53 protein-coding genes and 5 tRNA genes (2 of these 58 only partly in view) are annotated in these 54,949 nt (G+C 66.4%); 45 read left to right on the forward strand and 13 right to left on the reverse strand.

Features of this window, described 5'->3' with window-relative positions; translation table 11 throughout:
• Positions 1-235 carry the 5' portion of a nitroreductase gene (locus J2X52_RS06960; protein ID WP_310150683.1) on the reverse strand. The gene continues 359 nt to the left of window position 1, outside the view, so 235 of the gene's 594 nt are visible here — the first part of the coding sequence; it begins with the start codon at positions 233-235; the stop codon falls past the left edge of the window.
• Positions 236-305: 70 nt separating this feature from the next.
• Between J2X52_RS06960 and J2X52_RS06965 the strand changes: the two genes are divergently transcribed.
• The 3 genes from J2X52_RS06965 to J2X52_RS06975 all read left to right on the forward strand — a co-directional run bounded on the left by J2X52_RS06965 (position 306) and on the right by J2X52_RS06975 (position 6,053).
• Positions 306-2,651, forward strand: coding sequence for a DUF1631 family protein (locus tag J2X52_RS06965; protein WP_310150686.1), 2,346 nt, complete (start codon positions 306-308; stop codon positions 2,649-2,651).
• An 80-nt stretch (positions 2,652-2,731) separates the two neighbouring features.
• Positions 2,732-4,858 carry a DUF1631 family protein gene (locus J2X52_RS06970; RefSeq protein WP_310150688.1) on the forward strand — a complete coding sequence of 709 codons (2,127 nt, stop codon included), beginning with the start codon at positions 2,732-2,734 and terminating at the stop codon, positions 4,856-4,858.
• Positions 4,859-4,940: 82 nt separating this feature from the next.
• Positions 4,941-6,053, forward strand: coding sequence for an NAD(P) transhydrogenase subunit alpha (locus J2X52_RS06975; protein WP_310151212.1), 1,113 nt, complete (start codon positions 4,941-4,943; stop codon positions 6,051-6,053).
• Between the two features lie 124 nt (positions 6,054-6,177).
• Here the strand turns inward: J2X52_RS06975 and J2X52_RS06980 are convergent, their stop codons facing one another.
• From J2X52_RS06980 to J2X52_RS06990, 3 genes are read right to left on the reverse strand one after another with little or no spacing between them, the layout of a single operon-like run.
• On the reverse strand, positions 6,178-6,627 hold the full coding sequence (locus tag J2X52_RS06980) for a DUF3106 domain-containing protein (RefSeq protein ID WP_310150691.1): 450 nt from the start codon (positions 6,625-6,627) through the stop codon (positions 6,178-6,180).
• Positions 6,628-6,629: 2 nt separating this feature from the next.
• Positions 6,630-7,013 (reverse strand): hypothetical protein, encoded by a 384-nt coding sequence (locus J2X52_RS06985; protein WP_310150693.1) that lies wholly within the window; start codon positions 7,011-7,013, stop codon positions 6,630-6,632.
• Positions 7,010-7,561, reverse strand: coding sequence for an RNA polymerase sigma factor (locus tag J2X52_RS06990; RefSeq protein ID WP_310150694.1), 552 nt, complete (start codon positions 7,559-7,561; stop codon positions 7,010-7,012). Before J2X52_RS06990 ends, J2X52_RS06985 begins: the two co-directional genes overlap by 4 nt.
• A 196-nt stretch (positions 7,562-7,757) precedes the next feature.
• Here J2X52_RS06990 and J2X52_RS06995 point away from each other — a divergent pair, with 196 nt between their 5' ends.
• Entirely contained in the window at positions 7,758-8,057 is a 300-nt protein-coding gene (locus tag J2X52_RS06995; protein WP_310150697.1) for an NAD(P) transhydrogenase subunit alpha, read from the forward strand.
• A gap of 43 nt (positions 8,058-8,100) precedes the next feature.
• Complete coding sequence (locus tag J2X52_RS07000) at positions 8,101-9,489, forward strand: NAD(P)(+) transhydrogenase (Re/Si-specific) subunit beta (RefSeq protein WP_310150700.1); 1,389 nt, start codon at positions 8,101-8,103, stop codon at positions 9,487-9,489.
• Between the two features lie 13 nt (positions 9,490-9,502).
• Here the strand turns inward: J2X52_RS07000 and J2X52_RS07005 are convergent, their stop codons facing one another.
• Positions 9,503-9,883: a hypothetical protein gene (locus J2X52_RS07005; RefSeq protein ID WP_310150703.1), complete on the reverse strand. Its 381-nt coding sequence runs from the start codon at positions 9,881-9,883 to the stop codon at positions 9,503-9,505.
• Positions 9,884-10,025: 142 nt separating this feature from the next.
• Here J2X52_RS07005 and sufT point away from each other — a divergent pair, with 142 nt between their 5' ends.
• From sufT to J2X52_RS07025, 4 genes are all read left to right on the forward strand, one after another.
• The gene (gene sufT, locus J2X52_RS07010; protein WP_310150706.1) at positions 10,026-10,577 is read left to right on the forward strand and encodes a putative Fe-S cluster assembly protein SufT; all 552 of its coding nucleotides are present in this window, start codon (positions 10,026-10,028) and stop codon (positions 10,575-10,577) included.
• Positions 10,578-11,035: 458 nt separating this feature from the next.
• Positions 11,036-12,769 (forward strand): S8 family peptidase, encoded by a 1,734-nt coding sequence (locus tag J2X52_RS07015; RefSeq protein ID WP_310150708.1) that lies wholly within the window; start codon positions 11,036-11,038, stop codon positions 12,767-12,769.
• Between the two features lie 134 nt (positions 12,770-12,903).
• On the forward strand, positions 12,904-15,222 hold the full coding sequence (locus J2X52_RS07020) for a pre-peptidase C-terminal domain-containing protein (protein WP_310150711.1): 2,319 nt from the start codon (positions 12,904-12,906) through the stop codon (positions 15,220-15,222).
• 85 nt (positions 15,223-15,307) lie between these two features.
• Positions 15,308-15,757: a hypothetical protein gene (locus J2X52_RS07025; protein ID WP_310150715.1), complete on the forward strand. Its 450-nt coding sequence runs from the start codon at positions 15,308-15,310 to the stop codon at positions 15,755-15,757.
• A 3-nt stretch (positions 15,758-15,760) separates the two neighbouring features.
• Here the strand turns inward: J2X52_RS07025 and J2X52_RS07030 are convergent, their stop codons facing one another.
• From J2X52_RS07030 to wrbA, 3 genes are all read right to left on the reverse strand, one after another.
• Entirely contained in the window at positions 15,761-16,249 is a 489-nt protein-coding gene (locus J2X52_RS07030) for an asparaginase domain-containing protein (RefSeq protein WP_310151215.1), read from the reverse strand.
• Positions 16,250-16,324: 75 nt separating this feature from the next.
• Entirely contained in the window at positions 16,325-16,681 is a 357-nt protein-coding gene (locus J2X52_RS07035; protein WP_310150718.1) for a DUF2069 domain-containing protein, read from the reverse strand.
• The gene (gene wrbA / locus J2X52_RS07040) at positions 16,678-17,271 is read right to left on the reverse strand and encodes an NAD(P)H:quinone oxidoreductase (protein WP_310150721.1); all 594 of its coding nucleotides are present in this window, start codon (positions 17,269-17,271) and stop codon (positions 16,678-16,680) included. Before wrbA ends, J2X52_RS07035 begins: the two co-directional genes overlap by 4 nt.
• Before the next feature lie 237 nt (positions 17,272-17,508).
• Between wrbA and J2X52_RS07045 the strand changes: the two genes are divergently transcribed.
• Positions 17,509-18,783 carry a YihY family inner membrane protein gene (locus J2X52_RS07045; protein WP_310150723.1) on the forward strand — a complete coding sequence of 425 codons (1,275 nt, stop codon included), beginning with the start codon at positions 17,509-17,511 and terminating at the stop codon, positions 18,781-18,783.
• Positions 18,780-19,352 carry a TlpA disulfide reductase family protein gene (locus tag J2X52_RS07050; RefSeq protein WP_310150725.1) on the forward strand — a complete coding sequence of 191 codons (573 nt, stop codon included), beginning with the start codon at positions 18,780-18,782 and terminating at the stop codon, positions 19,350-19,352. The genes J2X52_RS07045 and J2X52_RS07050 overlap by 4 nt, the downstream gene beginning before the upstream one ends.
• A 7-nt stretch (positions 19,353-19,359) precedes the next feature.
• Here the strand turns inward: J2X52_RS07050 and ppk2 are convergent, their stop codons facing one another.
• The 5 genes from ppk2 to hemA form a co-directional block, all read right to left on the reverse strand.
• Complete coding sequence (ppk2, locus tag J2X52_RS07055; RefSeq protein WP_310150726.1) at positions 19,360-20,136, reverse strand: polyphosphate kinase 2; 777 nt, start codon at positions 20,134-20,136, stop codon at positions 19,360-19,362.
• A 23-nt stretch (positions 20,137-20,159) separates the two neighbouring features.
• Complete coding sequence (locus tag J2X52_RS07060; protein ID WP_310150728.1) at positions 20,160-20,504, reverse strand: helix-turn-helix transcriptional regulator; 345 nt, start codon at positions 20,502-20,504, stop codon at positions 20,160-20,162.
• Entirely contained in the window at positions 20,504-21,025 is a 522-nt protein-coding gene (gene moaB / locus J2X52_RS07065) for a molybdenum cofactor biosynthesis protein B (RefSeq protein ID WP_310150730.1), read from the reverse strand. The genes J2X52_RS07060 and moaB overlap by 1 nt, the downstream gene beginning before the upstream one ends.
• A gap of 84 nt (positions 21,026-21,109) precedes the next feature.
• Positions 21,110-22,192 (reverse strand): peptide chain release factor 1, encoded by a 1,083-nt coding sequence (gene prfA / locus J2X52_RS07070; protein ID WP_310150732.1) that lies wholly within the window; start codon positions 22,190-22,192, stop codon positions 21,110-21,112.
• Positions 22,170-23,468, reverse strand: coding sequence for a glutamyl-tRNA reductase (gene hemA / locus J2X52_RS07075; RefSeq protein ID WP_310150734.1), 1,299 nt, complete (start codon positions 23,466-23,468; stop codon positions 22,170-22,172). Before hemA ends, prfA begins: the two co-directional genes overlap by 23 nt.
• A 91-nt stretch (positions 23,469-23,559) precedes the next feature.
• Between hemA and J2X52_RS07080 the strand changes: the two genes are divergently transcribed.
• From J2X52_RS07080 to rplP, 34 genes are all read left to right on the forward strand, one after another.
• Positions 23,560-25,257, forward strand: a complete 1,698-nt coding sequence (locus J2X52_RS07080; RefSeq protein ID WP_310150736.1) for a tetratricopeptide repeat protein — start codon at positions 23,560-23,562, stop codon at positions 25,255-25,257.
• Positions 25,254-25,922, forward strand: coding sequence for a lipoprotein insertase outer membrane protein LolB (lolB, locus tag J2X52_RS07085; RefSeq protein ID WP_310150738.1), 669 nt, complete (start codon positions 25,254-25,256; stop codon positions 25,920-25,922). Before J2X52_RS07080 ends, lolB begins: the two co-directional genes overlap by 4 nt.
• 5 nt (positions 25,923-25,927) lie before the next feature.
• Positions 25,928-26,797, forward strand: coding sequence for a 4-(cytidine 5'-diphospho)-2-C-methyl-D-erythritol kinase (gene ispE, locus J2X52_RS07090; RefSeq protein WP_310150740.1), 870 nt, complete (start codon positions 25,928-25,930; stop codon positions 26,795-26,797).
• Between the two features lie 63 nt (positions 26,798-26,860).
• Positions 26,861-26,933 (forward strand) — tRNA-Gln (locus tag J2X52_RS07095).
• A gap of 75 nt (positions 26,934-27,008) precedes the next feature.
• Complete coding sequence (locus J2X52_RS07100) at positions 27,009-27,968, forward strand: ribose-phosphate diphosphokinase (RefSeq protein ID WP_310150742.1); 960 nt, start codon at positions 27,009-27,011, stop codon at positions 27,966-27,968.
• A gap of 83 nt (positions 27,969-28,051) precedes the next feature.
• Positions 28,052-28,708: a 50S ribosomal protein L25/general stress protein Ctc gene (locus J2X52_RS07105; RefSeq protein ID WP_310150744.1), complete on the forward strand. Its 657-nt coding sequence runs from the start codon at positions 28,052-28,054 to the stop codon at positions 28,706-28,708.
• A 45-nt stretch (positions 28,709-28,753) separates the two neighbouring features.
• Positions 28,754-29,335 (forward strand): aminoacyl-tRNA hydrolase, encoded by a 582-nt coding sequence (pth, locus tag J2X52_RS07110; RefSeq protein ID WP_310150746.1) that lies wholly within the window; start codon positions 28,754-28,756, stop codon positions 29,333-29,335.
• Between the two features lie 73 nt (positions 29,336-29,408).
• Positions 29,409-30,500 (forward strand): redox-regulated ATPase YchF, encoded by a 1,092-nt coding sequence (ychF, locus tag J2X52_RS07115; RefSeq protein ID WP_310150748.1) that lies wholly within the window; start codon positions 29,409-29,411, stop codon positions 30,498-30,500.
• A 251-nt stretch (positions 30,501-30,751) separates the two neighbouring features.
• Positions 30,752-30,837: transfer RNA gene (locus J2X52_RS07120), tRNA-Tyr, on the forward strand.
• 63 nt (positions 30,838-30,900) lie between these two features.
• Positions 30,901-30,974 (forward strand) — tRNA-Gly (locus J2X52_RS07125).
• Between the two features lie 35 nt (positions 30,975-31,009).
• Positions 31,010-31,085, forward strand: a tRNA-Thr gene (locus J2X52_RS07130).
• Between the two features lie 79 nt (positions 31,086-31,164).
• A complete protein-coding gene (tuf, locus tag J2X52_RS07135; RefSeq protein WP_232148027.1) occupies positions 31,165-32,355 on the forward strand; it encodes an elongation factor Tu in 1,191 nt (396 codons plus the stop codon).
• 176 nt (positions 32,356-32,531) lie between these two features.
• Positions 32,532-32,607: transfer RNA gene (locus J2X52_RS07140), tRNA-Trp, on the forward strand.
• Between the two features lie 84 nt (positions 32,608-32,691).
• Positions 32,692-33,072: a preprotein translocase subunit SecE gene (secE, locus tag J2X52_RS07145; RefSeq protein ID WP_310151218.1), complete on the forward strand. Its 381-nt coding sequence runs from the start codon at positions 32,692-32,694 to the stop codon at positions 33,070-33,072.
• Between the two features lie 16 nt (positions 33,073-33,088).
• Positions 33,089-33,661 (forward strand): transcription termination/antitermination protein NusG, encoded by a 573-nt coding sequence (gene nusG / locus J2X52_RS07150; RefSeq protein ID WP_310150752.1) that lies wholly within the window; start codon positions 33,089-33,091, stop codon positions 33,659-33,661.
• A gap of 201 nt (positions 33,662-33,862) precedes the next feature.
• Complete coding sequence (gene rplK / locus J2X52_RS07155; RefSeq protein WP_310150755.1) at positions 33,863-34,291, forward strand: 50S ribosomal protein L11; 429 nt, start codon at positions 33,863-33,865, stop codon at positions 34,289-34,291.
• Between the two features lie 4 nt (positions 34,292-34,295).
• Positions 34,296-34,997, forward strand: coding sequence for a 50S ribosomal protein L1 (rplA, locus tag J2X52_RS07160; protein ID WP_310150760.1), 702 nt, complete (start codon positions 34,296-34,298; stop codon positions 34,995-34,997).
• A gap of 373 nt (positions 34,998-35,370) precedes the next feature.
• Positions 35,371-35,916 (forward strand): 50S ribosomal protein L10, encoded by a 546-nt coding sequence (gene rplJ, locus J2X52_RS07165; protein ID WP_310150763.1) that lies wholly within the window; start codon positions 35,371-35,373, stop codon positions 35,914-35,916.
• 57 nt (positions 35,917-35,973) lie between these two features.
• Positions 35,974-36,345, forward strand: coding sequence for a 50S ribosomal protein L7/L12 (gene rplL / locus J2X52_RS07170; protein ID WP_096297402.1), 372 nt, complete (start codon positions 35,974-35,976; stop codon positions 36,343-36,345).
• A 243-nt stretch (positions 36,346-36,588) separates the two neighbouring features.
• Positions 36,589-40,776, forward strand: a complete 4,188-nt coding sequence (rpoB, locus tag J2X52_RS07175) for a DNA-directed RNA polymerase subunit beta (RefSeq protein WP_310150766.1) — start codon at positions 36,589-36,591, stop codon at positions 40,774-40,776.
• 117 nt (positions 40,777-40,893) lie between these two features.
• A complete protein-coding gene (gene rpoC, locus J2X52_RS07180) occupies positions 40,894-45,168 on the forward strand; it encodes a DNA-directed RNA polymerase subunit beta' (protein ID WP_310150769.1) in 4,275 nt (1,424 codons plus the stop codon).
• Between the two features lie 255 nt (positions 45,169-45,423).
• Complete coding sequence (gene rpsL, locus J2X52_RS07185) at positions 45,424-45,798, forward strand: 30S ribosomal protein S12 (protein WP_101924969.1); 375 nt, start codon at positions 45,424-45,426, stop codon at positions 45,796-45,798.
• A 10-nt stretch (positions 45,799-45,808) separates the two neighbouring features.
• Positions 45,809-46,276 (forward strand): 30S ribosomal protein S7, encoded by a 468-nt coding sequence (rpsG, locus tag J2X52_RS07190; protein WP_232115252.1) that lies wholly within the window; start codon positions 45,809-45,811, stop codon positions 46,274-46,276.
• 182 nt (positions 46,277-46,458) lie between these two features.
• On the forward strand, positions 46,459-48,585 hold the full coding sequence (gene fusA / locus J2X52_RS07195) for an elongation factor G (RefSeq protein ID WP_310150774.1): 2,127 nt from the start codon (positions 46,459-46,461) through the stop codon (positions 48,583-48,585).
• A 94-nt stretch (positions 48,586-48,679) separates the two neighbouring features.
• Positions 48,680-49,870: an elongation factor Tu gene (gene tuf, locus J2X52_RS07200; protein WP_232148027.1), complete on the forward strand. Its 1,191-nt coding sequence runs from the start codon at positions 48,680-48,682 to the stop codon at positions 49,868-49,870.
• A 542-nt stretch (positions 49,871-50,412) separates the two neighbouring features.
• Positions 50,413-50,724 (forward strand): 30S ribosomal protein S10, encoded by a 312-nt coding sequence (gene rpsJ, locus J2X52_RS07205; RefSeq protein ID WP_047137645.1) that lies wholly within the window; start codon positions 50,413-50,415, stop codon positions 50,722-50,724.
• A 10-nt stretch (positions 50,725-50,734) separates the two neighbouring features.
• Positions 50,735-51,388: a 50S ribosomal protein L3 gene (gene rplC, locus J2X52_RS07210; RefSeq protein WP_310150803.1), complete on the forward strand. Its 654-nt coding sequence runs from the start codon at positions 50,735-50,737 to the stop codon at positions 51,386-51,388.
• 9 nt (positions 51,389-51,397) lie between these two features.
• Positions 51,398-52,003, forward strand: coding sequence for a 50S ribosomal protein L4 (gene rplD, locus J2X52_RS07215; protein WP_310150806.1), 606 nt, complete (start codon positions 51,398-51,400; stop codon positions 52,001-52,003).
• Positions 52,000-52,299 (forward strand): 50S ribosomal protein L23, encoded by a 300-nt coding sequence (gene rplW, locus J2X52_RS07220; protein WP_232134460.1) that lies wholly within the window; start codon positions 52,000-52,002, stop codon positions 52,297-52,299. The genes rplD and rplW overlap by 4 nt, the downstream gene beginning before the upstream one ends.
• A 10-nt stretch (positions 52,300-52,309) precedes the next feature.
• Positions 52,310-53,137: a 50S ribosomal protein L2 gene (gene rplB / locus J2X52_RS07225; RefSeq protein ID WP_159679901.1), complete on the forward strand. Its 828-nt coding sequence runs from the start codon at positions 52,310-52,312 to the stop codon at positions 53,135-53,137.
• Between the two features lie 6 nt (positions 53,138-53,143).
• Complete coding sequence (gene rpsS / locus J2X52_RS07230; protein WP_055246837.1) at positions 53,144-53,416, forward strand: 30S ribosomal protein S19; 273 nt, start codon at positions 53,144-53,146, stop codon at positions 53,414-53,416.
• Between the two features lie 10 nt (positions 53,417-53,426).
• Complete coding sequence (rplV, locus tag J2X52_RS07235) at positions 53,427-53,819, forward strand: 50S ribosomal protein L22 (protein ID WP_232134462.1); 393 nt, start codon at positions 53,427-53,429, stop codon at positions 53,817-53,819.
• Position 53,820: 1 nt separating this feature from the next.
• The gene (gene rpsC, locus J2X52_RS07240; protein WP_310150813.1) at positions 53,821-54,561 is read left to right on the forward strand and encodes a 30S ribosomal protein S3; all 741 of its coding nucleotides are present in this window, start codon (positions 53,821-53,823) and stop codon (positions 54,559-54,561) included.
• A 2-nt stretch (positions 54,562-54,563) separates the two neighbouring features.
• On the forward strand, positions 54,564-54,949 hold the 5' portion of the coding sequence (gene rplP / locus J2X52_RS07245; RefSeq protein ID WP_232115896.1) for a 50S ribosomal protein L16. It continues 28 nt past the right edge of the window; the window shows 386 of its 414 coding nt (coding positions 1-386); its start codon is at positions 54,564-54,566; its stop codon lies off the right edge, out of view.

Below are 54,949 nucleotides of genomic sequence, written 5' to 3' on the forward strand. Positions count from 1 at the left end.
CGCGCGCCTGTGAACGCGCCGCGAGCCGCTCCCCGAGCGCGTCGCGGTCGCTGCCTGTGATACGCAGGAACCGGAACGGCACCCGCTTGCCGTGATCAGGCACGCGCACCGCGGAGCGCAGCATCCGCAGCAGCGTGGCCTCGTCCGGGCCGGGGGCATCGAGCTGCTTGGCCGGCACTGAACGGCGGGCATCGAGCAATGAGAGTGCGTCGTGTTCAGGATTTGAGGAATTCATCACAGATCTGTCGCCACCATTGGGGAATCGTATGCACGGGGCACTCTGCCCTCCTCCGATTCTCCCCCAAATGACGCATCACCACGAAATCGGCGCTGCCTCGGGTTCGCGCGCGGGTCCGGCGCGCGATGCTGCCCGCGTGCTCGAGACGCTGCGTCATGACGCGGTGACCGGACTCGGCGGGGTGCTGTCGGGCTTCTGGAGCGCAATCGAGGAACAGGTGCGGCTGGCCGCGCTCGCGCATCACGATTACATGGTCGCGCAGGACGAACGCGTGGCCGTGCTGGACCTGAGCCAGCGCGCGCTCGAGCTTGCCACGCGCTATCGCAAGGCGATCGAAACCGAATTCGACCAGTGGCTGGCGGACCGCCCTGCGCCGCCCGTCGCCGATGGCCTGTCGTTGATGTCGGAAGGCGAGCTGGAAGTGCAGCTGGCTGCGCAGCAGATCATCGAATTGATGGATCACCAGTTTCTGCATCCGCTCACCGCGCTGGGCGAGCGGATGGATGCGCTGGCGGCGCGGCTGGGCATCGAGGGCGTGCACGCGAATCCGCTGCGTCCCGAAGTGGCGGTGGTGGCCTTCGTGCGGCTATTCGAAGCCGATGAGCTGCCCGCCGGTCTTCGGACGATGGTATTCAGCCAGCTCGACAAACGTCTTCCGGGCATTCTGGGGGAGGTCTACGCCAAGGCCAATGCGTCGCTGGACTCGGCAGGGATCGGTCCCGGCGCGGCCGCTGGGCAGTCCACCGGACGCCCAGCAGCTCATGCAGCCCCCGCAGCAGCCCCAGTCCGCTCGACGCGGCAGGATGCGGCCGGCGAACAGTGGGAGCCGGATGGCGGCGTGGTGCCGCATACGGCACAGGACTTCGCAGTGTCCTCCGATGATGAAGATGCGCCGGTCTACGGTCCGCTGTCCGCCGGGCTGATGGACGTGCTTGCAGCGCACGGACACACACCGGCCGGGTCGAGTGCGCCGCGCGGCTACCGCGACCTCGTGCGTGAGCAGTTGCACCACTGGCGCGAGTATCGCGCCCAGAGCCCGGCGGCGGACGCGGGCGCTGATGGCGCGGGTGGGCCGGTGCTGGACATGTCGCAGCTGTTGAGCGTCGCGCGGATGCTGCAGGGCGACGACTCCGCGCCGTTCGCGCGCGCGCTGGTCGGCGACGACCGTCGCCGCCTGGGCGATGTGATCCGCGACGAGTTGCTGCGGGGCCTGCGCGAGTTGGGCGTCGACACCGAGCAGACGCCGCTGAGCCAGGAGGACGAGGATGCGATCGATCTGGTCGGCATCCTGTTCCAGGCCCTGTTCGACGCCAACGATCTGCTCTTGCAGGCGCGGGACATCTACGGCCGGCTGGTGATGCCATACCTGAAGGTCGCCCTGACCGACGATTCGATGTTCAATCAGCGCGCCCATCCGGCACGTCGTCTGCTGGACGCGGTCACCGAGGCCTGTGACGGCAACGTCGGCGATACGCCGCAGGACCGCGATCTGCTCGATCAGGCCGGTCGCGTGGTCGATCGCGTTGTCGATGAATATGAAAGCGACCAGGCCGTGTTCGAGCTGGCCGCCGCCGAGCTGCGCGAGCGGCTGGACCAGCAGCGTCGGCGTGCCGACGTCGCCGAACGCCGCGCGGCCGAGGCCATCCATGGCCGCGAACGCCTGCAGCAGGCGCGTCGCGGTGTCGACGACATGGTCGCCTCGCGGTTGTCGGAACGTCCGTTGACCGCTGCGGTCGCGTTCTTCCTCGATCGCCACTGGCGCCATCACCTCACCCAGACCTGGTTGCGCGATGGGCCGGACTCGCCCCGGCATCTCGCCGCGATCGGCGTTGGCGACGCGATGGTCCAGGTCGACTTCGACGCTGCACATGCGCTCGGCACGGCAGTCGCAGATGAACTGCTCGCGCTGCAGGTGCCGCTGGCCGAGTGCTATTCCAGCTGCGGGCTCGACGCCAATGCAGCGCGCGACGCGGTGGCGCGGATCATTGCCGCGCTGGCGCTCCCCGACACGCCGCGCAGCGTGCATGCGCCGCAGTCTCCCGAGGTCGAGGACGACGTCACTGACCCCGCCCTGCGTCTGGCGGGCGGCCACGATGCGCTGGCGTTCGATCCCACGATCGCCGCGCGCATGCGCCAGTTGCGCGTCGGGCAGTGGTTGCGGCTGGTCGACGAGAACGGTCGCGAGTCCGCGGCGCGTATCGCGTGGATCAGCCCGTTGTCGCACCGCCTGTTGATCGTCAACCGCCGCGGCGTGCGTCGAATGGTCGTCTCCCCTGAGGAACTGGCCGCACTCGTCGGCGCCGGCCGCGCGGTCGTTCGTGCGGTCGATGCGCCGTTCGACGAGGCGATGAAGCAGTTGTGGCAGCAACTCAACGCCGCCAACGATCCTGGCAACGACGCCGCGACCGGCTGACATTCGTCCGCCGGCGTTGCGGCGCAAAAACGGCGCTTGCGTTATTGTCCCGCGATCTTTCGAGGGACGGAGTGGGGGCGATGCCCGTGTCGACGCTAGGACAGGGCGATGCCCAGCGGGCTGAAACGCCTGCGCAGCTGATGGAAGGAATCCGTCGCGAGACTACCGCGCGGCTGCTGCCGTTGCTGGGCGAAACCCTGCGCGCCGAGCGTGCGCGTCTGCAGCAGGCCTGCGATGACGCCACTCAGGGCGCGCCGGCGCACGACGCCGATGTGGAGGACCTGACCAGTCTGACCGTGCTCGCTGCCGAACTGATCCAACACGAGCATCGCTGGCAGAAGGCGTTGGGCGAGGTGTTCGCGGCCTGGCCCGAGCCTCCGCTGACCCACGCCCGCAGTGCGTTCTCGCTGTTGTCGGACGACGAATTGCAGGCCCAGTTGATCGGGCAGCCGGTGGCCGAGGCCCTTGATCGTCGGTTCGAGAGTCAGCGCGACATCATCGATCGCCGGCTGCATACGCTGGCCACTCGCTTGCAGTACCGCGGTCGACCGTGCAACCCCTTGTCCGCGCGTTTTCTGGTCGAGTGCTTCCTGCGCGCATTCGCGGCGGGCGACTGCGGGCGTCGGCTGCGGGCTTTGCTGCTGCGGCGTCACGAGCTCCTGCTGGACGGCGCACTGGGCGCGCTCTACGCTTGGTGCAATACCCGCCTGGCCGAGGCCGGCTGCGCGCTGGCAGGCGACAGCGACCATGCAGCCCTACTCGCGGGCCTCGGGGGTTCGACGGAGGCCTTGCCGTCACACAGGACCCCGATCTGGGAGCAGGGCAATGCGGTGATGCGAGCCGGTGCCGGCGTGGCGCCCGGCCTGCGTGCGGACGCACCGCGCGGCAACGTGCTGCGCCGGTATGCGCGTCGTCAGCGCGATGCGCGCCGCGCGGAGCTCGATGCCGCGCAGCGCAGCTTCCGTCGCGACGAGTTTCTCTCCACGCTGTCGCTGCTGCAGTCCGAACGCAGCCTGCCGGCCGGGGAGACCCACGCGATCCGTCTGCGGGAGGGGCTGTACGCGGTAGCAGCCGGCCTTGGCATCGACCGCCAGGCCGTCGCCTTCGACGGCGAGCAGGACGAGGCGCTGATCCTGGTGGGGGCTCTGTTCGATCTGATCGCCGCACGCCACCAGTTGACGCCCCCCGCGCGTGAACGACTGGCGTTGCTCGCCGTGGTCTGGGTGCACCTCGCCCTCGAGGACGTGCAGTTGTTTGAGCCTTCGTCGCCGCCCGCCATGCAGCTGTTGTCGGCGCTCGTTGAGCTGTGGGACGGCGTCGATCCCGAAGATCCGCAGTCGATCGAGCAGCAGGCACTCGCCGATCGCGCCGCCGATGCCGTGCTCGACAGTCCGCATGGCGATGGCCGAGTATTCCCGGCACAACTCGCGCAGATCGATGCGGCGCTGGCCGCGAACCGCCGCCGCGCCGAAGCCGTCGAGCGCCGCACCTGGCAGGCATTGCGCGGCCGGGAGCGACTCGACGCGGCGCGGCGCCAGGCGCGTTCGGAAGTGTCGCGAAGGCTCGAAGCGGGTGCACTGCTGCCATCGGTCGCAGGCTTTCTGGATGTCGAGTGGCGCCGCGCGCTGGAGCAGGCCTGGCTCCGGGATGGCGAGACGTCCGATCGTTATCGCGAAGTGCTGTCGCTCGGCGATGCGCTGCTCGAGTCGGACGCGCTGGCGGCCAATGACGGAGGCAGCGCGGTGGCCGACCGTCTGCTCGGCATCCTGCCCGCGTTGCGCGACTGCTGCGCGCAATCGGGCAACGATGCCGATGCCACCGAGGCGCGGCTGGCCGGACTGGTCGCCGAGCACGCGAGTCAGACGCCGCGACGAACGCATTTTCCCACGCAGCCGGCCGCTGCCGACGCGCCACTGTTGCCCGACGATGCCGATCCACAGGCGGGGCTTGCCGACACGCGATTCGCCGAGGGACAGCGTTTCGTGCAGCCCGGCGCTGCGGGCGCGGCGCGCAGGTTGCGCCTGGCATGGCGGAGCGCGCTCAGCGGCGCCTGCCTGCTCGTCGATGCTACCGGCGCTCGCCAGTGGTTGCTGATGCCCGCCGACCTGCACGCGATGATCGAAGCCGGGCAGCTGCAGCCCCGGCCGTCGGGCGGCGCGGTTTCGCAGGCGCTGGCGACGCTTGCCGCGCAGGCCGGTGGCGGCTGACCGAGCCGCCGTGTTCCGGGCGCTGCGCCGCGACCGCCGACATGCCCTAGGATGAGCACGACTCCAGGCCGGGACGATGTCGATGGCGGTGACGATCGGCGTAGCGCGTGAGACCGCGGCGGGCGAACGGCGGACTGCGCTGACGCCCGAAACCTGCAAGAAACTGGTGGCGTCGGGTGCCGAGGTACGCGTCGAACGCGGGCTTGGCATCGCCGCGCATTTTGCCGACGCCGCCTACGCCGACGCCGGCGCGGTGCTCGTCGACGATGCGCCGGCCGCATTGTCAGGGGCTGCGATCGTGCTGTGCGTGCGGCCACCGGAGGTCGATCGCCTGCAATTGCTCGATCCTGGCGCGGTGCTGGTCGGGGTATTACAGCCCGAAGCCGATGACGCACGCGGCGAAGCGATCGTCACGCGCGGGCTGGTCGCGTTTCCGCTCGAACGGCTGCCGCGCACGACGCGTGCGCAATCGATGGACGTGCTCAGTTCGCAAGCCGGCATGGCCGGCTACAAGGCGGTGCTGATCGGCGCGCAGCTTGCACCGCGTTTCTTTCCGATGCTCACGACCGCGGCCGGCACGATCCGGCCGTCGAAGTTGCTCGTGGTCGGCGCGGGTGTTGCCGGTCTGCAGGCAATCGCGACGGCGAAACGGCTGGGCGCGCAGGTCGAGGGGTTCGACGTGCGACCGGAGACGCGCGAGCAGATCGAATCGCTGGGCGGGCGCTTCCTGGACTTGGGCGTCAGCGCGGCAGGCGAGGGTGGCTATGCGCGAGCGCTGACCGATGAGGAGCGTGCCGAACAGCAGCGGCGGCTCGGAGAGCATCTCAGGGGCATCGACGTCGCCGTCTGTACCGCGGCAGTGCCGGGGCGGCCCGCGCCGAAGATCGTCACCGCAGCGATGGTCGCGGGCATGCGTCCGGGCAGCGTGATTGTCGATCTGGCTGCGGAAAGCGGTGGCAATTGCGAGGCGACCCGGCCGGGCGAAACCGTCGACGTCGATGGCGTCATCGTCGCCGGGCCCCTCGATCTCGCATCGATGGGCGCGACTCATGCAAGCGAAATGTTCGCGCGCAATGTGTTCAATTTCGTCCAGCTGCTTCTGGTCGAGGGCGCACTGGCGCCCGACTGGCACGACGAGTTGCTGGCCAGAACGGTGTGGCCGGCGCGACCTGCTGCTGAGCGCGTCGCGGATTGAATGTGCCCCCGCCCTCGGTCATCAGAGGGCAGGGGGCACGTTGAAATCGGGCCAGGGGCCGTTCCATTGCGGCCGACGCCCGGACGATGGCGCTGCCGGCCGACGCGCCACGACGCGCGGTCGGTCAGCGGCCCGGGCCGCCGCGATGCGCAGGTGCCGGATTCTCCGCAGCCCAGCGCCGGCGCTGTTCGGGCGTCATCTGCTTCCAGCGTTCGCGCAGCGCTTCGCGCTCGGCGTCCGGCAGTGTGCGCAGTTTGGTGTAGAGCGCGCGCGCTTCCTCGCGTTGCTCGGGCGGCAACTGCTTCCAGCTGTGCATGCCGTGACGGGCCTCGGCGCGCTCGGCCGGCGTCATCGACTGCCAACGCCGCGCATGCTCCAGCATGCGGCTGCGTTCCTCGGCGCTGGCGCCGTTCCAGCGCTCGCGCACCGGCCCGATCAGCTGTTCGCGCTGGGCGGGCGTGAGCTGGTCCCAGACCGGGGGCGGCGCGGACTGGGCGATCGCCGCGCGGCCGCACAGGAGCAGCAGCGGCAGTGCCGCGGTGAGAAGAACGGTACGGGTCAGGGACAGGGACATGGTCATTCCACGGCAAGCAGGGTGGATTCGTTGGCGGCAAGCCAGCGATAGAAATCAGGGGATTCGTCGTAACCGGCCAGGGCCTCATCCACGCCTTCGTCGAGGTGCGCGGCCGAGTCGGCTGCGGCGAGGACCGGCGTTGCGGTCTGCGCCGGCGAATCCACACCGGGGATCAGCATGCGTGCGCCGATGGCGATCGCGCACACCGCGGCGAAACCGGTCGCCAGCGGCATGCCCCAGCCGCGACGTGCGGGTGCAGGCGTCTGCGATGCGGCGTGGCGCGCGCGATGCAGGCGCGTGGTGGTCGCAGGCGAGATCGAGTCCTGCGCCTGGGCGTAGAGCGCGCGCAGCGCGGCGTCGTCCTGCGGGTCGTGCGACCGGTTCATCGGAATTCCTCCAGGTGCTTCTGCAGCGCGTCGCGGGCGCGGAACAGATGGGTTTTCACCGAGCCCTCGCCGCATCCCATGATGCGGGCGGTGGTTTCGACGTCGAACTCTTCGAGCACGCGCAGCGAGAACGCTTCGCGCTGGCGCCGCGGCAACTGGCGCAGTGCCTCGGTCAACCGCCCCCAGGCCTCGCGGCCATCATGGTTGCGTGCTGGATCGGGGCCGGCGTCGGCCCAGTCGATCTCTTCGCCGTCCGGCATGCGCGCATCGCTGAGCCAGCTCAGGCGGAACGTGCGCCGCCGCTGCACATCGATGATCCGGCTGCGCAGCACGGTCCAGAACAGCGGTGTCCATTCCGATGGCGGGCGGTCGCGATAGCCGAGCATCTTGATCATCGCGTCCTGGACCGCGTCCAGCGCGTCGTCACGATGGCGCAGGCCGAGCTCGGCAAAGCGGAAGGCGCGGCGTTCGACGCTGGCGAGAAAACCTTCCAGCGTTGTCGGCTGCACAGGAATGGCGGCGTCGGCCGCGACGGAGGAGTCGGTCACGTCGCCAAGCCTACCGTGCGCGGCACGCGCTCGTGGTTCGGGGAAGTAGCTGCCATCCATCGTCGGGTCGTCGCCAGTGGCGGGGTGTGCACAGGTCAACGCGCGTCCGTCGAGGTGGTTGACGTCGCGGGCACGCAGCGGCTGGCGCGCCGTTCAACGGCGGTTATGATGCGGACGACGGGCCCGGGGAATCGCAATGATCGATGGTGTCGTGGCGCTGTACATCTTCATGCTGGCGGCGATCGCCGGCCACGTGATCATCTCGCGGGTGCCGGTGATCCTGCACACCCCGCTGATGTCGGGTTCGAACTTCATCCATGGCATCGTGCTGATCGGCGCGATGCTGGTGCTCGGCCACGCCGATACCACGCTGGAGAAGGTCATCGGCTTCATCGCCGTGCTGATGGGGGCCGGCAACGCCGCAGGCGGTTACGTGGTGACCGAGCGAATGCTGGAGATGTTCAAGCCGTCGGGCCGTCCGGGGAAGCCGGAGTGAGGGCCGCCTGCCTTGCGGGTCCGACGCGCATGGGAGGCATCGCATGAGCGGTCTGCAGGGGCTCGTCGCCGCCAGCTATTTCATCGCCGCCACGCTGTTCCTGCTCGGCCTGCAGCGCATGGCCTCGCCGCGTACCGCGCGTTCGGGCATTCAGTGGGCCGGTGTGGGCATGGTGCTGGCGACGGTGGCCACGTTCTTTGTGCCGGGGCTGGCGAACATCGGCCTGATGCTGGTCGCGATCGCGCTGGGCACCGGCTTTGCCTGGGTGTCGGGCAAGAAGGTCGCGATCACCGACATGCCGCAGATGGTCGCGCTCTACAACGGCCTGGGCGGCGGCTCGGCGGCGGCGATCGGGGCCGTTGAACTGCTGCGCTGGTCGGCGGCTGGCGCAGCGCCGGCGCGGCTGTCGCTGGTGCTCGCGGTGCTGGGCGCGCTGATCGGCGCGATCGCGTTGTCGGGTTCGGTGATCGCCTGGGCCAAGCTCGACGGGCGCATGGACAAGCGTTATGTGTTTCCGGGCCAGCAACTCTTCAATCTGGCGGTGTTCGTCGGCGCGTTGATCGCCGGCGGCCTGATCGTGCACGCGCTCGGGGTGCCGGCAATCGTCGTGTTCTTCGTGCTGGCGCTCGCGCTGGGCGTGCTGATGACGCTGCCGATCGGCGGCGCCGACATGCCGGTCGTGATCTCGCTCTACAACGCGCTGACGGGGCTTGCCGTGGCGTTCGAGGGCTACGTGCTCGGCAACGAGGCCTTGATCATCGCCGGCACCATGGTCGGCGCGGCAGGCATGCTGCTGACGAGACTGATGGCCAAGGCGATGAATCGCTCGATCGCCAGCGTGCTGTTCTCGAGCTTCAGCGCGGGCGGCCCCGCGGCCGCAATCGAAGGCAGCCAGAAGCCGATCGAGGCCCCTGATGTCGCCGCGCTGATGGCGTACGCGGAACGCGTGGTGATCGTGCCCGGCTACGGCATGGCCGTGGCCCAGGCGCAGCACAAGATCTGGGAACTGAGCCAGCGTTTGATCGAACGCGGGGTGAAGGTGCGGTTTGCGATCCATCCCGTTGCTGGACGCATGCCCGGGCACATGAACGTGCTGCTGGCCGAGGCCGGCGTGCCCTACGACCTGATCGTCGACATGGACGACGTCAATCCGGAATTCCCGAACACCGACGTGGTGCTGGTGATCGGCGCCAACGACGTGGTCAATCCGGTGGCGAAGACCGACCCGCAGAGTCCGATCTACGGCATGCCGATCCTCGACGTGGTGCTGGCGAAGAACGTGGTGGTGATCAAGCGCGGCAAAGGCACGGGCTTTGCCGGCATCGAGAACGCGCTGTTCTACGCCGACAACACCCGCATGCTCTATGGAGACGGCGCCGAAGCGGCCGGCGCGCTGGTCGCGGAACTCAAGGCGCTCGACGGCGGCCACTGAGCCGCCGGGTGACTCAGCGCGAGGCCACCGCCGCGATCACGACCGCGGCCCCAAGCCAAGCCAGGTCCACGGGCGCGTTGGCCAGCGAGGCCAGCGTATAGGCGTGGTGGGGGCCGAGTTTGAGCGCCGATTCCCACGGCAGCACGCCCATCGGACGCGCGAGCTGGGCGGCGGCGATGCCGAAGTTCGCGATCACAATCGCCAGCACGGTGGCGGCAGTGCCGGCGAACGCGCGCACCAAGCCGGGTCGGGCGCGCGCAAGCCGCAGCAGCCACGCCGCGTCAAGCGCGGCGATGACCGCCATCCAGCTGGTCTGGGTACCGCTCGCGTCAGCCAGCAGGATCCAGGCGGCGGCAATGCCGGTGCTGCCGAGCAGCAGCAGTGCGGTCGCCATCGGCCAGCGCCGGGCGCCCGCGGGGTGGTGCCTTGGCGGCATGGAAGGCTGCATCGCGGAAACGGCCGGCCAGCATACCGGCGCGCGGCGATACAATGACAGCACTTGTCGTGGCCGCCCCTGGCCACCATCTGATGGTCCTATGTACTCCCGCAGCAGCGAACCCGTCCGTTTCGAGCGCGATTGCGCCGCCGTCCTCGTGCCGGCCGGCGAACACGTGACCCTGCCCGCGGGCAGCGCCGGCTACATCACCCAGGCGCTGGGCGGCAGCTATACGCTGTTCGTTGAAGGCAACCTGTTCCGGATCTCCGGACGGGACGCCGATGCGATCGGCAAGGAGCCACCGGTGCCGCTGGAACTGCCCGACGGCGCCGATGATGCTGCTGTCGAGCGCATGGTCTGGAGCCAGTTGCGCACCTGCTTCGATCCGGAAATCCCGATTAACGTCGTCGATCTCGGACTCATCTACGAGGCCGATGTGCAGCCTGCCGACGATGGTCAGCGCCGGCTCGAGGTCAAGATGACCCTGACTGCGCCGGGCTGCGGCATGGGCGACATCCTGGTCGACGACGTCCGCAGCAAGCTGGAGCTGATTCCCACGGTGGTCGAGGCCGATGTCGAACTGGTATTCGACCCGCCGTGGAATCGCTCGATGATGTCGGAAGCCGCGCGTCTCGAAACCGGCATGCTCTGACCCGATTTGCGGGCTTTTCGCGGCGTCAGCTGCATGTTCGCGGGTGCCCCGCGCGTCACCTCTGAACGCCGGCGGTCTCTGAAACCCACGTGAAAAAATCACCTTGGCGGACCGCTGCGTTCGTGGGCGTGTCGTCGTGCGCCGGCTTGCTTCCAAGGCAGGGAAGCAAGCCATGCGGGCATGGAGACGGACGCCCTGGCTCCGTCCATTCAGCATGCATTCGGCCTCGAGATATTGACCCGAATCGTCAATATGTGACGCGAAACGCCAATTTTAATGAGAATTTAACGGCTTATTGCGTTGCGAATGGGTGTCGCTGTCGCGTAGCGTCAGTTTGCGGTCAGTTTTGTCACGTCCGCATGCGCTGCGGAGTTGGCGTTGCCTGAAGTCAGACGGCGACGACCACTCCCGATCTGCCGCCCTAGCGCGGCTCACCCACAGGTTTGGGGGTTTATCGGATGTCGAATCACCCGCATCACGCGCCGCGCCGTCGTCTGCTCGTCGCCGCCACGTCCCTCGCGCTTGTGTCCCTCGTGCCGCTCTCGATCCACGCCACGGACCGGATCAACCTTGGAGGCCTGCAGTCGGCGGAGACACACGACCGCTTCATCGTCAAATACCGCGACGGTTCGACAGTTCAGGCCGATCCGGCCGCCATTGCCCCCGCGCTGCGCGCGTCCGCCAGCCGGATTGTCGTCAGCGGTGGCGGCAAGCAGTTGCGTGTCGAGCATGTCCGGCGAATGGCGGTGGGCGCCGATGTCGTGCAGACCAGCCGCAAGCTCGACCGCGCCGACGCCGAATCCCTGATGCGGCAGATCGCCGCCGACCCCAATGTCGAATTCGTCGAGGTCGACAAGCTCAATCAGGTGTTCTGGACGCCCAATGATCCGCGCTTCAGCCAGCAGTACGGCTTTGGCACCGGCGCCGGCGGTATCCGCGCCACGCAGGCCTGGGATGTTACCCGGGGCGCAGGTGCAGTCGTCGCCGTGCTCGATACCGGCATCACCAACCACAGCGATCTCAACGCGAACATCCTGCCCGGCTACGACTTCATCATCGACACCGCGGTGTCGGGCGACGGCAACGGACGCGACGCCGATCCCAGCGATCCGGGCGACTTCTACAACGGCCGCGCATCGAGCTGGCACGGCACCCACGTGGCCGGCACCGTCGCGGCGGTGACCAACAACGGCGTCGGCGTGGCCGGCACAGCGCCAGAGTCCAAGGTCGTCCCGGTGCGCGTGCTCGGCCGCGGCGGCGGCTACGACTCCGACATCGCCGATGCGGTGATCTGGGCGTCGGGTGGCACGGTCAGTGGGGTGCCCGCGAATGCCAACCCCGCCGAGGTCATCAATCTGAGCCTGGGCGGCGCCGGCACCTGCGGTAGCGCGATGCAGAGCGCGATCAATGGCGCCGTCAACCGGGGCACGACGCTGGTCATCGCGGCCGGCAACAGCAATGCCAACGTGTCCGGCTTTTCACCCGCCAACTGCAGCAACGTGATCTCGGTCGCGTCGAACACCAGCAGCGGCGCGCGCTCGAGCTTCTCCAACTACGGCGCCGGGATCACCATCTCCGCGCCCGGCTCGGGCATCGTCTCCACGCTCAACAGCGGGCAGACCACGCCCGGTAGCGAAAGCTATGCGTCTTATGACGGCACGTCGATGGCGGCGCCGCATGTCGCCGGCGTCGTCGCATTGATCCAGTCGGTCTCCAATCCGGCCAAGACACCGGCGCAGATCAAGACTCTGCTGACCAGCACCGCCCGTGCGTTCCCGTCCACACCGTCCCAGCCGATCGGCGCCGGCATCGTCGATGCCGCGGCGGCTGTCGCAGCCGCGAGCGGCGGCACCGTGCCGGATCCAGATCCTGATCCGGGCACCGGCGGACTGCAGAACGGCGTGCCGGTGACGGGTGTATCGGGTGCGGCCAACAGCGCGCAGACGTGGACGTTCACCGTGCCCGCGGGCGCCCGCAATCTGGTCATCGCGATTTCGGGCGGCAGCGGTGACGCCGATCTGTACGTGCGCCGCGGCAGTGCGCCCACCACGTCGACCTACGACTGCCGGCCGTACCGCACGGGCAACACCGAAAGCTGCACGTTCGCAACGCCGCAGGCCGGCACGTATCACATCCTGATCCGCGGCTACACGTCGTTCTCAGGCGTCACGCTGCGCGCCAGCCACAGCTGACGGCAGGTCCGGGGAGTTCGGGGGAGGAAGGGCAGGCAGCAGACATCGTGATCGTGATGTCTGCCGCCGGCGGGGCATGCCGTTCGCGGCGTGCTCCGTTTTTTTCTGGTCACCAACGAGGGGTAGAGAACAGGATGAAGACACTCATCGCATGCATCGCCGCCGGCACGCTGTCGGTCGGTGCTGCCGCGGCGGCCACGCGCGACGCGCGCCCGGCCGCGTTCGACAACCGGCTGCCGGCAGAGCAGACGGTCGAACTCAAGCGCATGCCGGCGGTCGACGCCGCGCGTCTGCGCGCCGAGGATGCGCGACAGGATCGGGCCATGGGGCAGCGCCCGATTCGCTTCGCGACGCCGCACACGGTGAATCTCACGCCGAACAACGCCGGCGACTGGGACGAGATCGCCGGCGGCAATCTGGTGTGGCGGTTGCGGGTGGAATCGAAGGACGCGCTGTCGCTGAACTTCGGGTTCTCCGAATTCCATCTGCCCGAAGGCGCGCGCCTGCTGATCTATCCGGAGGGCCTGGACAGAAACGCCAATCCCGAGGCGATCCGCGCGTTCACCGCCGCCGACAACGCCGCGACCGGCAGCCTGTGGACGCCACTGGTGCCGGGCGACAACGCGGTCATCGAAGTCGTCGTGCCGAAGGCGCGTGTCGGCGAACTCAAGCTGCGCCTGAGCAGCGTCAATCACGACTACCTCGGTTTCGGCCGGCTTGCCCGTGAAGGTGCGCTCGCCGAGACCAAGGGCGTATCGGGCAGCTGCAACGTCGATGTGGTGTGCCCGGACGGCGACGACTTCCGCGACGAAATTCCGTCCGTCGGCGCCTACACCCGCTTCGGCGTCGAGTACTGCAGCGGTTCGCTGGTCAACAACACCGCCGGCGACCAGAAGATGTACTTCCTGACCGCCAATCACTGCCAGATGGGCACGCCCGATGCGGCGGCCAGCATCGTCGTCTACTGGAACTACCAGAACTCGACCTGCCGCACGCCCGGCAGCGCAGAGAGTGGCGCCAATGGTGACGGCAGTCTGGCGCAGAACCAGAGCGGCGCCGTGGTCCGCGCGACATACGCGGCGTCCGATTTCACCCTGCTCGAACTCGACGATCCGGCGGACCCGGCCTACAACCTGAGCTGGTCGGGCTGGGACCGCCGCGACCTCGCACCCGCCGGCGCCACCGGCATCCACCATCCCCGCGTCGCCGAGAAGCGCATCACGCACTCGGACAACCCCCTGCGGGTCGAGGGCTATCTGGGCAACAGCGGCAACAGCCATCTGTGGGTGCAGTGGAACCAGCGCGGCACCACCGAAGGCGGTTCCTCGGGCTCGCCGATCTACAGCCCGGAAGGTCGCGTGATCGGTCAGCTCCACGGCGGTTACGCCTCGTGTACGACGACCGGCGCCAATCATGTCGATTGGTACGGCCGACTGTTCACCTCGTGGACCGGCGGCGGCACTGCGGCCACGCGGCTGAGCGACTGGCTCGACGCCGCGGGCACGGGCGCGGAGTTCGTCGATACGATTGGCGCCGATGGCGGGGGTATGCCGGGTGCTCCGGTGGCCGGCTTCGACTTCAGCGTCGACAACGCCACCCTGACCGTGACGTTCACCGACACCTCGAGCGACGACGGCGAGATCGTCAGCCGCGCCTGGGCGTTCGGCGACGGGACCACGTCGAGCGAAGCCGATCCGGTCAAGACCTATGCCGCTGCCGGCGTGTATTCGGTCGCATTGACGGTCACCGACGATGCGGGCAACACCCACACCCGTACCCAGCAGGTGGAAGTGGGTGACCTCACGCCGGATGCGACCGAGTTGACCAACCGCACACCCGTCTCGGGCCTGTCGGGCGCGGCCGGTGACGCGCTGCTCTACAGCATCACCGTGCCGGAGAACGTCAGCGGTCCGTTGACCATCACGACTTCGGGTGGCAGCGGCAACGTCACGCTGTACGTCAGCCTGGACGAAGAACCGCAGGCCGATGCCTACGACTTCATCTCCCAGCGACCCGGCAACAACGAAGTGGTGCGGATCGCCAACGTCGAAGCCGGCACGTACTACGTGAAGGTGGTCGGCGTGTCCGCATTCGCCAACGTCAGCGTGCAGGCACGCCACAACCCGCCGAGCGAAGGCGGCGGTGACGGCGGCCTGCGCAATGGCGTGCCGGTCACCGGCATCGGCGGCGCCGCAGGCAGCCAGCAGTTCTGGACGATCCAGGTCCCGGCGGGCACCAGCACGCTGACGGTCGCCATGAGCGGCGGTACCGGTGATGCGGACCTGTATGTCCGTGCCGGTGCGCAGCCGACCACGGCGACCTACGATTGCCGACCGTTTACGGCCGGCAACAACGAGACCTGCACCATCAGCAATCCGCAGGCAGGCACGTACCACGTCCTGATCAATGCCTACTCGACCTTCAGTGGCGCGTCGCTGGTCGCGATCTGGTAATGGCGCGTGCGTTCACCCCGTGCACGCCCGGGGTGGAGGCATCATCACGGGTCGCACGCAACGGCGTGCCCTCGCGGAGACCGCCATGCATCGATTCCACCGTGAGTTCGCGCGGCGCCTCGGCGCCGCGTTCCTGGGTTCGGCCCTGCTGCTGTCGGGGTGCGCGATGGGCGGCGATCCGCCCGCCACCACGTCCAGCGAGGTCAATGCCATGCAGCAGCGCTTCATCGTCCGCTACGCGCCCGGCAGTGCGCCGGAACGCGATCCGGCGCTGGTTGCCGAACGCATCTCGCAGAGCGCACGCGCCGCGGGTCTGGCCGACACCAGCGGCATGCCCGGCAAGGTGACCTGGCTGCGCCGGCTTGCGGTCGGCGCCGATGTGGTGTCGATCGATCCCGAGCTCGATGCCACGCAGGCGCAGCGCCTGCTCGACGCACTCAACGCCGAACCCGATGTCCAGTACGCCGAACCCGACGGCCGCATGACGATCGGCCCCGGGCCGGAGATGCGGATGCGCGGCCCGGCGGTCGACTGAGCCTCAGCCCAACGGTTCGAAGCGGTTGGCTTCGACGTTCTTGCGGACTTTCAGCGGATCCCAGATGCGGCCGTTCATCGCCACATAGACGCCCGGCGGCTTGGACTGCACGGCGCCGACGGCGGTGCCGATGTTGAATTCCGCATCCGAGCCGCGAAACCGCGCCGGGCTCAGCGCGCCGGTGAGCACGATGGTCTTGTCGGCGATCGAGGCGAGCACCTTGGCGGTCTCCACCATCGAATCGGTGCCATGGGTCAGCAGCACGTGCTTCGCGGGTTGCGCGGCGATGGTCGCGCGGATCAGTTCGCGATCCTCGTCGGTGATGTGCAGCGAATCCTTGCGGATGATCGGGATCACCCGGAAGCGGAACGCGACGCCGAGTTCTTCGAGCATGCGTCCGATCTGCGGATCGCCCACCTGGAAGTCCGACTTGTCGTCGAAGTAGATCTTGTCGATCGTGCCACCGGTGGTGACGATCAGCAGTTCGTCCATCGTGATGCGGTCCTGCAGGGCAGCGAAGCGGCCGCCCATGATACCGGCGCACGCGGCGTCCACCGCGGGCGCGTTTCAGGCCTTCGGCGGACGATTCCGCGAAAAGCGTGCGCGCATGCCGGGCAGGCTGGCCGAGAACACCACCGCCAGCGACAGCGCGATCCCGGCCCACGGCCACAGGCCGAGCTCGGGATGCGACCAGGCGTACATGACGCCGTGGGAGAACCAGAACAGTGCTGCGATGCCCGACCACAGCGGCGCGCTCGGCCGGCGCAGCAGCACGCCGGCAAGCAGCAGCAGTGGCGGCAACACGAATACCAGCAGGGCTGCGCCGAAATGCGCGTCGTCGCGATACCAGGCCGCATACAGCGCCGCGATCAGCACCAATGACGTCGCCAGCACCCGCGTGGCCGGCGGCCGCATCCCGCTCATGCGCCGAGCTTCGCGGCGAGCAAGGCGATGCGCCGACCGAGCGCGCGCGCGAGCACGGCCTCGTCCTCGCTGGGCTGCGGGTCGTCCTGTTGCCCGGCGACATGGCTTGCGCCATACGGCGTGCCGCCGCCGCGCGTGGTGGTCAACGCGGGCTCGGTATAGGGAATGCCGGCAATCACGCAGCCGTGGTGCAGCAGTGGCACCAGCATCGTCAGCAATGTCGCTTCCTGGCCGCCGTGCTGCGTGGCGGTCGAGGTGAACACCCCAGCTGGTTTGCCGACCAGCGTGCCGCTGGCCCATTCGGCGCCCAGGCCGTCGAGGAAATGCTTCAACGGCGCAGCCATGTTGCCGAAGCGTGTCGGGCTGCCGAGCAGCAGGCCGGCGCATTCGGCCAGATCCGCACGCTCCACGTAGGGCGCGCCGTCCTCGGGCACCGGCGGCGCCGCCTGCTGGGTGATGGCTGCGACCGGCGGCACCGTGCGCAACCGCGCCTGCATGCCGTCGACCTCGCCGACGCCACGGGCGATCTGCTTCGCGAGGCGGGCAACCGAACCGTTGCGGCTGTAGTAGAGGACGAGGATGTCGGGCATGGAGGCGCCTGTGTGCGAAGAGGGCATGCGGCGTCTGAAGCCCCTTGATATGCCAGGGTCTCGATGACGTTGCGCGTCTGCATTCTCGCGCAGCGCGCGGCGAGCGGGGAAATCGCGCATCAGGCGTGCCCCCGCGTACCGTCATTCCGGCTGGAATAGCGACTTCGGCAAGAGGACGGTGCCGCGCAAAGCCACGGCCCATGCATGCCCACCCAAGCGCTTTGCTACGCTTCGCCGATGGAGCCACTCGCCACCTTCAACCGCTGGACCGAACGGATGGCGGACCGCGCACGCGCGCTGAGTTTCGCGCGCTTTCTGTGGCGTCGATTCCTCGACGACCGTCTGTTCGAAGCCGCCGGCGCGCTCGCGTTCACCACGGTGTTCGCGCTGGTCCCGCTGTCGATGGTGGTGTTCGGCGTGCTGTCGGTGTTTCCGGCGTTCGGCCAGTGGCGCGACCAGCTCAGCGACTACATCTTCTCCAACTTCGTGCCCGACTCGGCGCGCGCGGTCGAGCAGGTGCTATTGCAGCTGTCGACCAACACCGGCCAGCTGACGACGATCGGCGTGATCGCGCTGGTGATCTCGGTGCTGGTTACCCTGCTCAGCGTGGAGACCACGTTCAACCGCATCTGGCGGGTGAAGTCGGCGCGGCCCACATTCGGGCGCTTCCTTGTCTACTGGACCGTGCTCACCCTGGGCGCACTGGTGGCGACGGCCAGCCTGGCGGTGTCTGCGCGGTTCTTCGCGCTGGAGATCTTCAGTACCGATTCGGGACGCCTGCTGCGTGGCCTGATGCTGTGGGCGGCGCCGATGCTGATCGAGTTGGCTGCGTTCACGACGATCTTCCGCGTGGTGCCGCATCGCACCGTGCAATGGCGGCATGCGCTGGCCGGCGCGACGCTGGCGGTGCTGCTGTCGGAAGTCGTGAAGTGGGCAATCGGCCTCTACCTCGGCAGCTTCGACGCCTACGAGAAGATCTACGGACAGATCGCGTTCCTGCCGATCTTCCTGCTGTGGGTGTATCTGAGCTGGGTGGCGATCCTGCTCGGCGCCTCGTTCGCCGCGTCGATCTCCGCCTTCCGCTACCAGCCTGCGCACATGCGCCTGCCTGCGGGTTTCGAGTTCTATGGCCTGCTGCGGATGCTGGGCCGCTTTGCGGCCGCGCGCACCCAGGGGCGGGGCCTGCACAGCGACGAGATCCAGGCGCTGGAGCCGATGCTCACCGATGCGCTGGTGCAGCACATGCTTGCGCAGTTGGAGGAGATCGCGTTGCTGCGCCGGGCCGAATCCGGCGAGTGGTTGCTCGCGCGTGACCTCGATGGCCTGACGCTCGGCGAACTCTACGAAGCCTGCGAGCTGCGTGTGCCCATTGCCGAAGCCCATCTGCCGTGCCGCGACGATGCGCTCGGCGTGACGGTGTCCGCCGCCCTCGACGACCTGCGCATTCCGCTGCGCGACCTGCTCAAGCGGCGGGTCGGCAGCCTCTACGATTCCCCGGAGATTTCCGCATGAACCGCCTTGTTCCCTGTGTCGCACTCGCCATCCTGCTCGCCGCCTGCAAGCCCGACGGGCAGACCTCGACGAACAACGCGGCTGGTGATGGTGCGACGCCCACATCCGCGCCCGCCTCGACCGATGCAGTGGCCGCGTCGGCGTCCAGGACGCATCCCGCGTTGCAGGTGGAGACACTCGACGGCGGTCGCTTCGATCTCGCTGCACATCGCGGCCAGTGGGTGATCGTGAATTTCTGGGCGACCTGGTGTGCGCCCTGTCTGAAGGAGATGCCGGAACTGTCGGCGCTCGATGCGATGCGCGAACACATCCAGGTGATCGGGCTGGCCTACGAGGACATCGAGCCCGACGACATGCGCGCCTTCCTGCAGAAGCATCCGGTGGTCTACCCGATCGCGATCATCGACACCTTCGACCCGCCCGCGGATTTCGATACACCGCCCGGCCTGCCGATGACGTATCTGATCGGCCCCGAAGGACAGGTGGTCGAAAAGATCCTCGGGCCGGTGACCGCTGAAGGCCTGGAAACCATGATTGCAGGCGCCGGCGGTCCCACGATCGAGGCCTGAGCCGCGTTCAGTCCTTGAATGGTGGCAGCGGTGGGAGCACCTCGTAACGCTCCGGCTCAGGTTTGCGCCTGAGGCGTGGAAAGCGCAGCGGCGGCGCGTCGACGTGGCAGTCGGGCAGGCGGTCGAGCAGATCCCGGATCAGGGTCAGGCGTCCGCGCCGCTGGTCGTTGAAATCCACCAGCGTCCACGGCGCGTGTTCGGTGTGGGTGGCGCGCAGCATGGTGTCCCGGGCACGCGTGTAATCGCCGTAGCGCGTGCGCGCGGCGACATCGACCGGTGACAGCTTCCAGCGTTTGAGCGGGTCGTGCAGGCGCTCGGCGAACCGGGTTTCCTGCTGCGCCTGGTCACAGCCGAGCCAGTACTTGAACAGCAGGATGCCGTCGTCGACCAGCTGGCGTTCGAATGCCGGCACCTGGGCCAGGAAGGTGTCGACCTGCGCGGGCGTCGCGTAGCCCATCACCGATTCGACGCCGGCGCGGTTGTACCAGCTGCGGTCGAAGAGGGCGATCTCGCCGGCCGCAGGCAGGTGCGTGACGTAGCGCTGGAAATACCACTGGCCGGATTCGCGGTCGCTGGGCTTGGGCAGGGCGACGACGTGGCACTGGCGCGGGTTGAGATGTTCGGCAAACGCCTGGATGGCGCCGCCCTTGCCCGCCGTGTCGCGGCCTTCGAACAGCACCGCCAGTCGACGGCCGCTGTGCTGCAGCCAGCGCGCCATGGCCGCCAGCTCGATCTGCATCGGTTCGAGAGCGGCTTCGTACGCTTTGCGCTTGAGCGGTTTCATGCGGGCTCCAGTTCGGTGGTTCGCTAGTCGCCGCGGGATTTGCGCGGCGGCGCCTGCGCCATGGTCCGCGCGACTTCCAGCAAGGCACCCTGCTGGCGGGTATTGAGCGTGCGGTACGCGGCAAGCAGATCGTGTTCGCCCCTAGTGCGCGCCGGGTCGAGCGTGGCGGCAAGCGTCGCCAGCAACGCCCCCGCGGGCACGCCGAACGCGCGCGCCAGTGCATCGAGCTGGGCGCTGCCGGGTGTTTTCTCGCCGCGCATCCAGGCCGAAACCGTGGCTGCGCCCACGCGCGGAATCGCCGCGGCGATCTCCGCGGCGGTCAGGCCACGGGCCTTGGCGAGCAGGCGCAGCGTCTGGTCGATCGTCATCAGACTTCTTTCAGGCGCGGACGGATCGTCGCCAGATTGCAGGGCTTGGTGCGCGCGTCGAGCTGGTGGCGGACGATCTTCTCCCACGCCGTGCGGCAGGCCGATGTCGAGCCGGGCAGGGCGAACACAAAGGTCGCATTGGCGAGGCCGGCAAACGCGCGCGACTGCAGTGAGGATGTGCCGATCTCCTCGACCGACACCGCGCGGAACAGCTCGCCGAAGCCGGGCATCTCCTTGTCGAGCAGTGGCAACAAGGCTTCGGGCGTGGAATCGCGGCCGGTGAAGCCGGTACCGCCGGTGACGAGGATGCCGTCGACGTTGGCATCAGCGATCCACTTCGACACCAGCGCGCGCATCGCGTAGCGATCGTCGGGCAGCAGGGCGCGCTCGGCCACCGTGTGGCCCGCGCCGGTCAACGATTCGACGAGGTAGTCGCCGGAGCTGTCGGTGGCAAGGGTGCGGCTGTCGGAGACCGTCAGCACGCAGATCTGGAGAGGGATGAAATCGGTCTGGCTGCTCATGCGGCGAGGGTACCCCACCGCCACGGAAGGCCGCATCGCGACACGCGGTCGACGCGGGTCAGCGCGGCCTGCGTCGCGCGGGGCTCACTGCGCGGTCATGCGCGCCAGCTCGTCGGCCTGGTGTTCCTGCGACAGCCGCGCGATGAGTCCGTCGAGATTGCCTTCGAGCACGTTCGGCAGGTCATACAGGGTGAGACCCTCGATGCGGTGGTCGGTGATCCGCCCCTGCGGATAGTTGTAGGTACGGATGCGCTGGCTGCGATCGCCGCTGCCGACCTGCAGCTTGCGCACCTCGGCCGTCGCGGCCGCGCGGCGTTCGGCTTCCGCGTCGGCCAGCATCGCGCGCAGGCGCTTCATCGCCTTGTCGCGGTTGGCGTGCTGGCTGCGTTCGGTCTGCGATTCGACGACGAGCCCGGTCGGGATGTGGGTGATCCGGATCGCAGAGTCGGTCTTGTTGACGTGCTGGCCGCCGGCGCCGGACGAACGGAAGGTATCGACCTTGAGGTCGGCGGGATTGAGTTCGATCGGCTCGCCTGCGTCCTCGATCGGAATGATCGCGACCGTGGCGGCCGAGGTGTGGATGCGGCCCTGCGATTCGGTTTCCGGCACGCGCTGCACACGATGGGTGCCGGATTCGAACTTGAGACGCGCGTAGGCGCCGCTGCCGTCGACTGCGGCAATGACTTCGCGGAAGCCGCCGTGTTCGCCGGTGCTGGCCGATTCCACTTCCACGCGCCAGCCCTGCCGCTCGGCGTAGCGCTGGTACATGCGGAACAGGTCGCCGGCGAAGATCGCCGCTTCGTCGCCGCCGGTGCCGGCGCGGATCTCGAGATAGAAGCCGCCGTCGTCGCGCGCGTCGCGCGGCACCAGCAGCGCCAGTAGATCGGCTTCCAGCGTTTCCAGGCGCGCGTTGGCGGCGGCGATCTCCTCCTCGGCCATCTCGCGCATGTCGGCGTCGTCGAGCAGGCTGCGCGCGGCGTCGCGATCGTCGAGTGCGCGGCGCTCGTCGGCCAGGGCGCTCGACAGCGGTTCGAGCTGGGCGAACTCGCGCGACAGGGCACGGAAACGCGCCTGGTCGGCGACGGTCGCAGGGTCGGACAGCAGGCGTTCGAGTTCTTCGCGGCGTTCGGCCAGCGCTTCGAGCTTACGGCGCAGGGTCGGCAGCATCGGGTGTCCGGGGCTCGGGTTCGGGCGGCAGCAGGGCGTCGAGGCTGTCGGCCAGGGTGTCGTCGCCGCGCATCGCGGCCTCGCGCAGGGCAGTGGTGGGCAGATGCAGCAGCCGGTTGGTCAGGGTATGGGCCAGCAGTTCCAGCACGGCGTCGGGTGATTGACCGGCGGCGAGCTGCTGGCGGGCGCGGGCGAGGGCTTCGCCGCGGACTGCTTCGCCGTGCGCGCGCAGGCGCTTGACCGGCGCCAACCGGCCGCGCGCGGCATTCGATTCGCTGAAGCGGGTGACCTGCAGGTCGATGATCGCGTCCGCATCGGCAGCGGCTTCGCGACGTCCGCGGCGGTTGTCGTCGAGCGTGCGCTCCAGATCGTCGACGGTATAGAGGAACACGTCGCGCAGTTCGGCCACGTCGGGCGCGATATCGCGCGGCACCGCCAGATCCATCAACAGCATCGGCCGGTGCTTGCGCGCGTCCAGCGCCGCGGCGACCTGCGCGCGGCCGATGATCGGCGTGCGGCTGGCGGTCGCCGACAGCACGATGTCGGCGAGAAACAGATGCCGGTCGAGTTCGTCGAGAGGCAGCGCGATGCCGCCGTGGCGCGCTGCCAGTTCCTGCGCGTGCGCGTAGGTGCGGTTGGCGATCAGCAGGCGTTTGACGTTGGCCTGCGCCAGATGGCGCGCGGCCAGTTCGATCGTCTCGCCGGCGCCGATCAGCAGCACGGCCGAATCGGCCGGGCGCGCGAACGACTCCTGCGCCAGCCGCACGGCGAGCGATGCGACCGACACCGGGCTGTTGCCGATGCGGGTTTCGCTGCGGGCGCGCTTGGCGGTGACGAAGGCATGCTGGAACACGCGGTCGAGATCGCTGCCGAGGGTGCCGGCTGCGCGCGCGCTGGCCCAGGCCTGCTTCACCTGCCCGAGGATCTGCGGCTCGCCGAGCACCAGCGAATCGAGACCGGTGGCGACGCGGAACAGATGCCGCACCGCATCGGCGCCGCGATGCTGGTAGAGGTAGGCCTGCAGCGAGCCGCCGGCCAGCGACGCATCGTCGCCGGGATGCGTCGCCAGCCAGCGCGCCAGCGCGCTGCCGTCGTCGTCGCACACCGCGTACAGCTCGGTGCGGTTGCAGGTCGACAGCAACGCGACCTCGCGCACCGCCGGCAATGCACGCAGCTGGGCCAGCGCCGCATCGAGCGCATCACCGGCGAACGCCACCCGTTCGCGCAGGGCGACCGGCGCGGTCTGGTGGTTGATGCCGAGTGCGTAAAGGCTCATGGGCTGGCGTGCCTGTCGGAAGGCGATTCCGTTCAGGCGCTTGCGATAAGCTGCGGACGAAGGCGCCCATTTTACGGCCCGGTTGCTCCAGATGCCCGTTTTCTCTCCGCCCCGGACCGCGCGGCTGCGCGCGGCACTGCTGGTGCCCCTGCTGGGACTGGCCTGCGCGGCCCACGCCCAACGCGGCGATCTCGACCGCAACGACCCCCTCCACCAGGATCTGCTGGGCGCGACGCTCGCCGGCGAATTCGCGGTCCAGGCCGGTCGGCTGGACGAGGCCGCCAACTGGTACCTCGATGCTGCCCGCCAGTCGGATGGCGATCCTGGTCTGGCCGAGCGCGCCACCCGTATCGCGCTGCTGGCCGGCGACGACCGCCGCGCCGCTCAGGCGCTGGAACTGTGGCGTCGCCACGCCCCCGACTCGCTGCCGATGCGCGCCGCCGAGGCCACGCTGTCGCTGCGCGCCGGTCGCGACCGGGTCGCCCGTCGCCAGCTGGAAGCACTGTTGCGCAGCGACGATCCGGCCGGCTGGCGGCATGCGTTTACCGTGCTGGGCGGCGGCGCCCGCGACCAGGCGCAGGCCACGCGCCTGCTCGGCCAGCTCGTCGACAGCGGCGCGATCCCCGATGTCCTGCAGGCGTGGATGGCGTTCGGCGGGCTCGCCCAGCGGCTGGACCGGACCGACCTGACCGAGCGCATCCTCGAGAGCATCGTGGCGCGCTTCCCGGGCGAGCCACGCGTCGCGCTGCTGCGCGCGAGCCAGTTGCGCGAGTCCGGTCGCGCGGACGAGGCGCGGCAGGCCTTGCTTGCCCTGGGCGATGCGGCCTTGATCGGGCCTGATCTGCGCATGGGAATCGCCAGCGAGTACGAAGCCCTCGGTGATCTCACCGACGCCGAGCGCACGCTCGCGATGGGCCCGCAGGACGGTCGCACCTATGTCCTGCGCGCCTCGCTGCTGGCGCGCGGCGAAAACAAGGCCGCGTTGGCCGCGCTGTACGACGAGGTCAAGGCCGTCGCGCTGACGCCCAATCCGGCCCAGCGCCTGTTGCTGGGGCAGATGGCCGAGTATCTGGAGCAGTACGACGAGGCCCTGGACTGGTACCAGACCGTGCCCGGCGGCGCCGAACGCGCGCAGGCGCGGCTACGCAGCGCGCGGGTGCTGCACGAACTCGACCGCAAGGACGATGCTTGGGCCCGGCTTCGGGAGCTGCAGTCCGACGGCGGGTCTGATGAAGACATGCGCCGCAACGCCTATCTGCTGGAGGCGGAGCTGCGGCAGAACGACAACGACCCGGCCGAGCTCGATGTCTACAACCGCGGGCTCGCGGCGATGCCGGACGATCCGGCGGTGCTCTATTCGCGTGCACTGATGTGGGAGCGCCGCGACGACATCCCGCGCGCCGAGGCCGACCTGCGCCGCGTGCTGGTGGCCGACCCTGAAAACGTCGCCGCGCTCAACGCGCTCGGCTACACGCTCGCCGACCGCACCACGCGCTACACCGAAGCGCTGGAACTGATCGACCGCGCGCGCGTGGCCGAGCCCGACAATGCCGCGATCATCGACAGCTATGGCTGGGTGCTGTATCGCCTCGGCCGCAACGAGGACGCCCTGGTCGAACTGCGCCGTGCGTTCTCGATGATGAAGGATGCCGAAGTCGCCGCGCATATCGGCGAAGTGCTGTGGGTGCTCGGTCGCCACGACGAAGCGCGCAGGTACTTCGATGAAGCCCGTGGTATCGATCCGGAGAACCGCTCGCTGATCCGCGCGCTGGAGAAGACCGGCGCATGAACGTCCGGATGCTGATGGCCGCGGTGGCGGCCCTGGGGCTGGCTGCCTGCACCAGCGTGCCGGTGCGGGCGCCGCTGCAGACGGTCGAGCTCGCACCCGCCGCCCTTGCCGATGCGCAGGCCCGGCTCGCCGCGCGTGAAAACGCCGTGCGCTCGCTGCCGCAACTTGCATTCAACGGGCGCGTGGCGATGTCCAATGGCCGCGATGGCGGCAGCGGGCGCATCGATTGGGTGCAGACCGGCGCGGAGTACCGGGTGACGCTGAGCGCGCCGGTGACCCGGCAGAGCTGGCAACTGGAAGGTGGCCCGCAGGGCGCGCGCATCGACGGCCTCGATGGCGGGCCGCGCGAGGGTGTCGACGTGGGGCTGCTGTTGCGCGAGGCGACCGGCTTCGAGATTCCGGTTGCGGCAATGGCGGCCTGGGCTGCGGGGATGCGTGCCGACACGGGCGCAGCCCAGGTCGCTTTCGATGCGGGTGGTCGGCTGGCGCGCCTGCAGCAGGATGGCTGGACGATCGATTACCTCGAGTGGCAGCCCGACAGCGCTTCCGGCGCCGTGCTGGCGCTGCCGACGCGGATCAATGCCCAGCGCGGCGATGCGCGCGTGCGCCTGATCGTCGACAGCTGGGCGCGCGGCGGCGCCGCGGGCATGCTTTCGACGCCATGAGCGATATGGACGCCGCCGGTGGCTGGTCGATCTGGCCGGCCCCGGCCAAGCTGAACCTGTTCCTGCGCATCACCGGCCGCCGCGCCGACGGCTATCACGCGCTGCAGACCGTGTTCCGGATGCTCGACTGGGGCGACACGATCCGCCTGCGGCCGCGCGCCGATGGCCGGATCCGCCGGATCGGTGATTCCGTTCCGGGCCTCGCCGAGGCGGATGATCTCGTCGTCCGGGCGGCGCTTGTGCTGCAAAAAGAAGTGAACGTGGCGCAAGGTGTGGACATCTGCGTCGAAAAGCGGATTCCATCCGGCGCCGGGTTGGGGGGTGGATCCTCCGACGCGGCGACTGTTCTACGCGCCCTCGACCAGCTGTGGCAGCTGAGTCTCGGCGACGACCGCCTGGCTGGGTTGGGCCTCGCGCTGGGCGCCGATGTGCCGGTGTTCATCCGCGGTCGCAATGCCTGGGCGGAAGGCGTGGGGGAGTCGCTGGTGCCGATCGACCTGCCGCCGGCCTGGTACCTGCTTGCCGATCCCGGCGTGCACGTGAATACCGCGGCGCTGTTCCAGTGCCCTGAATTGACGCGAAATGCTGCACCCGCGACAATGGCCGACTTCGTTTCAGGTGCGTCGCTCGGCAACGCGTTCGAGTCGGTCCTGCGTCACCGCGAACCCGCCGTCGAGGCTGTGTTCAAGGTGCTGGCAGAGGTCGGGTCGCCACGCTTGACCGGGACGGGCAGCGGCTGCTTCGTCGAGTTCGCCACGCGCGAATCCGCCGAGGCCGCGCAGATGCGGGTCGCGTCGCGGGTGTCGTCCCGTGTGGTCGGCGGCGCGGCGTGCTCGCCGTTGCTGGATGCATTGGAGGCCGGCGTTCGGGATTAGGGATTGGGGATTCGACGGCATGTCCGATTCCCCAATCCCGAATTCCTAATTCCGGATTTCTGAAGGGGCGTCGCCAAGTGGTTAAGGCACCGGGTTTTGATCCCGGCATTCGCAGGTTCGAATCCTGCCGCCCCTGATTCCCGTGTCTGTGCCATGTGCCGGCACGGCCACTCCTCCATCCGCTCGGTCAGAGCGACGCGGAACTGCAGACATGAAAGAAGAACGCAATCTCCTGATTTTCTCGGGCAATTCGAACCGCCCGCTGGCCGAGGCCGTGTGCCGTGAACTCGGCGTGCGCCAGGGCAAGGCGCTGGTGTCGACGTTCTCCGATGGCGAGGTCCAGGTCGAGATCGAGGAGAACGTCCGTCGCCAGGACGTGTTCGTGATCCAGCCGACCAGTGCGCCGTCGGCCGAGAACCTGATGGAGTTGCTGGTGCTGATCGACGCGCTCAAGCGCGCCTCGGTGTCCAGCGTGACCGCGGTGATCCCGTACTTCGGCTACTCGCGCCAGGATCGTCGCCTGCGTTCGACCCGCGTGCCGATCACCGCCAAGGTCGTGGCCAAGATGGTGTCCGCGGCCGGCGCCGACCGCGTGCTGACGATCGACCTGCACGCCGACCAGATCCAGGGCTTCTTCGACATTCCCGTCGACAACGTCTACGCCTCGCCGCTGCTGCTTGCCGATATCTGGCGCGCGCACGGCACCGACAACATGGTCGTGGTCTCGCCCGACGTCGGCGGCGTGGTGCGCGCCCGCGCGATCGCCAAGCGCCTCGACGATGCGGACCTGGCGATCATCGACAAGCGCCGTCCGCGCGCCAACGTCTCCACGGTGATGAACATCATCGGCGACGTGAGCGGCAAGACCTGCGTGCTGGTCGACGACATCGTCGACACGGCTGGCACGCTGTGCGCCGCGGCCGCCGCGCTCAAGGCGCAGGGCGCCACCAAGGTCGTCGCCTACTGCACCCACGCGGTGCTGTCGGGCCCGGCGATCGACAACCTCAACAAATCGCAGCTCGACGAGATGGTGGTCACCGACACCATCCCGCTGTCGGAGGCCGCGCGCAACTGCACGCGCATCCGCCAGCTCAGCGTCGCCGAGCTGCTGGCCGAGACGATCCGCCGGATCGCGTTCGGAGAATCGGTCAGCTCGCTCTACGTCGACTGACCTGCTGCAACGTCTCGTCTGGTCGCGGACGAGACGCTTCACCGCCGCGAGGCGGTATCAATCCAGAAAAGTGAATCAAAAAAATGGCTACCACGCATGAAATCAAGGTGCAGCGCCGCGAAGACGAGGGGAAGGGTGCGAGCCGCCGCCTCCGTCTTGCCGGCAACGTGCCTGCCGTCGTCTACGGCGGCGACCTCAAGCCCGTCAGCATCGAGCTGAGCCACAACGATGTCTGGCTCGCCAGCCAGCACGAGTGGTTCTACGCCTCGATCCTCGACCTGAGCCTCAACGGTGACGTCCAGAAGGTGCTGCTGCGTGACATGCAGCGTCATCCCTTCAAGCAGCAGATCATGCACCTGGACTTCCAGCGCGTGAACGCGAACGAGGCGATCCGCACCGCCGTGCCGCTGCACTTCGTCAACGAAGACACCTCGCCGGCCGGCAAGGCTGCCGACGTCGTGATCACCCACGAGCTCAACGAAGTCACCATCACCTGCCTGCCGGGCGATCTGCCGGAGTTCATCGAGATCGATCTCGGTGCGATGGTCGTCGGCGATATCGTCCACCTGTCGCAGATCAAGCTGCCGAAGGGTGTCGAGATCCCCGAGCTGGCGCTGGGTGCGGACCACGACGTCGCCGTCGTCGTCGCCAAGCACGGCCGCGTGGAAGCCGAGTCGGAAGAGACCGAGGAAGCCGCTGCGGACGTCCCGGCCACCAAGGCCGCGAAGGACGACGAGTAATCGTCGCGTGGGCGCGCCTTCGGGCGCGCCTGCGTTGCCGCTTCCATGGCAGGACTGCGACTGATCGTCGGGCTGGGCAATCCCGGTCCCGAATATGCACGGACCCGGCACAACGCCGGGTTCCGTTTTGTCGACGAACTCGCTGCGAAGGCGGGCGCGTCGTTCCGGCTCGACAGCAAGTTGTTCGGCGAGACCGCGAAGATCGACATCGCCGGTCAGCCGGTCTGGCTGCTGAAGCCGGCCACGTTCATGAACCTCAGCGGCAAGTCGGTCACCGCCGCGCTGCGGTTCTGGAAGTTCGAACCCGAACAGGCGCTGCTGGCGCACGACGAGCTGGACCTGTCGCCGGGCACCGCGCGGTTGAAATTCGACGGCGGGCATGGCGGCCAGAACGGCCTGCGCGACACGATGCAACTGCTCGGCCACGGCCGGTTTCACCGGCTGCGTATCGGCATCGGCCATCCGGGCAGCAAGGACAAGGTCACGCCGTGGGTGCTGGGCCGCGCGAACGCCGACGACGACATCCTGATCGGACGCGCGATCGACGCGGCGCTCGACGTCCTGCCGCTCGCGATGGATGGCAATTTCATGGATGCGATGACGAAGCTCCACACGCCCAGGGATTAGGGATTGGGGATTCGGGATTCGGGCGTGCTTGTCCGAATCCCGAATCCCGAATCACCACTCCCGGATTCAAGTCATGGGCATCAAATGCGGCATCGTCGGCCTGCCGAACGTCGGCAAGTCGACCCTCTTCAATGCGCTGACCAAGGCGGGCATCGCCGCGGCCAATTTTCCGTTCTGCACCATCGAGCCGAACGTCGGCATCGTGCCGGTGCCGGATCTGCGCCTCAACGCGCTGGCGGCGATCGTCAAGCCGCAGAAGGTGCTGCCGACGGCGGTCGAATTCGTCGATATCGCCGGCCTGGTCGCGGGCGCCGCGAGCGGCGAGGGCCTGGGTAACAAGTTCCTGTCGCACATCCGCGAAGTCGACGCGATCACCCACGTGGTGCGCTGTTTCGAGAACCCGGACGTCATCCACGTCAACAACAAGGTCGACCCGATCGCCGATATCGAGACCATCGATACCGAGCTCGCGCTGGCCGACCTGGATTCGGTCGAACGCGCGCTGCAGCGCGCCGAGCGCTCGGCCAAGACCGGCGACAAGGACGCCAAGGTCCGCGCCGAAGTGCTGGGCCGCGTGCACAAGGGCCTGGCCGATGGCCAGCCGGTGCGCGCCCTCAAGCTCTCCGACGAGGACAATGCGGCGATCCGCGACCTGTTCCTGCTGACCGCCAAGCCCGTGCTGTACATCGCCAACGTGCTGGAAGACGGCTTCGAAAACAATCCGCACCTCGACGCCGTGCGCGCACGCGCGGTGGGTGAGGGTGCCGAAGTGGTGCCCGTGTCGGCCGCGATCGAAGAAGAGCTCTCGCAGCTCGACGATGTCGATCGCGACGCGTTCCTCACCGATCTGGGCCTCGACGAGCCGGGCCTGAATCGCGTGATCCGCGCGGCCTACGGCCTGCTGACGCTGCAGACCTACTTCACCGCGGGCGTCAAGGAAGTACGCGCGTGGACGGTGAAGATCGGCGCCACCGCGCCACAGGCCGCGGCCGTCATCCATACCGATTTCGAAAAGGGCTTCATCCGCGCCGAAGTGGTCGGCTACGACGATTTCATCCGCTACAACGGCGAGTCCGGTGCCAAGGAAGCAGGCAAGTGGCGTCTGGAAGGCAAGGAATACATCGTCAAGGACGGTGACGTGATGCATTTCCGCTTCAACGTCTGAGCTGTGCGGGCAGATTGGTTCTGCGAGAGGCGCCTTCAGGGCGCCTTTCGTGTGAGAAGTGCACGGAAAATCGATCCGATCGCGCACGTGGAGATGGCGTCCGGGCGCAGGGCCGGTTAAGATGCGCGCCCGTCTGTACAGGTCATCGGCCAGGCAGCGGGTCCGGCGAAGTCCAACGCCTTCCGGCGTTGACAGAACCGGGAACTGGCCCCAAAATCGCGGGCTGTTTTCACCGGCAACACGAAAGCGCCGGAGGGATACCCAAGCGGCCAACGGGGGCAGACTGTAAATCTGCTGGCTTACGCCTTCGGTGGTTCGAATCCACCTCCCTCCACCATCTTTCGATGTGGTGGAAACAAGTGCAGTGCGACAGGTTGTAATGCGGTAGGCGGGTCCCGGTGCGGGAGTAGTTCAATGGTAGAACCTCAGTTTTCCAAACTGATTACGAGGGTTCGATTCCCTTCTCCCGCTCCATTGAACGTTCCAATGTTCCCCAGTTCCACATCGTTGCTCACGTAGCTCAGTCGGTAGAGCACCTCCTTGGTAAGGAGGAGGTCGAAGGTTCGATTCCTTTCGTGAGCACCATCCTCCGCGGGTCCGCTTGCAGTGCGGATCCGACGCGGCACGCAGTCACCACCTCACCAGATTTCGAGACAGAGCAGCCATGGCAAAGGGTAAGTTCGAGCGCACCAAGCCCCACGTGAACGTGGGCACGATTGGTCACGTTGACCACGGCAAGACGACGCTGACGGCGGCGCTGACGAAGATCGGTGCGGAGCGTTTCGGCGGCGAGTTCAAGGGCTACGACCAGATCGACGCGGCGCCGGAAGAGAAGGCGCGCGGCATCACGATCTCGACGGCGCACGTGGAATACGAATCGGCCGTGCGTCACTACGCACACGTCGATTGCCCGGGTCACGCCGACTACGTCAAGAACATGATCACCGGCGCTGCGCAGATGGATGGCGCGATCCTGGTGTGTTCGGCCGCTGACGGCCCGATGCCGCAGACCCGCGAGCACATCCTGCTGTCGCGTCAGGTCGGCGTGCCGCACATCGTCGTGTTCCTGAACAAGGCCGACATGGTCGACGACGCCGAGCTGCTCGAGCTGGTCGAGATGGAAGTGCGCGAACTGCTGTCGAAGTACGACTTCCCGGGCGACGACACCCCGATCATCCACGGTTCGGCCCGTCTGGCGCTGGAAGGCGACCAGAGCGAAATCGGCGTGCCGTCGATCCTGAAGCTGGTCGACGCCCTCGACACCTTCATCCCGGAGCCGGAGCGTGACGTCGACAAGGCATTCCTGATGCCGGTCGAAGACGTGTTCTCGATCTCGGGCCGCGGCACCGTCGTGACCGGTCGTATCGAGCGCGGCATCATCAAGGTCGGCGAAGAAATCGAAATCGTCGGTATCCGTCCGGTGCAGAAGACGACCGTCACCGGCGTCGAAATGTTCCGCAAGCTGCTCGACCAGGGTCAGGCGGGCGACAACGCCGGTCTGCTGCTGCGCGGCACCAAGCGTGACGACGTCGAGCGTGGCCAGGTGCTGGCCAAGCCGGGTTCGATCAAGCCGCACACCGAGTTCGAAGCCGAAGTCTATGTCCTGTCGAAGGACGAAGGCGGCCGTCACACGCCGTTCTTCAAGGGCTACCGTCCGCAGTTCTACTTCCGCACGACCGACATCACGGGCGCGTGTGAACTGCCGGAAGGCACCGAGATGGTGATGCCGGGCGACAACGTGAAGATGGTGGTCACGCTGATCAACCCGGTGGCGATGGACGAAGGCCTGCGCTTCGCGATTCGCGAAGGCGGCCGTACCGTCGGCGCCGGCGTGGTGGCCAAGATCATCAAGTGATCCAATGGCCCGGATGTGCATTTGCGCATCCGGGCCGTTGTTCATTCCGACGCAAGTCGGGATACAGTGGGTTCTACGGGGTGCCAACCCCGTCGAAACCGCGACAAGGCGGGCCGGAACCCCGGTCCGCCTTCGCCGTCTAAGGGTGTCCGAAGCCGGTTGTTGTTCCAATCCGTACGCCAGTAGCTCAATTGGCAGAGCAGCGGTCTCCAAAACCGCAGGTTGGGGGTTCGAGTCCCTCCTGGCGTGCCATTCGCGGAATCGTCCGCGCGGGTCCGGTCGCAACGCGGTCCGTCCCGTCAACCGAGCAGTCGCAAACCGATGAGTCGCCGGGAATTGAACAGCAGAGTTGAACAATCCAAGGGTGCGTCTTCGACGGACCTCGCCAAGTACGCTGCCGCGATCCTGCTCGTTGTCGCCGGCGTGTTTGCCTTTTACTGGTTCCAGGCGCAGCTGGCCACGCCGGTGCGCAGCATCATCGTCGCCCTGTGCGTCGTGGGCGCCACCGCGGTCTTCCTGACGACGGACAAGGGTCACAAGACCCGTGATTTCTTCTCGGAGACCCGCTTCGAGATGCGCAAGGTCGTCTGGCCGACGCGCCAGGAGGCGATTCGCCTGACCTGGATCGTGATCATCGCCGTGGCGATCATCAGCCTGATCCTGGCCGGCTTCGACCAGATCATCCAGTGGCTGATCCGCCTCGTTCTGAGGCAGTGACGGAGTAACGATTCAGATGGAAACCGAAGGCGTCAAGCGCTGGTACGTCGTGCATGCCTATTCCGGCTTCGAGAAGTCGGTGGCCCAGGCGCTGCGCGATCGCATCGTGCGCACCGAGATGCAGGACAAGTTCGGCGACGTGCTGGTGCCGACCGAAGAAGTGATCGAGATGCGCGCCGGACAGAAGCGCCGCTCCGAGCGCAAGTTCTTTCCGGGCTACGTCCTGGTGCAGATTCTGACCTCGGACGAGGGCGGCATTCCGCGCATGGACAACGAGAGCTGGCATCTGGTCAAGGAAACGCCGAAGGTGATGGGCTTCATCGGCGGCACCGCTGATCGTCCGCTGCCGATCCGCGACGAAGAAGCCGCCGTGATCCTCGATCGCGTGCAGGAAGGCGTCGAGAAGCCGCGTCCGAAGGTGCTCTTCGAGCCGGGCCAGATGGTCCGCGTGACCGATGGTCCGTTCAATGACTTCAACGGCGTGGTCGAGGAAATCAACTACGAGAAGAGCCGCCTGCGCGTCGCAGTGCTGATCTTCGGCCGTTCGACCCCGGTCGAACTGGAGTTCGGGCAGGTCGAAAAGGCCTGAACCCCGCTGCGCCCGTCTGTGACGGGCGCGCGAAACCCTGCTATAGTGCGCGGCTCACTGTCTGGCTGGGCTAGACATCCGCACAGGCCGCCGTATGGGCGGCCTTTCGCGCGAGATGGACAACGTGAATCCGGGACACGTGTATTCCCGGAACGATGGGGAGCCTGAGCTTAGGCGCTTGCACCCGGAGAGAAGAAGACAATGGCGAAGAAAGTCGTCGGTTACATCAAGCTGCAGGTCAAGGCCGGTCAGGCCAACCCCTCGCCGCCGGTCGGTCCTGCGCTGGGTCAGCGCGGCCTGAACATCATGGAGTTCTGCAAGGCGTTCAATGCAGCGACCTCCAAGCTCGAGCCGGGTCTGCCGACCCCGGTGATCATCACGGCCTACTCGGACCGTACCTTCACCTTCATCACCAAGAGCACGCCGGCATCGGTGCTGCTGAAGAAGGCGGCCGGTGTGAGCTCGGGCTCCAAGCGTCCCAACACCGAGAAGGTGGGCAAGGTGACGCGCGCGCAGCTCGAAGAGATCGCCAAGGCGAAGGAAGCCGATCTGACGGCGGCCGAGCTGGAAGCAGCAGTGCGCACCATCGCGGGCTCCGCCCGTTCGATGGGCCTGACGGTGGAGGGCTGAGACCATGGCACAGACCAAGCGACAGAAGAGCATCCAGGCTGCCGTGCAGCCGGGCAAGAACTACGCGATCGATGACGCCCTGAAGATCGTCAAGGACAACAGCAGCGCGAAGTTCGCCGAAGCCGTGGACGTCGCCGTCCGCCTCGGCGTTGACGCGCGCAAGTCCGACCAGCAGGTGCGTGGCTCGACCGTGCTGCCGCAGGGCACGGGCAAGAGCGTCCGCGTGGCGGTGTTCGCGCCTGCCGGTGCCAAGGCCGACGAGGCTCTGGCCGCCGGTGCCGACATCGTCGGCATGGACGATCTGGCCGAGAAGATGCAGGCCGGCGACATCAACTACGACGTCGTGATCGCGACGCCGGATGCGATGCGCGTGGTCGGCAAGCTCGGTACCGTGCTGGGTCCGCGCGGCCTGATGCCGAACCCGAAGGTCGGCACCGTGTCCCCGAATCCGGGTGAGGCTGTGAAGAATGCGAAGGGCGGCCAGGTCCGTTACCGCACCGACAAGGCAGGCATCATCCACTGCACGATCGGCAAGGCCGATTTCGATGCCGAGAAGCTGAAGGAAAATCTGCAGGCGCTGCTCGCCGACCTGGTCAAGGCCAAGCCGGCCACCGCCAAGGGCCAGTACCTGCAGAAGATCTCGGTGAGCTCGACCATGGGTCCGGGTGTCGCCATCGACCAGTCGTCGCTGACCATCGCACGCTGATCAAAACGCAATAAGCGCGCCGTCCCGTTCGCGGGGCGACGCGATTTGGGGGCATCGCAACGGACCGAAGGTCTGGTGCGGCGCCGTCAAAGACCGCAGGCGCGGTCGAGGTCGAGGTGACGACGGGCAGGGATGCTCGAACTGGCAGGGAATCGCCGTCACCGAGGCTCGAGACCGCTTAATCCCGAGGTGCTTGCACCGACAGGCCTGCGTAGATGGTGATGCCCTTCTGGATTTTCTGGTCCGACATCCGTCAGCCAGACAGAAGGCCACCACCGGGATGCTTCGCGCATCCCCGGCCTCCAGGGATGGAAGTCGCTCAGGACCGCAAGCGGCAGGAGCCGTGAGCGGAGTTCACAATGAGGAGTGATGAATGGCTCTCAATCTGTCCCAGAAGCAGGAAGTTGTCGCCGAGCTGGCAGAAGTCGCCGCGAACGCCCACTCCCTGATTGCTGTCGAGTATGTGGGCACCACGGTCAGTCAGATGACCGCGATGCGCAAGAAGGCTCGTGAGACCGGTGTGTACTTGCGCGTTGTCAAGAACACCCTGGCCGCACGCGCGGTGGAAGGTACTGGCTACGAGTGCGCCAAGGACTCGCTGGTCGGCCCTCTGCTGTATGCGTTCTCGACCGAGGAGCCCGGCGCAGCCGGTCGCCTGATCAAGGAATTCGCCAAGGACAACAGCAAGCTGGTGCCCAAGCTCGTCGTCATGGAAGGCCAGCTGTATCCGGCCAGCCATGTGGACGTGCTGGCATCGCTGCCGACGCTCGAGCAGGCCCTGTCGATGCTGGCCCGCGTGCTGTCCGAACCCGCTGCGATGTTCGCCCGTGCCGTCAAGGCCGTCGGCGACAAGCAGGGCGGTGGCGACGAAGCGCCCGCGGAAGCTGAAGCTGCAGCCGAGACGGCCGAAACGGCTTAAGTCCGGCCTGCCGGTTCAACGAAACCTATCCCAGAAAATTTTTCAAAGGTAATCACAATGTCCCTTACCAACGAACAGATCGTCGACGCCATCGCCGAGAAGTCCCTGATGGAAGTGATGGAGCTGGTCAAGGCCATCGAAGAGAAGTTCGGCGTCTCCGCCGCTGCTCCGGTTGCCGCGGCTGCTGCTGCCGGCCCGGCTGCCGCTGTCGAAGAGCAGACCGAGTTCACCGTCGTCCTGAAGGCCGCCGGCGAGAAGAAGGTCGAGGCCATCAAGGTCGTCCGCGCCATCACGGGCCTGGGCCTGAAGGAAGCCAAGGACCTGGTCGAAGGCGCACCGAAGGACGTCAAGGAAGGCGCCACGAAGGAAGAAGCCGAGAAGATCAAGAAGGATCTCGAGGCTGCAGGCGCGACCGTCGAAATCAAGTAAGCGGCACTTGGCATCGCAGCACATGCTTGCGATGCACCGGGGCCGGGGGCGAAAGCTCCCGGCCCTTGGTCGTTCCTGAAATCGGGCGGCCGAACGAACACGCAACACGACAACTGACGCAGTTGTCAGTGGGTAGTAGCGGGAGATGGCGTGCTGGTGCCGGCAATACCAGCGACTACCCAGTGACAGCTCCATGTACCGGATCGCGAGTCGATCCCATCCGATCCAACGAGGCGTACTTCCATGACGACGTCCCAGCTCCCGTCGAGCCAGCAGCAGACCTACTCGTTCACCGAGAAGAAGCGCATCCGCAAGAACTTCGGCAAGCGCCGCGAGATTCTCGAGGTGCCGTTCCTCCTGGCCATCCAGGTCGATTCCTACCGCGAATTCCTGCAGGCCGACCGCGACCCCACCAAGCGTGAGGACCGTGGCCTGCATGCCGCGCTGAAGTCGGTGTTCCCGATCGTCAGCTACAACGGCTACGCCGCACTCGAATACGTCGGCTACAAGCTCGGCGAGCCCGTGTTCGATGAGCGCGAATGCCGCAACCGTGGCCTGAGCTACGGCGCCCCGCTGCGCGTGACCGTGCGCCTGGTGATCTACGACCGCGAGTCGTCGCAGAAGGCCATCAAGTACGTGAAGGAGCAGGAGGTCTATATGGGCGAGATTCCGCTCATGACCGAGAACGGCACCTTCATCATCAATGGCACCGAGCGCGTCATCGTCTCGCAGCTGCACCGCTCGCCGGGCGTGTTCTTCGACCACGATCGCGGCAAGACGCACAGCTCGGGCAAGCTGCTCTACAGCGCCCGCATCATCCCGTACCGCGGTTCCTGGCTCGACTTCGAGTTCGACCCGAAGGACGCGCTGTTCACGCGTATCGACCGCCGTCGCAAGCTGCCGGTGTCGGTGCTGCTGCGCGCGCTCGGCTACAACAACGAAGAGATGCTCAACGAGTTCTTCGACATCAACAGCTATCACATCCTGCCGGAAGGCGAGGGCGTGCAGCTGGAGCTGGTATCGGAGCGTCTGCGTGGCGAAACGCTGAACTTCGACCTGCTCGACGGTGAGAAGGTCATCGTCGAAGCCGGCAAGCGCATCACCGCGCGTCACGTCAAGCAGCTCGAGGCCGCCGGCATCACCGCGCTGGCCGTGCCGGACGACTACATGGTCGGCCAGATCCTGTCGCACGACGTGATCGACCCGGCAACCGGTGAACTGGTCGCGACCGCGAACGACGAGATCACGCTTGAGACCCTCGAAGCGCTGCGCAAGGCGTCGATCGAAACGATCGGCACGATCTGGGTCAACGACCTCGATCGCGGTCCTTACCTGTCGAACACCCTGCGCATCGACTCGACCAAGACGCAGCTCGATGCGCTGGTCGAGATCTACCGCATGATGCGTCCCGGCGAGCCGCCGACCAAGGATGCCGCGCAGAACCTGTTCCACAACCTGTTCTTCACCTTCGAGCGCTACGACGTCTCCGGCGTCGGCCGCATGAAGTTCAACCGTCGCCTGGGGCGCAAGGAAACCGAAGGCGCGTCCGTGCTGTACGACGCGAAGTACTTCGCCGAGCGCAAGGACGAGGATTCGGTGCGCCTGCGCGGCGAGTTCGGGCAGACGTCCGACATCCTCGACGTCATCCGCGTGCTGACCGAGATCCGCAACGGTCGCGGCGTCGTCGACGACATCGATCACCTCGGCAACCGCCGCGTGCGTTCGGTCGGTGAAATGGCCGAGAACGTGTTCCGCGTGGGCCTGGTCCGCGTCGAGCGCGCCGTGCGCGAGCGCCTGACGATGGCCGAGGCCGATGGCCTGACCCCGCAGGAACTGATCAACGCCAAGCCGGTCGCGGCCGCGGTCAAGGAATTCTTCGGCTCCTCGCAGCTGTCGCAGTTCATGGACCAGAACAACCCGCTGTCGGAAGTCACGCACAAGCGTCGCGTCTCGGCCCTGGGGCCCGGCGGTCTGACCCGTGAGCGCGCCGGCTTCGAAGTGCGCGACGTGCATCCCACGCATTACGGCCGCGTCTGCACCATCGAAACTCCGGAAGGCCCGAACATCGGCCTGATCAACTCGCTGGCAACGTTCGCACGCACCAACCGTTACGGCTTCCTCGAGACGCCGTACCGCAAGGTCATCGACAGCCGCGTCACCGACGACATTGAGTATCTGTCGGCGATCGAAGAGAACGACTACGTCATCGCACAGGCCAATGCCGTCCAGGACGACAAGGGCACGATGACGCAGCAGTTCGTCGACTGCCGCTTCCAGGGCGAGTCGCTGCTCAAGCCGCCGGCGGAAATCCATTACATGGACGTCTCGCCGATGCAGACCGTGTCGGTCGCTGCCGCGCTCGTGCCGTTCCTCGAGCACGATGACGCGAACCGCGCACTGATGGGCGCCAACATGCAGCGCCAGGCCGTGCCGACGCTGCGTGCGCAGAAGCCGCTGGTCGGTACCGGCATCGAGCGCGCCGTGGCGCGCGACTCGGGCGTGACCGTCAACGCCCGCCGCGGCGGCGTGATCGAGCAGATCGACGCCGGCCGCGTCGTGGTCAAGGTGCATGAAGAAGAGATCTCCGGCGAGCACGATGCCGGCGTCGACATCTACAACCTGATCAAGTACACGCGCTCCAACCAGAACACCTGCATCAACCAGCGTCCGCTGGTGAACGTGGGTGACGTGGTCGCGCGCGGCGACGTGCTGGCCGACGGTCCTTCGACCGACATCGGCGAGCTGGCTCTGGGCCAGAACATGCTGGTCGCGTTCATGCCGTGGAACGGCTACAACTTCGAGGACTCGATCCTGCTGTCGGAGCGCGTCGTCAAGGAAGACCGGTACACGACGATCCACATCGAGGAAATGACCGCGGTCGCCCGCGACACGAAGCTGGGGCCGGAGGAAATCTCCGCCGACATCCCGAACGTGTCCGAGAACGCGCTCAACCGTCTCGACGAATCCGGCGTGGTGTACATCGGCGCCGAAGTGCGCGCCGGCGACATCCTTGTCGGCAAGGTCACGCCGAAGGGCGAGAGCCAGCTGACCCCGGAAGAGAAGCTGCTGCGTGCGATCTTCGGTGAGAAGGCGTCCGACGTGAAGGACAGCTCGCTGCGCGTGCCGCCGGGCATGGACGGCACCGTCATCGACGTGCAGGTCTTCACCCGCGACGGCATCGAGAAGGACAAGCGTGCCAAGCAGATCGAAGAGTCCGAGATCAAGCGCGTCAAGAAGGACTTCGACGACCAGTTCCGCATCCTCGAAAGCGCGATCTATGCGCGTCTGCGGTCGCAGATCCAGGGCAAGGTCGCCAACGGCGGTCCCGGCCTGAAGAAGGGCGATACGGTCAGCTCGCTGGTGCTCGACGGTCTGAAGAAGTCCGACTGGTTCCAGATCCGCATGAAGGACGAGGACGCGGCGGACGCGATCGAACGTGCGCAGAAGCAGATCGACGCGCACCAGAAGGAGTTCGAGAAGCGCTTCGCCGACAAGCGCGGCAAGATCACCCAGGGCGACGACCTCGCACCGGGCGTGCTGAAGATGGTCAAGGTCTACCTGGCCGTGAAGCGCCGCATCCAGCCGGGCGACAAGATGGCCGGTCGCCACGGCAACAAGGGTGTGGTCTCCACCATCGTGCCCGTGCAGGACATGCCGCACATGGCCAACGGCAACACGGTCGACATCGTGTTGAACCCGCTGGGCGTGCCGTCGCGTATGAACATCGGCCAGATCCTCGAAGTGCATCTGGGCCTCGCGGCCAAGGGGCTCGGCGAGAAGATCCAGCGGATGCTCGACGCGCAGGCCAAGGTGACCGAACTGCGCAGCTTCCTCGACCAGATCTACAACCACGACCGGGCCACGTTCGCACAGCGCGTCGACCTGTCGCAGTTCAGCGATGAGGAGTTGCTGCGGCTTGCCGGCAACCTGACCGACGGCGTGCCGATGGCCACCCCGGTGTTCGACGGCGCGGCGGAGTCGGAGATCAAGGCGATGCTCGAACTGGCCGACATGCCGACCAGTGGTCAGCACCGTCTGTTCGACGGCCGCACCGGCGAGGCGTTCGAGCGTGAAGTGACCGTGGGCTACATGCACATGCTCAAGCTCAACCACCTGGTGGACGACAAGATGCACGCGCGTTCGACCGGCCCGTACTCGCTCGTCACCCAGCAGCCGCTGGGCGGCAAGGCGCAGTTCGGCGGCCAGCGCTTCGGCGAAATGGAAGTCTGGGCGCTGGAAGCCTACGGCGCGGCCTACACCCTGCAGGAAATGCTGACGGTGAAGTCCGACGACGTGCAGGGCCGCAACCAGATGTACAAGAACATCGTCGACGGCGAACACGAGATGGTCGCCGGCATGCCCGAGTCCTTCAACGTGCTGGTCAAGGAAATCCGTTCGCTCGCGATCAACATGGAGCTCGAGGAGCACTGAGAGCCGGGAAGGGGGATTCGGGATTCGGGATTCGAAGGCGACATGCCTCGAACCCGATCCGCCGAATCCCCGCTCTGACGTATCCCGAATCTCGAATCCCGACTCCCGGAGAAATTTATGAAAGACCTGCTCAATCTCTTCAACCAGCCGCGCCAGATTCCGGACTTCGATGCGATCAAGATCGCGCTCGCCAGCCCGGACCTGATCCGTTCGTGGTCGTTCGGCGAAGTGAAGAAGCCCGAGACCATCAACTACCGCACGTTCAAGCCCGAGCGTGACGGCCTGTTCTGCGCCGCGATCTTCGGTCCGATCAAGGACTACGAGTGCCTGTGCGGCAAGTACAAGCGCATGAAGCACCGTGGCGTGGTCTGCGAGAAGTGCGGCACCGAAGTCACGCTGGCCAAGGTGCGCCGCGAGCGCATGGGTCACATCGACCTGGCGTCGCCGGTCGCGCACATCTGGTTCCTCAAGTCGCTGCCCTCGCGCATCGGCCTGATGCTGGACATGACCCTGCGCGACATCGAACGCATCCTGTACTTCGAGGCGTTCGTCGTCACCGAGCCGGGCCTGACCCCGCTCGAGCGCAGCCAGCTGCTCAATGAAGAGCAGTACATGCAGATGCGCCAGGAGCACGGCGACGACTTCGACGCCGCGATGGGCGCTGAGGCGGTCTACGACCTGCTGCGCACGATCGACCTGCAGGCCGAGATGGTTCGCCTGAAGGAAGAGATCGGCGCCACCGGTTCTGAAACCAAGCTCAAGCGTCTCACCAAGCGCATCAAGCTCGTCGAGGCCTTCATCGAGTCGGGCAACCGCCCCGAGTGGATGATCATGACCGTGCTGCCGGTGCTGCCGCCGGACCTGCGTCCGCTGGTCCCGCTGGACGGTGGCCGCTTCGCGACCTCGGATCTCAACGATCTGTACCGCCGCGTCATCAACCGCAACAACCGCCTGCGTCGCCTGCTCGAACTCAATGCGCCCGACATCATCGTGCGCAACGAGAAGCGCATGCTGCAGGAATCGGTCGATGCGCTGATGGACAACGGCCGTCGCGGCCGTGCGATCACCGGTACCAACAAGCGCCCGCTCAAGTCGCTCGCCGACATGATCAAGGGCAAGCAGGGGCGTTTCCGCCAGAACCTGCTGGGCAAGCGCGTCGACTACTCGGGCCGTTCGGTCATCGTGGTCGGCCCGACGCTGCGTCTGCACGAGTGCGGCCTGCCGAAGAAGATGGCGCTCGAGCTGTTCAAGCCCTTCATCTTCGCCAAGCTGCAGCGCCGTGGCCTGGCCACGACGATCAAGGCCGCCAAGAAGCTCGTCGAGCGCGAAGAGGCCGAGGTGTGGGACATCCTCGAAGAGGTGATCCGCGAGCACCCGGTGCTGCTCAACCGCGCACCGACGCTGCACCGTCTGGGTATCCAGGCGTTCGAGCCGGTGCTGATCGAAGGCAAGGCGATCCAGCTGCATCCGCTGGTGTGTACCGCGTTCAACGCCGACTTCGACGGTGACCAGATGGCGGTCCACGTGCCGCTGTCGCTGGAAGCGCAGCTCGAAGCACGTGCGCTGATGATGGCGTCGAACAACATCCTCTCGCCCGCCAACGGCGAGCCGATCATCGTGCCGTCGCAGGACGTCGTGCTGGGTCTGTACTACATGACGCGCGCTCTGGAGAACATCCCGGGCGAAGGCATGATCTTCGCGAATATCGCCGAAGTGCGTCGTGCGTTCGACAACAAGGCCGCCGGCCTGCATGCCAAGATCAAGGTCCGCATCAAGCAGACCGTGATCAGCGAGGACGGCTCGCGTGAGCAGGTGACCTCGATCGTCGACACGAGCGTGGGTCGTGCGCTGCTGCTTGAGATCATGCCCGACGGCCTGCCGTTCGAGCTGGCCAACGTCGAGCTCAACAAGAAGAACATCTCGCGCCTGATCAATGCCTGCTACCGCCGTCTGGGTCTCAAGGACACGGTCGTGTTCGCCGACAAGCTGATGTACACCGGCTTCGGCAACGCGACGCGTGCGGGCGTGTCGATCGGCATCAACGACATGACCATCCCGACCGAGAAGGCCGGCATCCTGGTCGAGGCTGAGGCTGAAGTGCTGGAAATCCAGCAGCAGTACCAGTCGGGCCTGGTCACCGCCGGCGAGCGCTACAACAAGGTCGTCGACATCTGGTCGCGCACGAACGAGCGCATCGCCAAGGCGATGATGGACACCATCGGTACCGAGAAGGTCCTCAATGCCAAGGGCGAGACCATCGACCAGAAGTCGATGAACTCGCTCTACATCATGGCCGACTCCGGCGCGCGTGGTTCGCAGGCGCAGATCCGTCAGCTGGCCGGCATGCGCGGCCTGATGGCCAAGCCGGACGGCTCGATCATCGAGACGCCGATCATCGCGAACTTCCGCGAAGGCCTGAACGTCCAGGAATACTTCAACTCCACCCACGGTGCCCGTAAGGGTCTGGCCGATACCGCGCTCAAGACCGCGAACTCCGGTTACCTGACCCGTCGTCTCGTCGACGTGGCGCAGGACGTGGTGATCACCGAAGTCGACTGCGGCACGATGGACGGCCTCACCATGACCCCGATCGTCGAAGGCGGCGATGTGGTCGAGCCCTTGCGCGACCGCGTGCTGGGTCGTGTCGTGGCCGAGGACGTGTTCCTGCCGGGCAACGACGAGGATCCGATCGTCACCCGCAACACGCTGCTCGACGAGCAGTGGGTGCAGCGCCTCGAAGAGGCCGGCGTGCAGTCGATCCAGGTCCGTTCGACCATCACCTGCGAAGCCGGTTTCGGTGTCTGCGCCAGCTGCTACGGCCGTGACCTCGGCCGCGGCCACCTGGTCAACCAGGGCGAGGCCGTCGGCGTCGTTGCTGCGCAGTCGATTGGTGAGCCCGGCACGCAGCTGACCATGCGTACGTTCCACATCGGTGGTGCGGCGTCGCGTGCGGCCGCCATCGACAACGTGACGGTCAAGACCACCGGCTCGATCAAGTTCAACAACCTCAAGCACGTCAAGCACGAGAGCGGCAACCTGGTCGCGGTCTCGCGTTCGGGCGAGCTCTCCGTGCTCGATGGCCACGGTCGCGAGCGCGAGCGTTACAAGCTGCCCTACGGCGCGACCATCACCGTCAACGACGGCGATGCGATCAAGGCCGGCCAGACGGTGTCGAACTGGGATCCGCATAACCACCCGATCGTGTCGGAAGTCGCGGGCTTCATCCGCTTCGTGGACTTCGTCGACGGCATCACCGTCATCGAGAAGACCGATGACCTGACCGGCCTGGCGTCGCGCGAGATCACCGATCCCAAGCGCCGTGGTTCGATGGGCAAGGATCTGCGTCCGATCGTCCGCATCGTCGATGCCAAGGGCAACGATCTCAACATCCCGGGTACCGACCTGCCGGCGCAGTACCTGCTGCCGCCGCGCTCGATCGTCAACCTGCAGGACGGTGACCCCGTCGGCGTGGGTGACGTGGTGACCAAGGTGCCGCAGGAAGCGTCCAAGACCCGCGACATCACCGGTGGTCTGCCGCGCGTGGCCGACCTGTTCGAAGCGCGCAAGCCGAAGGACCAGGCGATCCTCGCCGAGATCTCCGGCATCGTCAGCTTCGGCAAGGACACCAAGGGCAAGCAGCGCCTGATCATCAAGGGCACCGATGGTGTCGATCACGAAGAGCTGATCCCGAAGTATCGCCAGATCATCGTGTTCGAAGGCGAGCACGTGGAGAAGGGCGAGACCGTCGTCGACGGCGAGCCGGGTCCGCAGGACATCCTGCGTCTGAAGGGCGTCGAGGAACTCGCGTCCTACCTGACCAAGGAAATCCAGGACGTCTATCGCCTGCAGGGCGTGAAGATCAACGACAAGCACATCGAGGTGATCGTTCGCCAGATGCTGCGCAAGGTCGAGATCACCGACCAGGGCGACAGCCGCTTCCTCAATGGTGAGCAGGTCGAGCGTCAGCGCGTGATCGAGGACAACGTCAAGCATCTCGCCAAGAACGAGCTGCCGGCGAAGTTCGAGCCCGTGCTGCTGGGTATCACCAAGGCATCGCTGGCCACCGAGTCGTTCATCTCGGCGGCATCGTTCCAGGAGACCACCCGCGTGCTGACCGAGGCGGCCGTCCGCGGCACGCGTGACAGCCTGCGCGGTCTGAAGGAAAACGTGATCGTCGGTCGCCTGATCCCGGCCGGTACCGGTCTGGCGTACCACGCCCGTCGTCGTCGCGCCGCGTCCGGCCTGACCGATTCGGAAATGGATGCACTGTCGGGCAGCAGCACGACCAAGGCAGAAGTCGAAGTCGTCGCCGCACCGGCTGCGCCGGAGCAGGTGATGCTCGAAGACGCACCGGTGACGCCGACGGCTGACAGCGACGGCGAAGCACGCTAAGATTGCACCCCTTTGGTGGCCCCTCGTGGGCCACCCAGACTCCGAAAAGAGGCGCAGGACGCGGCTCGTATTCGGTCCAGGATGGACGGGAGACGTTGTATGCCGGGTGGCGCCCCTCGTGGGCGTGCCAGCGGCGGTATGACCCGCGTTGACGGTACTCGTCAGCGCGGGCTATACTTTTTCGTCTGACAGGCGGCCTATCCGTCTGTCTTCGTTTTCACCGGGCTCCGGCCCGAACCAAAGACCCGAGACCTGATGGCAACGATCAACCAGCTGGTGCGGAAGCCGCGCAGCCCCGAAACCTACAAGAGCACTTCGCCCGCACTGGCGAACTGCCCGCAGCGCCGTGGCGTCTGCACCCGTGTGTACACCACGACTCCGAAGAAGCCGAACTCCGCGCTTCGCAAGGTCGCCAAGGTGCGCCTGACCAACGGTTACGAAGTCATTTCGTACATCGGCGGCGAAGGCCACAACCTGCAGGAGCACAGCGTGGTGCTGATCCGCGGCGGTCGCGTCAAGGACCTCCCGGGCGTGCGTTACCACACCGTGCGCGGTTCGCTCGACGCCTCCGGCGTTGCGAAGCGCAAGCAGAGCCGTTCGAAGTACGGCACCAAGCGTCCGAAGGGCTGAGGAATAGACAATGTCGCGTAAAGGAAATACCCCGCAGCGTTCCGTGCTGCCCGACCCGAAGCACCACAGCGACACGATCGCGCGCTTCATCAACATGGTCATGAAGAGTGGCAAGAAGTCGATCGCTGAAAAGATCGTCTACGGCGCCATGGACGTCATAAGCGAGAAGAACGGCAACCCGCTCGAGCTCGTCGAGAAGGCGCTGGGCAACATCTCGCCGGCCGTCGAAGTGAAGTCGCGTCGCGTCGGTGGTGCCACGTATCAGGTACCGGTCGAAGTGCGCGCCTCGCGTCGCATGGCACTGGCAATGCGCTGGCTGATCGAGTCGGCGCGCAAGCGAGGCGAGAACACCATGCCGCGCAAGCTGGCCGCCGAGCTGATCGACGCATCCGAAAACCGTGGTGGCGCGATCAAGAAGCGCGAAGAAACCCACCGCATGGCCGACGCCAACAAGGCGTTCGCGCACTACCGCTGGTAAGCGGCCCCGCGGGTCCCGGTTGATTCCGGGGCCCGTCGGCACCATCCAGGTGCCTCCAGGCGGTCACAGACCGCACGCAGGATCCGAAGGCCGCCGCAAGGCGGCATTCGTCCATTCAAGCGATTCCATCGCGAAGGCACCGTGTTCCAGCGGGACTTCGCCATTCAATACGAGAAACCGACGTGGCTCGCACGACACCCATCGAACGCTACCGCAACTTCGGCATCATGGCCCACATCGATGCCGGCAAGACCACGACCTCCGAGCGCATCCTGTTCTACACCGGCGTCAGCCACAAGATCGGTGAAGTGCACGACGGCGCAGCCACCATGGACTGGATGGAGCAGGAGCAGGAACGCGGCATCACCATCACCTCGGCGGCCACCACGGCGTTCTGGAAGGGCATGGACAAGTCGCTGCCCGAGCACCGCTTCAACATCATCGACACCCCCGGCCACGTCGACTTCACGATCGAAGTCGAGCGTTCCCTGCGCGTGCTCGACGGCGCGGTGTTCGTGCTGTGTGCGGTCGGTGGCGTGCAGCCGCAGTCCGAGACCGTGTGGCGCCAGGCCAACAAGTACGCGGTGCCGCGCCTCGCATTCGTCAACAAGATGGATCGCACCGGTGCGAACTTCAACAAGGTCGTCGAGCAGCTGAAGGCGCGCCTGGGCGCGTACGCCGTGCCGATGCAGGTGCCGATCGGCGCCGAAGACGGATTCGAGGGCGTCGTCGATCTGCTCAAGATGAAGGCGATCCATTGGGACACCGCTTCGCAGGGCACGACGTTCGAGTACCGCGACATCCCGGCGAACCTGCTTGACGAGTCGAATGAAGCGCGTGCCTTCATGGTCGAGGCTGCGGCCGAAGCCAATGAAGCGTTGATGGACAAGTACCTCAACGAAGGCGAGCTGACCGAAGAAGAAATCATCTCCGGCCTGCGCGAGCGCACCCTGAAGGTCGAGATCGTGCCGGTGTTCTGCGGCACGGCGTTCAAGAACAAGGGCGTCCAGGCGATGCTCGATGGCGTGATCCAGCTGCTGCCGTCGCCGTCCGATCGTCCGCCGGTGCAGGGTATCGACGACGACGAGAAGGAAGACACCCGGACCGCCGACGACAAGGCGCCGTTCTCGGCGCTGGCGTTCAAGATCATGACGGATCCGTTCGTGGGTTCGCTGACGTTCTTCCGCGTCTACTCGGGCGTGCTCAACGCCGGCGACCAGGTGTACAACCCGGTCAAGTCGAAAAAGGAGCGCGTGGGTCGCATCCTGCAGATGCACTCCAACAACCGTGAAGAGATCAAGGAAGTGCGCGCGGGCGACATCGCCGCGGCTGTCGGCCTGAAGGACGTGACCACCGGCGACACGCTGTGCGCGCAGGATCACATCATCACGCTCGAGCGCATGATCTTCCCGGAGCCCGTCATCTCGATGGCGGTCGAACCGAAGACCAAGTCGGACCAGGAAAAGATGGGCCTCGCGCTCGGTCGACTGGCGCAGGAGGATCCGTCCTTCCGCGTGCGTACCGACGAGGAATCCGGCCAGACGATCATCGCCGGCATGGGTGAGCTGCACCTGGACATCATCGTCGACCGCATGAAGCGCGAGTTCAACGTCGAGGCCAACGTCGGCAAGCCGCAGGTCGCGTATCGCGAAACGATCCGCACCAGCGACGTGAAGTCGGACTACAAGCACGCCAAGCAGTCGGGTGGTAAGGGTCAGTACGGTCACGTCGTGATCGAGCTGTCGCCGCTGACGGCCGAGGATCGCGCTGATCCGAAGCTGGCTGGCGACATCAAGGATGATTTCCTCTTCATCAACGACATCACCGGTGGCGTGATTCCGAAGGAATTCATCCCGTCGGTCGAGAAGGGCATCCGCGAGACGATCACCAGTGGTCCGATCGCCGGCTTCCCGGTCGTGGGCGTCAAGGTCAAGCTGGTGTTCGGCTCGTACCACGACGTCGACTCGTCGGAAATGGCGTTCAAGCTCGCGTCGTCGATGGCGTTCAAGCAGGGCTTCGTCAAGGCGAGCCCGGTGCTGCTCGAGCCGATGATGAAGGTCGAGATCGTTAGCCCCGAGGATTACCTCGGTGACGTGATGGGCGACGTCAGCCGTCGTCGCGGCATCCTGCAGGGTCAGGACGACAGCCCGTCGGGCAAGATCATCAACGCGATGATCCCGCTGGGTGAAATGTTCGGCTACGCAACGACGCTGCGCTCGATGTCTCAGGGTCGCGCGACGTTCTCGATGGAGTTCGATCACTACGCGGAAGCGCCGACGAACATCGCCGAGACCGTCATCAAGAAGTAATCCCTCGGGATTGGAATCCGGCGCCGCGATGCGGCGCCGGAATTCCGGATCCCAGTTTCCAATCCCGAATCAATAGATAGAAAGGTGAATCACCATGGCAAAGGGTAAGTTCGAGCGCACCAAGCCCCACGTGAACGTGGGCACGATTGGTCACGTTGACCACGGCAAGACGACGCTGACCGCGGCGCTGACGAAGATCGGTGCGGAGCGTTTCGGCGGCGAATTCAAGGGCTACGACCAGATCGACGCGGCGCCGGAAGAGAAGGCGCGCGGCATCACGATCTCGACGGCGCACGTGGAATACGAATCGGCCGTGCGTCACTACGCACACGTCGATTGCCCGGGTCACGCCGACTACGTCAAGAACATGATCACCGGCGCTGCGCAGATGGATGGCGCGATCCTGGTGTGTTCGGCCGCTGACGGCCCGATGCCGCAGACCCGCGAGCACATCCTGCTGTCGCGTCAGGTCGGCGTGCCGCACATCGTCGTGTTCCTGAACAAGGCCGACATGGTCGACGACGCCGAGCTGCTCGAGCTGGTCGAGATGGAAGTGCGCGAACTGCTGTCGAAGTACGACTTCCCGGGCGACGACACCCCGATCATCCACGGTTCGGCCCGTCTGGCGCTGGAAGGCGACCAGAGCGAAATCGGCGTGCCGTCGATCCTGAAGCTGGTCGACGCCCTCGACACCTTCATCCCGGAGCCGGAGCGTGACGTCGACAAGGCATTCCTGATGCCGGTCGAAGACGTGTTCTCGATCTCGGGCCGCGGCACCGTCGTGACCGGTCGTATCGAGCGCGGCATCATCAAGGTCGGCGAAGAAATCGAAATCGTCGGTATCCGTCCGGTGCAGAAGACGACCGTCACCGGCGTCGAAATGTTCCGCAAGCTGCTCGACCAGGGTCAGGCGGGCGACAACGCCGGTCTGCTGCTGCGCGGCACCAAGCGTGACGACGTCGAGCGTGGCCAGGTGCTGGCCAAGCCGGGTTCGATCAAGCCGCACACCGAGTTCGAAGCCGAAGTCTATGTCCTGTCGAAGGACGAAGGCGGCCGTCACACGCCGTTCTTCAAGGGCTACCGTCCGCAGTTCTACTTCCGCACGACCGACATCACGGGTGCGTGTGAACTGCCGGAAGGCACCGAGATGGTGATGCCGGGCGACAACGTGAAGATGGTGGTCACGCTGATCAATCCGGTGGCGATGGACGAAGGCCTGCGCTTCGCGATTCGCGAAGGCGGCCGTACCGTCGGCGCCGGCGTGGTGGCCAAGATCATCAAGTGACGTATTGGCCCGAGCGCGCCTAGCGCGCTCGGCTGCCAAGACGTCATCCCCGCGAAAGCGGGGATCCAGCGACTTCCGTCCAGTCACGCGGATGTCGATCGAGGAAGTTTCTGGATCCCCGCTTTTTCGGGAATGACGATCAAAAAACGGACCGGCCCAGCCGGTCCGTCTGGTTCTCGAAGGGGGAGGGCTTGCGCCCACCCTTCGATACCCGCTATGATGCAAGACCCTCGCGGACAGGCCTTCTTCGGATGTCCGCGAAATCGCGAAATGAGGTGCAGGATGCCCTCGTCTTCGCCAGACACGGAAATGTCGCGAGGCTGTGCTCCACCCGTTCCGGAAATGTCCGGAGCACGAAGGGATGGAGCGGATCACCGCGTCTGAATTTCTGTGGTCTGGGCGGATCGGGAAACCGGTCTGCCTTTTGTTTTCCAGGGAACGGCCCCGTGGCGCGGGTGAATGCCTCGGACAGCTACGAATCAATGGGGTTCTGCGCACCCAGCCGCAGGCCCGTCGCTCTTTCAACCAAGGATATTTCCGTCATGACGGACCAAAAAATCCGGATCCGCCTCAAGGCATTCGATCATCGCCTGATTGATCGCTCGGCCAGCGAGATCGTCGAGACCGCCAAGCGTACCGGTGCACAGGTGCGCGGCCCGATCCCGTTGCCGACCAAGATCGAGCGTTACACCATCCTGACGTCGCCGCACGTCGACAAGGACGCGCGCGACCAGTACGAGACCCGCACGCACAAGCGTGTGCTGGATATCGTCGACCCGAACGACAAGACCGTTGATGCGCTGATGAAGCTTGAGCTCGCAGCCGGCGTCGACGTCCAGATCAAGCTGACCTGAGGACCGCACCATGACCGCGAAGATTCATTCGTTGGGCATCGTCGGCCGCAAGGCCGGCATGAGCCGAGTGTTCACCGAAGACGGCAAGTCCGTGCCGGTGACGCTGATCGAGGCGACCCCGAACCGTATTACCCAGATCAAGACCGTCGACACCGACGGCTACAGCGCCGTGCAGGTCACCGCAGGCGTCAAGCGTGCATCGCTGCTCAACAAGCCGGAAACCGGTCACCTCGCCAAGGCGAAGGTTGAAGCCGGTCGCGGCTTGTGGGAACTCCGCGTGGCCGACGACAAGATCGCCGACTTCAACGTCGGTGGCGAGATCAAGGCCGACATCTTCGAAGTGGGCCAGATCGTCGACGTCCAGGGCGTCACGAAGGGCAAGGGCTTCCAGGGCACGATCAAGCGCTGGAACTTCAAGATGGGCGACGCGACGCACGGTAACTCGCTGTCGCACCGCCAGCCGGGTTCGCTCGGTCAGCGCCAGACGCCGGGCCGCGTGTTTCCGGGCAAGAAGATGTCCGGTCACATGGGTGCCGACGTGCAGACCACGCAGCGCCTGCAGATCGTGCAGGTCGACGCCGAGCGCGGCCTGATCGCCGTCAAGGGCGCCGTACCTGGCGCGCCGGGTGGCGACGTGATCGTGCGTCCGTCGAGCAAGGCATAAGGAGTCGACATGGAACTCGCAATCAACAACAGCAGCACGAAGCTGTCGGTCTCCGACGAAGTCTTCGGCCGCGACTTCAGCGAAAACCTGGTCCATCAGGTCGTCGTTGCCTATCGCAACGCCGGTCGCGCTGGCACCAAGGCGCAGAAGACGCGTTCGGAAGTCCGCGGCACCACCAAGAAGTCGAAGAAGCAGAAGGGCGGCGGTGCGCGTCACGGTGCGCTGACGGCTCCGATCTTCGTCGGCGGTGGCGTGACCTTCGCGGCCAAGCCGCGCAGCTTCGAGCAGAAGGTCAACCGCAAGATGTACCGCGCGGCGATGTCGGCGATCCTGTCCGAGCTCAACCGCCAGGGCCGTCTGACGGTCGTCGAGACGTTCGACCTGTCCGAGACGAAGACCAGCGGCATGGTCGCCAAGCTCAAGGAATTCGATCTGGGCAAGCGCCCGCTGATCGTAACCGAGGACGCGTCCGAGCACCTGTACCTGTCGGCACGCAACCTGCCGTACGTCGAGATCCGCGACGTGCAGGGCCTGGATCCGGTCGCGCTGGTCGGCGCCGATACCGTGCTGATCACCACCGATGCGGTGAAGAAGATCGAGGAGTGGCTGGCATGAACGACGCCAAGCTCTATGAAGTGATCCGTGCGCCGCGTGTGTCCGAAAAGACCGCGCGCCTGCAGGAAGTGTCCAACCAGTACGCGTTCGAAGTGTCGACGGTCGCCACCAAGGCCGACATCAAGGCCGCGATCGAGAAGCTGTTCGACGTCAAGGTCGAGGCTGTCAACGTGTTGAACGTGAAGGGCAAGAACAAGTCCTTCCGTCAGCGCCAGGGCACCCGCGGCGACTGGCGCAAGGCCTACGTGAAGCTGGCCGATGGCCAGTCGATCGACGTCATGAACGCGAAGGTCTGAGGAAGCCCCGATGCCATTGATGAAGTTCAAGCCCACTTCGCCCGGCCGCCGTTCCGCGGTCCGCGTCGTGCACCCCGACCTGCACAAGGGTGCGCCGCACGCTGCGCTGGTCGAGAAGAAGACCAACACCGGTGGTCGCAACCACCACGGCCGCATCACCACCCGTCACATCGGTGGTGGCCACAAGCAGCACTACCGCATCGTCGATTTCAAGCGGGACAAGGAAGGCATTCCGGCGCGCGTCGAGCGCATCGAATATGACCCGAACCGTACCGCCCACATCGCGCTGCTGTGCTATGTCGACGGCGAGCGCCGTTACATCATCGCGCCGAAGGGCCTGAAGGCCGGCGATCAGGTGATCTCCGGTTCGGACGCCCCGATCAAGACGGGCAACACGCTGCCGCTGCGCAATATCCCGGTCGGTTCGACGATCCACTGCATCGAGATGAAGCCGGGCAAGGGTGCGCAGATCGCGCGCGCCGCCGGTGCCGGCGTGCAGCTGGTGTCGCGCGAGGGCGTCTACGCCACCGTGCGTCTGCGTTCGGGCGAAGTGCGTCGCGTGCCGTCCGAGTGCCGCGCCACGATCGGCGAGGTCAGCAACGACGAGCACAGTCTCGAGAAGCTGGGCAAGGCTGGTGCGAAGCGCTGGCGCGGCGTCAAGCCGACCGTCCGCGGTGCGGCCATGAACCCGGTCGATCACCCGCACGGCGGTGGTGAGGCCAAGGCCGGTCAGGGCAACCCGCATCCGGTTACGCCCTGGGGTGTCCCGACCAAGGGCTACAAGACCCGCCACAACAAGCGGACGCAGCAGTTCATCGTGCGCGATCGCAGGAGCTGATAGACCATGGCACGTTCACTCAAGAAGGGTCCCTTCGTCGACCATCACCTCGTCAAGAAGGTGGAAGCCGCGGGTACCAACACCAAGAAGCCGATCAAGACCTGGTCGCGTCGCTCGATGGTCCTGCCGGACATGATCGGTTTCACCATCGCCATTCATAACGGCAAGAACCACGTCCCGGTGCTGGTCAACGAGAACATGGTTGGCCACAAGCTCGGCGAATTCGCGTTGACGCGGACCTTCAAGGGTCACGGCGGCGACAAGAAGTCGGGCAGGTAAGGAGCGCACAATGGACAAGGCAACGAAAGCCCGCCTCGAAGAGCAGAAGCGCGCTCGCACCGAGGTCAACAAGCGCACCGCGATTCTTCGCACCGCGCGCATCTCGCCGCAGAAGGCACGTCTGGTCGCTGACCAGGTCCGTGGTCTGCCGGTCGAGCGCGCCGTCGGCCTGCTGAAGTTCTCGGACAAGAAAGCCGCTCACATGATCAAGAAGGTCGTCGAGTCGGCCATCGCCAACGCCGAGAACAACGCTGGCGCGGACGTCGACGAACTCACGATCGCCACCATCACGGTCGATGAAGGTCCGACGCTGAAGCGCTTCATGGCGCGCGCAAAGGGACGCGGTACCCGCATCCTCAAGCGCACCAGCCACATCACCGTCGTCGTGGGAGAGGGCAAGTAATATGGGTCACAAAGTTCATCCCATCGGCTTCCGCCTTGGCGTTTCCAAGGACTGGAATTCCAAGTGGTATGCCGGCAAGAAGGAATATGCCGACTACCTCGTTGCTGACTTGAAGGTCCGCGAGATGCTGCGCAAGCGTCTCGCATCGGCCGGCATCAGCAAGATCCTGATCGAGCGTCCTGCCAAGACGGCGCGCGTGACGATCCACACCGCCCGTCCGGGCGTGGTGATCGGCAAGCGCGGCGAGGACATCGAGAAGCTCCGTAAGGACGTCAGCGACATGATGGGCGTTCCGGCGCACATCAACGTCACCGAAGTCCGCAAGCCGGAACTCGACGCGCAGCTGGTCGCCGAGTCGATCGCGCAGCAGCTCGAGCGCCGCATCATGTTCCGCCGCGCGATGAAGCGCGCCGTCGGCAACGCGATGCGCCTCGGCGCGCTGGGCATCAAGGTCAACGTGGCCGGCCGCCTCAACGGCGCCGAGATCGCGCGTTCGGAGTGGTATCGCGAAGGCCGCGTGCCGTTGCACACCCTCCGCGCCGACGTCGACTACGGCTTTGCCGAAGCCAAGACGACCTACGGGATCATCGGCATCAAGACCTGGATCTACAAGGGCGAGATCTTCGATTTCAGCCAGGTGGGCCAGGAGAAGCAGGACGACACGCCGCGTGGCGGTGACCGTGGTGATCGCAATGATCGCGATCGTCGTGGTCCGCGTCGCGAGCGCGAGGCGAGGGACTAATCATGTTGCAACCCAAGCGAACCAAATACCGCAAGATGCACAAGGGCCGTAACGACGGCCTGGCGTGGAGCGGCAACGCAGTCAGCTTCGGCGAGTTCGGCCTGCGGTCCACCGCAACCGGCCAGTTGACCGCACGTCAGATCGAAGCCGGTCGTCGTTCCATCAGCCGTCACGTCAAGCGCGGCGGCAAGATGTGGATCCGCGTGTTCCCGGACAAGCCGATCACCAAGAAGCCGATCGAAGTCCGAATGGGCTCCGGCAAGGGCAGCGTCGAGTACTGGGTCGCGCAGATCCAGCCCGGCCGCATGATCTTCGAGATCGAGGGTGTCGAGGAGGAGGTGGCGCGTGAAGCGTTCCGCCTGGCCGCCGCGAAGCTGTCGGTCACCAC

This window comes from Luteimonas sp. 3794, from assembly GCF_031456825.1.
Taxonomy (GTDB): Bacteria; Pseudomonadota; Gammaproteobacteria; order Xanthomonadales; family Xanthomonadaceae; genus Luteimonas.

What these genes read in the sequence shown, in the direction of transcription:
- prfA (WP_310150732.1), bottom strand. Translation starts at nt 22,192, where the DNA reads ATGCTGCCGACCCTGCGCCGTAAGCTCGAAGCGCTGGCCGAACGCCGC.
- rplW (WP_232134460.1), top strand. Translation starts at nt 52,000, where the DNA reads ATGAACGACGCCAAGCTCTATGAAGTGATCCGTGCGCCGCGTGTGTCC.
- J2X52_RS07005 (WP_310150703.1), bottom strand. Translation starts at nt 9,883, where the DNA reads ATGGCGACCGCACTGCTGCTGCTCGGCAGCACCGGCATTGCCGCCGCC.
- rplA (WP_310150760.1), top strand. Translation starts at nt 34,296, where the DNA reads ATGGCACAGACCAAGCGACAGAAGAGCATCCAGGCTGCCGTGCAGCCG.
- rpsC (WP_310150813.1), top strand. Translation starts at nt 53,821, where the DNA reads ATGGGTCACAAAGTTCATCCCATCGGCTTCCGCCTTGGCGTTTCCAAG.
- sufT (WP_310150706.1), top strand. Translation starts at nt 10,026, where the DNA reads ATGTACTCCCGCAGCAGCGAACCCGTCCGTTTCGAGCGCGATTGCGCC.
- pth (WP_310150746.1), top strand. Translation starts at nt 28,754, where the DNA reads ATGGCAGGACTGCGACTGATCGTCGGGCTGGGCAATCCCGGTCCCGAA.
- J2X52_RS07080 (WP_310150736.1), top strand. Translation starts at nt 23,560, where the DNA reads ATGCCCGTTTTCTCTCCGCCCCGGACCGCGCGGCTGCGCGCGGCACTG.
- lolB (WP_310150738.1), top strand. Translation starts at nt 25,254, where the DNA reads ATGAACGTCCGGATGCTGATGGCCGCGGTGGCGGCCCTGGGGCTGGCT.
- rpsS (WP_055246837.1), top strand. Translation starts at nt 53,144, where the DNA reads ATGGCACGTTCACTCAAGAAGGGTCCCTTCGTCGACCATCACCTCGTC.
- J2X52_RS07030 (WP_310151215.1), bottom strand. Translation starts at nt 16,249, where the DNA reads ATGGACGAACTGCTGATCGTCACCACCGGTGGCACGATCGACAAGATC.
- rpoC (WP_310150769.1), top strand. Translation starts at nt 40,894, where the DNA reads ATGAAAGACCTGCTCAATCTCTTCAACCAGCCGCGCCAGATTCCGGAC.
- rpsJ (WP_047137645.1), top strand. Translation starts at nt 50,413, where the DNA reads ATGACGGACCAAAAAATCCGGATCCGCCTCAAGGCATTCGATCATCGC.
- J2X52_RS07025 (WP_310150715.1), top strand. Translation starts at nt 15,308, where the DNA reads ATGCATCGATTCCACCGTGAGTTCGCGCGGCGCCTCGGCGCCGCGTTC.
- rplC (WP_310150803.1), top strand. Translation starts at nt 50,735, where the DNA reads ATGACCGCGAAGATTCATTCGTTGGGCATCGTCGGCCGCAAGGCCGGC.
- rpsL (WP_101924969.1), top strand. Translation starts at nt 45,424, where the DNA reads ATGGCAACGATCAACCAGCTGGTGCGGAAGCCGCGCAGCCCCGAAACC.
- rplB (WP_159679901.1), top strand. Translation starts at nt 52,310, where the DNA reads ATGCCATTGATGAAGTTCAAGCCCACTTCGCCCGGCCGCCGTTCCGCG.
- J2X52_RS07100 (WP_310150742.1), top strand. Translation starts at nt 27,009, where the DNA reads ATGAAAGAAGAACGCAATCTCCTGATTTTCTCGGGCAATTCGAACCGC.
- rplL (WP_096297402.1), top strand. Translation starts at nt 35,974, where the DNA reads ATGTCCCTTACCAACGAACAGATCGTCGACGCCATCGCCGAGAAGTCC.
- J2X52_RS07015 (WP_310150708.1), top strand. Translation starts at nt 11,036, where the DNA reads ATGTCGAATCACCCGCATCACGCGCCGCGCCGTCGTCTGCTCGTCGCC.
- rplK (WP_310150755.1), top strand. Translation starts at nt 33,863, where the DNA reads ATGGCGAAGAAAGTCGTCGGTTACATCAAGCTGCAGGTCAAGGCCGGT.
- moaB (WP_310150730.1), bottom strand. Translation starts at nt 21,025, where the DNA reads ATGAGCAGCCAGACCGATTTCATCCCTCTCCAGATCTGCGTGCTGACG.
- J2X52_RS06980 (WP_310150691.1), bottom strand. Translation starts at nt 6,627, where the DNA reads ATGTCCCTGTCCCTGACCCGTACCGTTCTTCTCACCGCGGCACTGCCG.
- J2X52_RS06970 (WP_310150688.1), top strand. Translation starts at nt 2,732, where the DNA reads ATGCCCGTGTCGACGCTAGGACAGGGCGATGCCCAGCGGGCTGAAACG.
- rpoB (WP_310150766.1), top strand. Translation starts at nt 36,589, where the DNA reads ATGACGACGTCCCAGCTCCCGTCGAGCCAGCAGCAGACCTACTCGTTC.
- J2X52_RS06975 (WP_310151212.1), top strand. Translation starts at nt 4,941, where the DNA reads ATGGCGGTGACGATCGGCGTAGCGCGTGAGACCGCGGCGGGCGAACGG.
- nusG (WP_310150752.1), top strand. Translation starts at nt 33,089, where the DNA reads ATGGAAACCGAAGGCGTCAAGCGCTGGTACGTCGTGCATGCCTATTCC.
- J2X52_RS06965 (WP_310150686.1), top strand. Translation starts at nt 306, where the DNA reads ATGACGCATCACCACGAAATCGGCGCTGCCTCGGGTTCGCGCGCGGGT.
- ppk2 (WP_310150726.1), bottom strand. Translation starts at nt 20,136, where the DNA reads ATGAAACCGCTCAAGCGCAAAGCGTACGAAGCCGCTCTCGAACCGATG.
- ispE (WP_310150740.1), top strand. Translation starts at nt 25,928, where the DNA reads ATGGACGCCGCCGGTGGCTGGTCGATCTGGCCGGCCCCGGCCAAGCTG.
- J2X52_RS07035 (WP_310150718.1), bottom strand. Translation starts at nt 16,681, where the DNA reads ATGAGCGGGATGCGGCCGCCGGCCACGCGGGTGCTGGCGACGTCATTG.
- rplD (WP_310150806.1), top strand. Translation starts at nt 51,398, where the DNA reads ATGGAACTCGCAATCAACAACAGCAGCACGAAGCTGTCGGTCTCCGAC.
- hemA (WP_310150734.1), bottom strand. Translation starts at nt 23,468, where the DNA reads ATGAGCCTTTACGCACTCGGCATCAACCACCAGACCGCGCCGGTCGCC.
- J2X52_RS07000 (WP_310150700.1), top strand. Translation starts at nt 8,101, where the DNA reads ATGAGCGGTCTGCAGGGGCTCGTCGCCGCCAGCTATTTCATCGCCGCC.
- wrbA (WP_310150721.1), bottom strand. Translation starts at nt 17,271, where the DNA reads ATGCCCGACATCCTCGTCCTCTACTACAGCCGCAACGGTTCGGTTGCC.
- tuf (WP_232148027.1), top strand. Translation starts at nt 31,165, where the DNA reads ATGGCAAAGGGTAAGTTCGAGCGCACCAAGCCCCACGTGAACGTGGGC.
- J2X52_RS07045 (WP_310150723.1), top strand. Translation starts at nt 17,509, where the DNA reads ATGGAGCCACTCGCCACCTTCAACCGCTGGACCGAACGGATGGCGGAC.
- rpsG (WP_232115252.1), top strand. Translation starts at nt 45,809, where the DNA reads ATGTCGCGTAAAGGAAATACCCCGCAGCGTTCCGTGCTGCCCGACCCG.
- J2X52_RS06985 (WP_310150693.1), bottom strand. Translation starts at nt 7,013, where the DNA reads ATGAACCGGTCGCACGACCCGCAGGACGACGCCGCGCTGCGCGCGCTC.
- rplJ (WP_310150763.1), top strand. Translation starts at nt 35,371, where the DNA reads ATGGCTCTCAATCTGTCCCAGAAGCAGGAAGTTGTCGCCGAGCTGGCA.
- ychF (WP_310150748.1), top strand. Translation starts at nt 29,409, where the DNA reads ATGGGCATCAAATGCGGCATCGTCGGCCTGCCGAACGTCGGCAAGTCG.
- J2X52_RS07050 (WP_310150725.1), top strand. Translation starts at nt 18,780, where the DNA reads ATGAACCGCCTTGTTCCCTGTGTCGCACTCGCCATCCTGCTCGCCGCC.
- J2X52_RS07020 (WP_310150711.1), top strand. Translation starts at nt 12,904, where the DNA reads ATGAAGACACTCATCGCATGCATCGCCGCCGGCACGCTGTCGGTCGGT.
- J2X52_RS06995 (WP_310150697.1), top strand. Translation starts at nt 7,758, where the DNA reads ATGATCGATGGTGTCGTGGCGCTGTACATCTTCATGCTGGCGGCGATC.
- J2X52_RS07060 (WP_310150728.1), bottom strand. Translation starts at nt 20,504, where the DNA reads ATGACGATCGACCAGACGCTGCGCCTGCTCGCCAAGGCCCGTGGCCTG.
- tuf (WP_232148027.1), top strand. Translation starts at nt 48,680, where the DNA reads ATGGCAAAGGGTAAGTTCGAGCGCACCAAGCCCCACGTGAACGTGGGC.
- J2X52_RS07105 (WP_310150744.1), top strand. Translation starts at nt 28,052, where the DNA reads ATGGCTACCACGCATGAAATCAAGGTGCAGCGCCGCGAAGACGAGGGG.
- rplV (WP_232134462.1), top strand. Translation starts at nt 53,427, where the DNA reads ATGGACAAGGCAACGAAAGCCCGCCTCGAAGAGCAGAAGCGCGCTCGC.